Origin of the sequence: Nonomuraea sp. MTCD27 (genome assembly GCF_041950495.1) — a bacterium.
Classification (GTDB): Bacteria; Actinomycetota; Actinomycetes; order Streptosporangiales; family Streptosporangiaceae; genus Nonomuraea.
This window is the reverse complement of sequence record NZ_JBGNUW010000014.1, coordinates 219,343-268,887: the sequence shown is the minus strand read 5'-3', so window position 1 is coordinate 268,887 and position 49,545 is coordinate 219,343. Positions and strand designations below refer to the sequence as shown.

Below are 49,545 nucleotides of genomic sequence, written 5' to 3'. Positions count from 1 at the left end.
GTCGACTACGTGGAGGCCGCGCTCGAACGGCACGGCTACCCACCATGAGGCCCGGCGAGGGCCCGCAAACCCCACACAGAACGGAGACGCCCATGGACCAGCCCAAGACCGCCAAGGAAGCGCTCGACAAGCTCGGCGCGAAGTGGTCACCCGACCTCGACGCTTTCGCCTGCGGCCAGATCGACGCCAGCAAGGTCCGATGCGCCCTGTGCGCCAACGCCCCCTGCCAGTGCCCCGAGTTTGGGACGCCTGAGTACTTCGCGCTCATCGAGAAGCGCCACGGCCACAAGTAGGAGAGGAGCAGGCACATGAGCGACAAGCCCACGGCAGCAGAGTTGGGAGAGGCGTACGAGGCCATCCAGGGCCGCTCCGACACACCCGCGATCGAGTTGTACGCGGAGCTCTGGGACAACTCGTCCAACACGACCAGGCTCCGCGCGATGTTCGGCCTGTACCGCACGAAGTGACACAGGTCGGCGCCGTCACCTCCACCCCTTGAGGGTGTCTACATAGCGCCCCGGCTGCAGTCGCAGCCGGGGCGCTCTCACGTTTGGCGCTCCAGGAGGGCCCTGGAGCTTCGCCAGATTAACGGCCCAATGTCCGGTTTGCATAGATTTGGCGTGTGGCGATTTGGCGCGGACCCGACGGACTCATAGTCGAGATCATCGTGCTCAACCGATCCCCGCTCTACAAGATCAGCCAAATGATCAAAGGGCACAGATACTTCGTCGCCTACGCCCACGACGTGGACACCCTGACCAAGCACGTAGAGCTGGCCGACCTCGTCGAGGTCATCGACCTCCGCGGCCGCCGTCAGACAGCGTCCTGAGGACCCGTAGCACGCCTGAGCGCCACCACGCCCGCGTGCTCACTGTCCACCGTCTCCCACCACTGCAGGGCTCGCAACGCCGCCAGCGCCTCATGCTGCGCCGCCTGAGCTGCCGCGAGCTCGGCGTACGGCTCCTCCGCGATCGACGCCTTCCCGGCTGCGACGTCGAACCCTCTCGGCAGGAGCTCTACCTGCCGGCTCACCTCAGCGGTGGCAGCGACGTACACCCGCCATGCTGTGATGACGCCTTCTGGGATGTCGAGGTCGGCCACGGCGCCTCCCCGGGTGGTACGGGTGCGAACCCTGATCCTAGACCTCGGCGATGGCGTCCAGGACCTTCCTCGCCGCCTTCCGGTCGGGCGCCTCCGCCCAGTACGGATGCCGGTCGATCTCCAGGGCCAGGCGCCGGCACTCCTCCTGCAGGGCCCGCCACTCCTGCTGCTGCTCCTCGCTGGCCGGCTCGGCTTCGAGCGCCATCACGGCAGCGTGCGCGGGTATCGCTCGGCCGGCGGCAGCAAGCCGGGCTTGAGCGGTGAGGAAGTCTTTCCGTAGTTGGATCAGGTCGTCAGGCAGTGTGATGTCGTCGGCCATGGCTCTTCCCCGTGTGTATGAGTCGAGGGGATCCTAGACCGCACATGTGTACGAACCGAGCACCGCCCCGCCATGCTCAACAGGGATCTTTCCGACACGCCTGCCAGCGATCACGTACCAGGTCCACCATGTGCGGATGAACAGCGAGCAGGCACCCGACGAAGACCTCCGCCAGGTGTGGACGGACATGGATCCAGCAGAGCGGCTACAGCTACTCCTCGCGGCTGGGGAGCAGCCCCCGGAGTGGATGCGGCAGGAAGTGCGGCAGATGTATCCGGAGCGCATGGAGAATCTTCAGCCACCCTCTTGTGCTTCGTAAATTACGAAGCTAGAGTTCAGGCAAGAGGTTACGGGAACAGCCCGCGACCCCACCGGAAGGAACCGGCCATGAACAAGCAGGACATCGCCTACGCCGTCTCCCTCACCCTCGACGGTCACGCCGACGACTTCGACATCAACGCCGTCGTCGAAGAGATCGGCGACACCTACGGCTGGGACATCAAGAGCATCGACGACATCCCCAGCGACGAGTACTGGGCCATCGTCGAGAAGCACGACACCACCACGATCTGACCTTCGCAGCCTCAAGCCCTCGGCACCCCGAAGCCGGGGGCTTACCCATAGGAGCGCCCGTGACCGCCTACACCGACCCGCCCGGCATGCCCGAAGACGAGCGGATGACCGACGCCGAACTTAAGGTCGTCCGCGAATACCTGGGTCTGTCCCTGCAGTGGCTCGCCGACCACCTCGCCGTCTCGCTGCGCACCGTCCAGCACTGGGAGCAGGGCAAGTACGCCATCCCCGACGGGGTACGGATCGCCATCGAAGCATTGGAGGTCACGGCCGGGCAGCAGGTCACCGCCATCGTCGGCATGCTGAACGACGCGCCCGACACTGTCATGGCCATCCCGCGCACCGACGCAGACTGTCCACCCGAATGCCCGTGGCCGCCTTCCTGGCACCGCGCCATCGCCGCACGCGCCGCCCAGGAGGTACCGGGCCTGTCCATCGTCTACGCGGACACCGTGAAGTAGTTGCCTGTCCTCATCCGGACAGCATTCCGTGACAACCTGATCACGCATCCTGCCGTCTCATCTCCTGTCACGTTCCATCCCCCGAACCACAGGAGCCTGTAGTGCTCAACCGACTCATCGTGCCCGCCGCCGTCGCCGGCCTGCTGGTGCCGTTCGCCGCCACCGCCGCCCAGGCGGCCACGCCGGTCGTCCAGATCGTGAAGGTGTACTACGACTCCCCTGGCTCTCCGGACAGTGGCGCGAACAGCAGCCTCAACGGCGAATGGGTACAAATCAAGAACGCGACCAGGAAGGCCGTCAGCCTCAAAGGCTGGACGGTCCGCGACACCACCAAGCGTTCGGATCACGTCTACACGTTCGGCGTCTTCACGCTCGGCGCCGGCAAGACCGTCACCGTGCGGACCGGCAAGGGGAAGAACACCTCCACCATCCGCTATTGGGGCCGGGGCGGGCAGGGGACTTTCTCCTACATCTGGAACCAGAGCCGGGACACGGCGTACCTGCGGAACGCGTCAGGCAAGCTGGTGGACTCCTGCTCGTACAACTCGTCCAGAGCCGACTACAAGAACTGCTGACACAGGCCGAACATAGCGAAGAAGCCCTCGCCGCATCAGGCGAGGGCTTCCCCATGAGGCGGTGTCACAAGCGAGGACTCCAGCTTGTCTGGGGTGTTGCCCGGTTTTTGGCAACCTGTCAGCGTAGCGTTTCGTCTCATCGCCGCGATCTCGTAAGAGCAGGGAAAACAACCAGCAGTGATCAAGGTATGGCAGCTTCAGCCAGTGTTTTCTGTCGTAGATCGAGGTTATCTTGACAGCGAGAGACCAATTCGAACGCCTTGTCGGGGGTCTAAGAGGAGGTCGTGATGGCGTTACTGCATTACTTGAAGCGCGAGGAACCCGAGAACGTCGAGGTCGTCGAGCTGACCGCGGACGAGTACGAGGCCGCCAAGCAGCGCGCTCTCGACGAGCTCGGAGTCACCTATGACGAACTGGCTCGACAGGCTCAAGAACGTCGGTTCGACTCGCTCAGACACCGCAAGCTCTGGCTCCTCATCCGCGAATACTGATGCTGCCCGTATCCACCAGGAGGCACGCAAGTTCGCCGAGTACGTCCAGAAGACGCTCAACTCCACCATCTGCGACAACGTCCGCATGTCTGCCGTGGTGCATCCCAAACAGCGCGGGGTCGTCATCGTGGCACGCGGCGTCAGCAAAGCGAACTTTCTGGTCGAGCCGTTCCCCCTCCGTCCCATCCCGGACTCTCCAAAGTTACGCGCATGGATGGACCTGTCCTTCCGGTTCTGTCTCGACCCGGAGGGCGAGTACTTCACCGTCCTGTCTGCGTTCGTCGGCATCTACGCCGACGTCGACGGCGCCGACCGGCTCTGTCACTTCGACTACGAACGCGACAAGGCCGACGGCTACCCCGAAGCGCACATCCAGGTCTACGGCGACTCGACCGTCCTGAAGAAGTGGGGCGGCCGGCTCCTCGACAGGGGCCTGGACAGGCTGCACTTCCCCGCCGGGCATCGCCGCTTCCGCTGGTGCCTTGAAGACGTCATCGAGTTCGTCGTGGCGGAGCGCATCGTCGAGGCCAAGGCGGGCTGGAAGCAGGTGATCGCGCCAGGGCGGCAGAAGTTCCACGAGAGGCAACTGAAGGCCGCGATCCGGCGCGACATTGACACAGCTATCGCCTACCTGGAGGGCGAGGGCTACACGGTGACGCCGCCCTCTTAGCAGGAGCCGTACAACACAAAGAAGCCGCCCTCCCCAAACGGGAGGGCGGCTTTCTGGTTGGCCTAGACGTCCATGCACCACATCCAGCCGTGGCCGGAGATGTAGCACCGGTACCACTCGGGCGGCATGGCCTGAGCGGGCGCGCTCGCCGCCCCAATCGTGATCACAGTGGTGACGGACAGCAGAGCCAGAGCCAGCGTGCGGCGCATACGAGTTCTCATGCCCCGTATGCAACAGGTTGCGCCTTGCATCTCTCTTGGACCTGGCTGCAACGAGAAGAGCGCCCGCCTGCCCCGAAGGACAGGCGGGCTTCTCGTTGCAGGGCGACGGTCCAGTGGAGACCTGCCGCTGACGATACGCGCGGACCTGGCGAGATCACCAGTACTCCCACTTGGCGCGACCTCGATGCCTGGTCGACTCCGGCTCGACACCCTTCAGCAGCGCCAGCCGTACGCGTTGGCGTGCTCGCCGCTCGTACAGGTTGCAGTCTCTGCCGATGCCGGCGTAGGAACCGCCTCGGGTGTGGAAGGTCTTGCCGTCCTCGTACTGCAGGCGGGTCGGCATGGTGTTGTCGGTGCGGGACATCGCGAACCCTTTCGGGGCCCGCCAGTCGATCTGGCGTGGCCCTAACAGTCCGCGCCGGAGAACCTGCCGCTCATCATGCCTCCAAGATAGTTGGGGGAAACGGCGACGGCTGCACATAGAAGAGGCTGAGGGCTTGTACAACCACGAAAGGGCCGGGCCATCCCGAAGGATGACCCGGCCCCGTACGTGTTCGGCCTGGGGTCCTGATCGGAACCTATCCACGCTCCCGAGTGATCAGCCCGGGTACACGCGGCCGGTTCTCCTCGCAGGCGCTGGGTCCTGGTGCACCATCCCCAACCAGCTTGCGCCCCCCAGGGTGAATCCAGACTACCGCTGGCGAGGCTCCGACTGCTCGGAGTTCGGGACGGCCCACACGCCCAGGGCGGTCAGCACCGCCAGCACCGTGTTGATGACCTCGGTCGAGGTGTAGACGTCGTCCGACACCGCCGAGTAGGCGACGGTCACCGCGGCGAACAGCCCGGCGACCACAGTCTTCGCTACCTTGCCGATCCTCATCGCAGCCTCCTACGGCTTGACGGTGTAGCCGTTGTCGAAGTCGAACGCGAACGAGCCGGAGGCGTCGCCCTTGACGACCCACGCGGTGTCGCCGCCGTTGCCCCAGATGTGGCCGTGGTAGCCGCACCGGGAGTCCATGAACACGGCGTGCACGGTTCCGCTGTGCGCGGCGGTGCCGCGGCCGGAGTAGACGCGCAGGGTGTGGCCGGCGGGCAGCGTAACCTTGCCGTCCACCTCGGGGATGCCGGGCAGCGCGCCAGAAACCTTGTACGTGTTGCAGCCGCGGTCGTTGTCGTCGAGGTTGCTCTTGCCCCACTGGTCGGTGACGACAAGGCCCTTGACGTCGGTGGCGACGCTGGCGCGGACGTCCACGAACTCCTGGTTGCGGTTCCAGACGGTGTCCGCTCCATAGGCGTTGTAGCCGACCTTCACGATCGACAGACCGGGAACGTCAGCCGTGGCGGACGCGGCGCCCGCGACGGTGAGCGTGGCAGCCAGGGCGACGGCGGACAGTATGGCAGCGCTCGTGTTGAGACGCATTTGAGGATGCTCCTACAGGGAGGTGACATGAAGAGAGCGCCACCCGTCCGGGGTAGCGCTCGAGGGGAACCCAGCGGGTTCAGTGAACTTCAGTTGGCCTCGTCGAGGAGGCCGGGCACGCGCTCAGGCGTGCTGTCGTCCGCGGGCTCGGGATGCCGCGGAAGCATGGGGACGTCGATCAGGCTGCGCCACCAGTGGGCGAACAGGCCGTCGCTCACTTCAGCCGGGCCAGGGCACGCCAGGTATCCTCGCCGATGAGGGCATCCACATCGAGCTTCTTCAGCTTCTGGAAGCCCTTGATCAGCTTGACGAGCTCGTCGTCGTACTTCGTGCGGTCCAGCCACTCCTTCAGCCCTGCCGCGGCGTACACAGCCTCAGGCAGGTAGCCGCGGGCGTTCAGCAGGCTACGCGCGGTCTTGACGTCGTAGTTGTCCGCGCCGGGCTTCAACAGCGGCAGATCCTTCACGAGCTCCTCCGTCCATGAGGTGGGGTCGGCCGGCTTCGCGGGCTTGCCCTTGAGAAGGGCTGCCACGTCTTCCCGGAAACGGTTCATGTTGATCGAGTGCGGGTCCGGCTTGGAGGAGTTGACCTCCTTGTGGCCCTTCACCGTCGACACCGGCAGCCCGAACTCGCGGCACAGCTCGGCGCACAGCCGCTTGTACGCGTCCAGCTGCTTGGCCGGCCACGGCGTTCGGCCGTCGTTCTCCGCCTCGATGCCGATCGACCGGCTGTTCGTGTGGCCCAGCGACAGGCTCGGCGCGTTGTGCCAGCACCGGCCCGCGGCGACAACGAAGATGCGTCCATCCCGGCCCAGCCAGATCTGCGAGAGCGGACCGTCCAGGCCGGGCCTGCCGTCGCGGACCACGTGCATGTCGTTCCAGCCCGCCGTGTGGTGGCAGACCACCCCATCGACGTCCTGGAGCGGGCCATGGCCGCGCGTCTTCCAGCCGCTGACCTCGGTCACTGGATGGCCGGTGCGCCGGGCGACCTTGGCGAGCTGCGTCAAGTACGGCATATCAGCCTCCCGTCTTGCAGGTGTAGGTGGTGCCGCCTGGCTCGTCAGGCGTGCACGTGTAGGTGATGCCGAGGTGGGTGAAGGTCCAGCTGCTCGGCGGTGGCCCGGGTTCGCCGCGGGGGCCGGGTTCGCCTGCCGGGCCGGGGCTGCCCTGCGGACCTGGGCTGCCGTCTGCCCCGTCTTTGCCGTCCGCTCCGGGCTCTCCACGCGGTCCTGGAGGGCCGGTCACGGTCGCGCCGGGCTCGCCCCTGGCGCCCGCTTCACCGGGCGGCCCTGTAGGGCCTGGGCCTCCGTCGCTGCCTGGTTCGCCGGCGGCGCCGTCCTTGCCGTCCACAGCATCCCGCCCATCGCGTCCGGGCGGCCCGGACGGTCCTGGAGGTCCTGACGGGCCGGGCTCTCCGCGCTGCCCGGGCGGACCGGCGGATGGGGACACCAGAGGCACCCCGCCCATTCGTTCGACCTGATCGGTGAGGATCTGCTGGTTCTCCTCGGACTCGCGGAGTTGATTGCCGAGGGCGTTGATCTGGATTGACGCCCACACTCCGAGGACGGCGACCATTCCCGCGATCGCAATGATGATCCAGTTGCGGCGGACCCGGCGCACATGCTCGCCCATCATGAGCCGCCCCGAGCGGCGATCCAGATCTGCACCACGATCGACACCATCATGAACAGCGCCGGCAGCAGACCTGCGTACACGGCCTGGCGGACGTTCGTGCCACGCTTCTCCGTCGCCTGGTCGATCGACGCTTTGAGAGCCTTCAGGTCCTCGGTGAGTTGCCGCCGCATCTCCACGACGTCGGCTTCCAGCTCGGTGAACCGCCGGTCGTCGAAACGCCGGTCGGCTGTGTACTCGGTCCGCTGGACCAGCTGCGTCATCGACATGGTGACGTGATCGATCCGGCGGGAGAGTTCACCCGGGGAAGGGGCATCGGTCACGTCACTCCTCGCCGTAGAAGGGGGTGCCGCCCGGGAGCACCCTCACGAACCGGGCGGCACCGATCAAGGGGTGGGTGGCCGCCCGCGAGTCCCCTTTACTGACGCCCAGCAGCACCCTGGGCGGTCAGTGCGGGCGGCCACGATCAGGGCGGGCTCAGATGGTGTCCATCAGACCGGCGATCTTCATGTTGGTGATGATCAGGTTGACGCGCTGCTTCAACTGGTTCAGCAGGTCCTGCTCGGATGTGGTGTAGGAGGTGCCCGCGTCTGCAGCGCCGACTACCTGCACGGCAGCCGCGCTCGGGACGTCGTCCAGCGCGATCGTGCCGAAGCTCGAGCGTGCGAACAGTTGGCCGCCCTGGGCGTAGATGTGGATGTCTCCCGTAGGCGGCACAGACGGGGTGGCCATCTGCCGCAGCACCCAGCCTTGGCTTGCTTCGGTGAGCGCCTCGCGGCTTGCCCCAGCACGCAACTCTTCGACGGCCTTCTCCAGGTCCCGGATCCGGGTGGCCAGGTCGTTGGGGAACACGTCAGGCATTAGGTGGGCGCCTCCTGTCCTTCGAGTACGAGCCGCGCTTCCTCTTTGCCGCTGTCGCGGGAGGTGGGGGTGACGCCGATGCCGATGATCCGCCGGGTACGCCAGTGAGGCAGGTGCCATTCGTTGTCGAAGTACAGCTTCGCGGCGTCGCCCAAGTTGTTCGGGGTGAAGCTGGGGTTCTTGCCGAACGTGACCGTCACCTGGTCCACGCGCAGCGCGCCGGCGGCCCGCTGCACCCAGAACCCGGCATAGGCGTCGAGCGTGTCCACGTCGGTGACGGTGGAGTAGGACAGCGTCTTGTCCAGCCTGGGCCAGCCCGCCTCGAGGTGAGCGGTCGCCTCGTGCACGGCCGACACCAGCGGTGTCGCGGCGACGGAGGCGTCACCGCTGGACGCCGACCCGCGAGCCCGCCACCTGGTGGCCCCCCGGAGAGCGTCGATCTCCTCAGACCATTCGAGGATGTCGCCGCCGCTCCTGCCGTCCGCGAACAGGTGCGGGGGCGGGTCCTGCACGCCGAGACGCGGGTAGCCCCACACCCAGTTGCGGACCAGGCTGCCGTCCACGAGCGCGAAGTTGAGCATCCATTCGAAGCCGTCTTCGACCTGCGCCAGTTCGATCAGCCGCTGCCCGTAGGTGCCGCTTTCGGTGTCCAGGTAGACGCGGTCCCGCAGCACTCCGGAGTCGCCGGTTTGCAGGGTGAGGCCGATCGCCGCATAGTCGTCGGACATGAGGTCGGACAGCAGGTTGCGGGCGATCTCGATCTGGTCGGTGCCCGTGTAGAACAGGTCCGACTGGATCTCAACCCGGGACAGGTACGCCTCCAACGTGGATCCGCGCAACTGGATCTGCGGCGTGCCCCGCCTGCTGCGGGACGGCTGAGCAGAGGTGATCCAGTACTCGCCCCACGGCTCGCCCTCGCGGAAGATCTGCACGGTGATGACGCCCGGCCCGCGGTCCAGGAACGTCTCATCGCGCGGGATGATTTCGGCGATCTGGTCGCCGACCCGCCGGGATGGGATCGGGATGGTCGCCGACAACTGGCCCGGCTGCAAGATCCGCTTGTCGAAGGAGACGTTCTCCAGCTCCAGGTCGCCGAGATACTGCCGGGACAGCAGGTCGGTCACCACGTACCGGTACTGGCTGGAGCCTTTGCCCGGCGCGTACGGCTGGACCACCGGCGGGTCCGGGACCGGCGCCTCGGTGGACGCGATCAGCACGGTGATGCCGTGCACCGCCGCCAAGGACGGCGAGGGGGAGAACGTCACGAACGGCACGGCCTGCGTGGACACGATCGGCGCCGACGCCAGCATCACCGTGGTGAAGGAGTCGCCCTGCTCATCCACCAACTCGGTGAACCCTGCCGTGGTGGACCACGACACTGACGCGCCGGGCGGGGACGGCACACCCGCCATGTAGCGGAGCTGCAGCCCGGACGCAGCCACGGGGGTCGCGCCGGGGGCGAAGGATGACCCGTTCGCGCCGAGCTGGATGACGATGGTGTCGGTCTGCGCGGCGGCGACCGCGACGATGGTGACCATGGTGTCGGCGACGTCGCCGCCGAACGCCTGGTAGGTGGCGGGCTCGTTCTGCGCGCACACCTTCGTCCACACCTTCGTGCCCGCCCACGTGCCCGAGTTGGAGCCGGGCCAGACCCCGCCCGGCATGCTGCCGCCGAAGCTCCACAGGCCGCCCAGGGACATCGCGGCGTTGCCGCCCGAGTCGGCGCTCTGAAACGCGATCAGCACGTCTCCGGGTGAGGCCGCCCCACGGGCGACCGCGGCGTCCCCACCGTTGATGTGGGTGACCTTCACCGAGCGGACACCAGCCGTCATCCCGCCTCCCTTCAAGGTCGGCAGGAACGGCAGGGGTTAAAGGGTGGCGTGCCTCCACAGCACGTCAGCGCCTTCGTCGCCGCCGGACGAGACGGCGTACGTGAGCGTGTTGGAGCCCGCCTTGAGCACGAAGTCGCTGACCGGCACCGAAGAGCCGGTGAGGGTGGACATGACGTTCTCGCCGGCCACGGTCGCGGTCCCGAAGTCGGTGTCGATCTCCATCAGTTCGCCCGCGCCGAGGGTGATGGCGAACTGCAAGGTGCGGTCCAGCGTCTGGTTGGTCAGGACCGGGTTTTCCGCCGGGCCTTCAATCCGGATGACCGGATGGGTGGAGGCGTTGCCGGTGTTGGCCAGCGCGGTGGGCGTGTCGGCCGGCACGGTGACGCCTGCCCGCTCCAGCGAATACAGGCGCGGGTCGGCGCAGGCGATGACGACGCCGATGGTGGGCAGGCCCACGTTGTAGTCGCCGTCCAACGTGAGCGGCCGGTCCACGACCTGCCCGTACGCGAGCCGGGGCGAACCGTAGGCTTTGATCACCAGCGGGAGGGGAGCCTCGTCTTCGGGGATGCCGGTCACCGCCAGCACCTCATCGATCAAGTCCTGGACTTGAGTCGGATCGGCCGCCGAGTTCGGTTGCAGCCGGATGCTGACGATGCGCTGCTGGGCGAGCTTGCGGGCATCCCACGCGCCGTGCCGGCCCGGCCGTTCGACGTTGAGGTTGTCGATGCTGGGCGAGCCCAGCCACCCTTCCACGGGCAGCAGCACCTGGATGTCCGTCGCCGGACCCCACAGGGTGCCGTTCCATTCGACCTCGCCGTTGACGCCCGTCAGCGAGTCGCCCGGCTTGACCGGGATCGTGACCGTCAGCGGCGCCCACTCGCTCAGCGACTCAAAGACCGGCAGCGTGAACCGCTGCTCGAACCGCAGATCGACAGCAGGCCACTCGCTGAGCGACTCGAACGGAGGCAGCAGCAGGTTGACGTTCGGGGTGATGACCTCAATGTCGGGCCACTCGCTGAGCGACTCGAACGGGGGCAGGGTGAACTGCTGCGGCACGCCCCGATAGTTGGGGATGGTCCGGCGCTGCGGGGCGGGGTAGGCGCGACCGTACCGGGACACGCAGTCTCCCCTCTACCAGCGTGACGCCCGCTGGACCGCGGTGGCGGCGATCAGCGGGGGGCGGGGGGCAGGATCGACGGCCGGGCCGAGCGGGCCGTCCGTGGAAACTGCGAAGTCGTCGAAATACTGGACCTGCGTTACTCCGCTGGGCCGGACGATCTCCTGCGTCAGGCAGGAGCCGCCCAGGTTCGTCGCCGTACTCGCCGTGGCTGACGGCGTCCCAGAGTCGGCGCTGTTATACAGCTCGACCTGGGCTCCGGTGGTCGTGCTGAACTTGCCCTCCAGGCGGATCCACTGGTTGAGGGCGATCGCCGCTCCGGTCACGTCCACGGTCACGCCGCCACACCGCAGATCAAGCTGCCCGTTGGCCTTGGTGTCGAGGCCGCCCAGATACGAGCCGCCGCCGTTCGAGCTGTCCCACAACCGCAGCAGCGCGCCGGCCACGTTCTGGGTGAGATAGGCGTAGAAGCGGACCCAGAACGTGGACGCGGACAGCTCGTAGCCGACCCCGGAGAAGTTGCTGGCCACCGTCGCGCACGCCAGCGGCGCCGAATGCGTCTGCGTGATGCTGTAGGTGGGCGTGCCGGCGATGTGCTGCAGCGCATCGCCTGACAGGCCGCCCGAGTTGCCTTCGCTGATGGCGACGCCGTTGGTGCCGCCGTTGAACGAATTGCGCACCGTCGCCATTACTGGCCTTCGCGCCAGTACAGTTGCGCGGTGACATTCACCGTGGCGGCGGCGGTCACGGTCAGGCCGAGCCTGCCAGAAGCAGGGATGACGATCTCGTCGCCCAACGGGATGTACTCCGCCATCCCCGTCTGCGGGTGCACCTCCTGCGTGAACAGCAGATCCCCCGACGTCGGCTCGGTGCTGGAGAAGGTGATGTTCGCGGTCGCTGTCGCGGTCACGCCGGAGGAGTCCACCGAACCGATCGACGCCGTGCCGCCCGTCGTGCCCGCCGTGGTCTGGCGGACCAGCCGGAACCGGATCGGCTCCGCGATGCTGGAGGTGCCCTTGCAGGAGACGCGGATGCCGTACACGCCGCACCTCTGCGCGCCCGCGACGATCTGCAGCAACGTCTTGGCAGCCGTGCCGGAGGCGACACCTTCAACGGCGGCGGTGTAACGAGCCATGTCCTGGCTCCTTTCAGCAGAAAACCCCGCACACAGGCGGGGCCAAGATCGGAAACCAGGTCAGGCGGTGTTGCGGAGCACGACCCGCCACGCCCCGCCCTCGGTGTCGAAAGCGATCTCAAAATCGCCGTCCGACGTTGTCTTCACACCGTCGAAAGACCGCAGCACGGCCGCCCGGTTCGACAGCGACGGCACGTAGATCAGCAGCCCTTCCGAGCTCAACGTCGTAGCCGTCCACGTCACGGTGTTGAACCGCCAGCCCACCTTGTTGGTGGCCGTCAACGTCCCGAACGACGCCACCGTCAGGTTCATCCCGCCCGCCGTATAGCCCGGCCCCGACGACTCGCCCGCGTTCAACGGGCTCACCCCGTAGGCGGGGTTGCTCTGGTTGAAGTCCGGCACCACCGTCCCGGTGAACAGGGCCCCCTTGAACAGGCCAGGCGTCGTCCCCCCCGGATCCAACGTGATCGTCTGCCGCATCAGTTTCGTGAACGTGTCCACGAACCAGGCGTCCTGCGTGATCGCCATACCGTCCGCTCCTATCTGAGGTTGACGCGGACGTGCTGCTTCTCGTGGCCGCCCGGGGTGGTCTCCTGCGTGATCTCATGACCCGCCTGATCGGTCACCTTCTTGAAGCGGCCTCCGTCATCGCCGGTCCACTCCGTCACCTGGTCGCGGGTAGCCCACGTCCAGCCCGCCGTACGGACCTGTACGCCCTTCCGGCGAAGCTTCTCGGCGTAGGAGAGGCGCTCCTCCGACCAGTCGAGAATGTCGCCACCGTCCTGGCCATCAACAAAGGGTTCCTCAGGCATGGCTAAGCCCGCCCTCCTATCTGCTTGATGTTGAGAGCGGACTCAGCCGCGACTGTCGAGAACCATGCCGATCTTCGCCGTGACCACGTCAGCGTCCACGGTCTCCCGGAAGGTCGCGCCGTAGAAGTTCACCGAACTCCCGCCCGACCCCGACCCGCCACCAGAACCACCCGTGGCGGCCATGCCGCCCGAGTAGGCCGCGCTCGCAGCCGGCGACACCTGCTGCGGGGCCGACACCCGGGAGGAGTTGACCGGCGACGTCTGCGAGAACGCCGACGACCGATCCCACATGACCCCGCCGGCGGTGTGGCCCTCCACCGTGTTGGCGGGCGGCTTCTTCGCCCCACCGGGCTTGATTCCCATCGCTGCGAGCATGTCCTCCGCAGCGTTCAAAGCCCAGTTGGCCTTCGACCCGGACTTGCCCGACGTCTTCCCGTCAGCGCCCGACGCGATCGCGGCCACGAGCTCCTTCACCGTCACCGTCAAGCCGTCCACGCTGGTGGACATCACCGTGACCGAGTCAGCGGTGACGGTGCCCACATAGTCGACCGAATCGGCCAGCACGCTGGACCCTTCGACCCACGCCTGGTTGAGTTCGTCGGCGGAGGACCCGACCTTGTTGATGCTCGACGTCAGCGTGCCGGCCTGACCCATCGTCGCCTCAAGGCTGCCCATCACCGACGTCAGCCCGTCAGCAACCCTCAGGCCGGAGTCGTCGATGGTGACGGACAGATCCGACATGCTCGATGCTGCCGCCCGGTTGTTGAGCTGCAGACCGAAGTCATTCGCGACCTGGCTCAACAAGGCGATCGCCCTGTCCCGGTACTTCAGCTCGTACGGGATGAACGCCTCAGCCGCCGCCCCCTCGCCGTACAGAATCGTCGGGCTCGTGGCGACGTTCGGCGGCATCGACCTGATGCCGCCAGCCGCGTACTGTTCGATCCCGCCGGCCCGCTTCTTCTTCGGCGTGGCAGGGGCTCTGATGCTGACCGGGATTTCGATGGGTTTGATGTAGATGTTCAGCAGGTCGCGGAGCGCCTTCTTGGCGGCCTCCGTATCCGCCGTGATCTTGATCTCTTTGGACTTGAGCTGCGCCAGCATGTCCCTGAGCCCCTTAGCGGAGCCCATGGCTTTGATCGCATCGTTGCGGGAGATCCCGTACGCCTCGGCCAGCTTCAGGATCTGCTCCCGCGCCTCCTGATTCTTGCCCGCCAACGCGGCCAGTTGAGGCAGCTGCTCCGCGATGGCCCTGGTGCCATCCGTGGTCTTCCCGCTCAGCGTCTGGGCGCCGTCCGCAGCAGCACGCACCTTCTCGATGTAGGTGGCGAACTGCTCGCGGGCGAGGACCACTGCGGCCCGCTGCTTGTCCGTCATCCCGGCAGAGATCTGGAGCTTGCCGTTCGCCGCGTCGATCGCCGTCTTGGCCTCATCGAAGGCGGTCTTCAGAGCTTGCATCGCCTGGAGAGCGTCCGTACGGCTGGCGAACGAGCCGAGCGAGGTGTTGAAGCCGTCCATCTTCAGCTTCGCCTGGTCCACGCCAGTCGCCGCCTCTGCGGCGGCGTTCGCCGACACCCGCAACGTCTGGTTGTACGTGGGAAGGAGCTGGTTCAGCTTCTCAATCGGGATGCCCTGCGCTTGAGCCTGCTTCGCCAACTCCTGGAAGGCTTGCGCCGCGGTCTCGGCGTTCCCCGACGTGACCATGCCGGCCAGCGCTTTGTCCATGTCGGCGAACTTCTGCTCAAGCTGGTCGACGGTGGAGTCGATCCCGGGCAGGATGGCGGTCAGCTCGGACAGCGGGTGCAGCCAGTACATTTCACCGAACGACGGGTCCTGCAGCTCACGCAGCCCATCGGCGAAGAGCCCGGCGGACTTGCTGGCCTCGTCGAACGTGCCGCCCCACTGCTCGCCCAAGTCTCCGGCCCACTTGCCGGTCTGGCCCAGCTCCGTCAAGGCGAGGGTGAGTTCCCCGATGCCCTCGGATTGGCCGGCCAGGTCGTTAAGGAGCCCGCCACCAACCTCGAGCCCGATGAAGGCCACGGACGCGCCGATGGCGGCTTTGCCCAGCGCAGCCATCTTGCCCTGCGCCTTGCCCGCCGCGGCGCCTGTGGCGGTGATGCCGCCTGCGAGGCCCTGCCATGCCGAGATGGCGGACATGCCCATCGTGGCAACCTTGATCGCCGCGATGGCGAGGGCGATGTCGCGGATCCTCTCCGGTTCCATCCCGGCGACGATCTCGGCCAGCAGATTCAGTCCGGCGAACGCGCCGACACCGAGCGGCCCGACCGCTTCCCCGACGTTGACCAGCGCCTTCGCGATGTTCTGGATCAGCTCCCAAACTTCGGGGGCCTGTTCCCGGACGAGCGCGAGGAACTGGTGGAACTCCGGGTTGCTCTCCAGGTTCTGGCCCCACTCGGCGAATGCCTTGGAGGCATTCTCGATGGGGTTGACCACGTTCGGCGTGAACGGCAGGAAAGCGTCGATGACGCCCGCGATGCCGGTCACCACGTTGCCGAAGCTGCGGCCTAGCCCTTCAATCGCGGTCGGCATGGCGGTGTTGACGTCGTACAGGAACTCGGTCCAGAACGGCCCCCGGAGCGCCTTCTCCGCTTCCTTGCCTAGCGTGAGGAAGCTCGCGCCGGCGGTCTTGGCCAGCGGCCCGGTCTTCTCCAAGCCGAGCCGCATCAGGTCGAGACCTTGGTGGATCGCGGGGAACACATCCGGCTGCAGAGACCGCTGCCAATCGATGTATTCGTCCTTGAACGCCTTGATGTCCTTGGCGAGGATCTTCTCCTGCTTGGACAGTCCCGCGAACGCGTCGGCCAGTTTGCTCGCGCCTCCGCCGCCGCCGGCCATGGATTCGTTCGCCTGCAGTTGGGCAATCTTCAACTGCTTGGCGGCCTCGGTCACCTTCGCTTCGGCCTGCGCCAGCCGCTCTTGGGCGCGCTGGTACTGCTCGGTGCCCTTGACGCCCTCACGGTTGGCTGCGGCTGTGTCCTTCTTCGCCCGCGCCGTTTTGGTCTCCTGCTCGCGGGCGCGCTGGTGGGCCATGTCGACGTTGAGCATCGCCCGCTCAATGTCGAGTTCACTGGCGTTGCCGCTGGCCCGGAGCTCGGCCAGCCGCTGCTCGGCCTCGCGGACGGCGAGTGCGGCGTCCTTCTGGCTGAGGACGCTCCTCTCCAGCGAGAAGTTCATGTCCTCCAGGGCCCTGCGCCCGTCCTCGACGGCCCTGGTCAGGTCTTCTTGCGCCTGGCGGCGTTCGTTCTGGGCGTCCTTCAGACGACGCTCGGCCTGCTCCAACTGGAGCGCCTGCTGTGCCGCCTGAGCCGCGGACTGACCCGCCCCGCCCGTCGCCCCGCCAGCGGCCTTCGCGGCGGACTCCTGCGCCTTCAAGGCATCGTTGATCCTGCCGAGTGAGGGAACCGCGACCGCGCCGAAAGCCGCCGCCCCCGCGCCGGCCGCAGCGAACGCGCCGCCGAGCGCGGTCACGCCCACAGCGAGCGTGGTCACGGCCGGCAGGCTCGCGAGAGCCGCTCCGACCATGGCGATACTGGCCAGCGCTCCCGACACGTCAGCATCGACCTGGACGCGGGCGTCTCGGCCGTTGACGCGGGAGATCTCCGAGTCGACCGCGCGGAGTTCAGCGAGAGCAGAGCCGATGTCGGCCTTGACGTCGATCGTCGCGGACTGGCCCTGCAACTGCTCAAGCTCGCGCTGAATCTCCTGGAGCTGCGCCTGTGCCGATGCGGCGTCGATGTCGATGCCGATCTTCTTGTCGGCGAGCTGCTCCATCTGGGCGCGCAGCTGCGCGAACTTGATCTCAGCTGGGCTGGAGTCCGCGTCAATTTCGATCTTCGGCAGCGCCTTCGTTGCCGCCTCAAGCCGCCTGCGGAACTGGTCCGCATGGGCGCCGGTCTGCACCATCTTGCGAGACAGATCGTCGGTGGACCGCGCCGCCTGCCCCATCCCCGAGACCCACTGCGTGACCTTCGCCCGCAGGTTGACGGACACGGTGCGGTCAGCCACAGCCCACCGCCTCTCAAGTCACGAATTGAGCCGTTTGAGGCGAATGGGGCGATGGAACGTGTCATCATCGCTGCGGATCGGGGGATCTGCGAGAAGGGGGCAGTCATGCCGAAGCGAGACCCCGACGACCCTGTGATCTACGGCCGGATCACCTTCTGGGACTGGTTCAAAGGCTGGCCGCTGCGGGTGGTGCTCGCGCTGCTGGCGTTCTTCCTGTTCGCCCTCGTCATAACCCTGCTCGACCAGCACGTGTACTGGTTCAGGATGCTCTTCTAAGACGTCTGTTCGATGTGCCGCAGCAACGCCTGAGGCCGGATCACCTTCTTCTTGGCGTCCTCATCCTCGGCCGCTATGCGGGCATCGCAGGCGTGACAGCGGCGGGCCGGCGGCACCTTGTAGGTGTGGACCGGGTCCCCGTCGCGCATCGCGGTCGTGTCGGCCAGGTCCAGCCTGCAACCCGGGCATTTGCCTGCCAGCCACCGGAGGTAGGCGGCCGACCAGGCGTAATCTTCGTCCGTCCATTCCGAGTCCCAGACGGTTTCGATCTCTGCGATCTGCCCGTCCGGGGCCCGGCGGATGGTGGTGACGGCTCGTTGCTGCCGCCCCAGCAGTTTGCTTCTGGGAACTCCCCAGGCGTGCGCTACTTCGAGTTCCTCTTGGAGGCTCGGAGCACTGCGGAGGCGGTGAACGAGTTTGGGACATCGAGCTCGATCACGTTGACGGCCTGGGCGGCGGTGAAGATGCTGCCGTACTGGGCGGCGGTGAGCTCGTCGACGAGTTCACCGACCTCATCCTCGTTCAGGTCGTGGGAGATGCAGCAGGCGGTGATCAGCGAGACGCCGAAGGTGTCCCAGTTGACGTCCACCTCGGGGTTCTTCTCCACCTGCTCATCCGTGGGCGGGTGAGCGGCGATCAGATCCCGGTAGGCGCGGCGGGCGAGCCCACGGAACCGGAAAGTCTCCGTGTGCTCGCGCATCTCCTCCTGCAGCGCCTGAATCTCGCGGGCGATCCGGGTGGCGTCCGCGTTCGCTCCGCTGGCGAGTGTGCCTTCGGACGCCTTGTCCCGCGCTCGGGCGAGATCCCGTTCGAGCTGCTCATACTGCGCCTGAAGGTCTCCCACCAGGCACAGTGTGACGGTGCGTTCGGGACGGCGGAGCTTCGCCTTGATGTCAGCGGCGGAACTCACGCGGCCACCGTCGCCTCTCGCAGGTACCGGCCGGACGGGTACAGGTTGACCATGGCCCGGTCGTAGGTTTCCGCCTCGGGGGCGAGCTCTCTGGGCTCCCCGCACGTCACGGTGTAGATGGCGATCTTCTGACCGGCGGCGTACGCCGTGTCATAGGCGACGCCGCGGCGGACGATGAAGAACCCTTCCGTGCCGTTCGTCATCACCGACCACATCCGGTCACCCGACGTGATGGTGTCTCGGAAGTAGGTCAGCTCGATGCTCGCCTGGGTCCGGCCGGGACCCTGATACGTCTGGGTCGAGGCGAGGGTGTCGCCCTCGACGGCGCCCTGCTCGATCGCGATGTTCAGCCCATCTGCGGTGATGTGCTCCTCGCACGCCACGATGCCGGCCGCCGTCAGCTCGGCCACGGTCGGCGCGGACAGGACGTTGACGACGGGGACGAACGTTGCCTTCGTGTTTCCGTCCGAGAGCCTCTTAGCCATCGGGCTGCTCCTTCACTTCCTGGGCAGCCCGAGCCGCCCTCTTGCTGGTCTTGGGGGTGTCGTCCTGCTCCGGCCGCGGCTCGTCCGGCTCTTCTACGGGGAGGATCGTGTAGCCCTCGCGGTGCTCCCAGAACGGGAGCGCGGTGGCGTCGATCTCGAACGTGCTGCCGTACGGGTCGCGGATGATTCGGGTGCTCACGCGCGCATCACCGCGATCGAGATGGTGGTGGTCGGCGCGCACGCGATCGCCACCCGGCCGTCCGACGGGTCGACGTACGAGGGCAGCAGCGGGATCGGAACGTCCGCGCCAGCAGCCACCGTCCTGGTCTTGACCGGGTTGGCCACCCCGTACGGGGTGTTGCCGGGCACGGTGATGGTCACGGTCGTCGAGACGCCGGAGCCGTTGCGGACGACGGCGAACACGCCCTCCGTGTAGAGGACCCGGTCACCGGACCCGCCCACGGCGGCGTAGCTGATCGCTGCCTCGCTGGAGATTGCCTGCGAGGTATCGAGGTTGGCCATGCGGACTCTCCTCAGGGCATGCCAAAGAGCCCGCACACGCACCGTGCCGGGCTAGGAATGAAACGGGATCAGGTCGCTTCTGACCTGGTCAGATACTGCGAAGTGGCGAGAAAGAAGCCTGTGGCCTCGTCATCCGGGCGGACCGGCTGCGACCCTTCCTCTATTGCGGGCCACACCTGGCGGCCCGACACCGAAGGGACGCTGGTCAGCAGCGGCACGAACACCTTGTCGGCCACCCACCGCGCCTGCTCGGGCGTGCTCCCAACCGCGGTCACCTGATAGCGCAGATCACGCGGCGCCTCGTTGAGCACGTTCCGCTCGAACGCCGACTTGCCGCCGCTGTCGAAGTAGAAGACGGCGTACGGCGGGACCGCACCCGGTACCGACCGGCCCTCGTAGACCTTGCACGTGGCCGGGACTCCGGCCCGCACCATGGCGAGGATCGCGTCCACCAGCGGGGCCGCCGGGAGGTACGGCTGGCTCACAGCAGGCTCCCGATGATTTCATCCAGGGCCTTCATGAACTTGGGCTCCTGGGCGATCGCGGCTCGGGTGCCGTCCCAGTGGGGCGGCTGGTTTGAGCTGCCGTACTCGAAGCCGCGGCCCATTGAGCCCTGCTTACGCCGGGACTCGGGGCCGACCTGCCACAGAACCTCGTCGGTGACGGGCATCTGCTCGGCGGTGATGGAGCTGGGATAATGCTTGCCATGCCGGCGCGCGGTGATCTTGGCGTTCTCTTTCCAGGCGTCCCGCAGCGCTTCCGCATGCTCCTTCACCACCGGGTACGTCTTCCGTGCCGCCTCGTGCTTGGCATTGTCGAGGTACCGCACCAGATCGAGGAGTTCAGAGCCGTCGATGTCCACGTCAGCCCTCCTTGTCCTCCACGAGCAGCCTGCGCGCGGTCGAGGTGCCTGCCAGCGCGATGGCGATGACTTCGAGGTGTCGCCCGATCAGCCACGCATCGTCTGAGGCGGTGACGATCAGCCTGTCCTGCCGTTGGATCTCCGGGGAGGAGTCCCACGGCAGTACGGCCACGTACGCGCCTAGGGCCACCTCGCGTTCGCCCCACTCGGCCTCACGCTGCGTCCGCGGCTTGACCCGGCACACGCCCGTGTAGACCGCGGTCCACGTCTCCTCGTACTCGCCGGTCTCCTCGTTGAGCACCCGGCCGGCGAAGCGTTCCACCGTGCAGGTGTCCCGCATCAGGACCAGGGCTTCGCGCCGGCCTTCCGCCAGCGCCTGCTCGAGCACGAGGTCGATCATGACAGCCTCGTGGTGGAGACGGGCCTACGGTAGTTGGCCAGGGTGAGCTTGTTCGCCTCGGACAAGCTGGCACCACCGAAGGTCTCGGACGCATACGTGCGGGAGTAGTCGTCGATGGTGACCGACCGCAGCCCGGATGGGTTCGTCAGGGACCGGCCCGCGATGTCCAGCACCGCCGCCAAGACGTCGCCGGGCACCGTGGCGTACCCGTGGCTGTACGTCACCTGTACCCGCGGGGACCAGGTGCCGCAGTAGCGCTGCAGCTGATCCTGGAAGCGGGTGTAGGTGACCCCGTCCGTCCCATCAAGGTTGCCGCCACCGTATTCGGCGAGCTCGACCACCTCAATGGGGTTGTCGACGTCAACAACGACCGGCCGTTGCGGGAGGACGACAACCGAGCCGCCGCCTTCCAGCACCATGGTGTCGCCGGCAACGAAAGTGATCTGTTGTCCGGTGAAGCCCCGCACTACGGCGGAGGCGATCCGCAGCGACACCTCGGCCTGCTCGGTCGGGATGTCGCGCTGCAGGTACGCCTCCAGGTCAGCCGACGTGGCGAGCGGCGGACCGTCCATGAATCCCACGCCGGCCTCCCTTCAGCGTGTCAGCGGCGGGTGACAGTGACGCGGACGAGGCCGCCCGGGTCCGCGATGCCGGTGCCGGCGAAGATGGACCGCCACTGCAGGACGTCACCTGCGGCGAGGTCCAGGTTGGCGGCAGTGCCGGACAGCGTGACAGTCGTCTCGTCGTAGGCGACAGCGTTGGTGCCAGAGCCGAACGTGAGCGACGCGACCGTAGTCGAGCCCGCACCAGCCTGACCCTTGTTGACCACCGAGACGGTGCGGTTGTTGGTCGCAGCCCCAGTAACAGCCGCTTCGGTGATGTAGGCGACCGCGGTGACGGTGCAGTCGAAAGGTGCGACCGCCGCAGTGATGTCGTCGCTGGCGTTGGCCGTGGAAACGGCGGGTGCCGGGAAGCTGAGAACCTGCACGTAGGGAGCAGTGTCCACCATGACTCGGGATTCCTATCTCTCTTGTCGTTGCAGGTCAGGCCACGTTGATACGCGCGACCGGGTACCGGTTGGCCTCGACGGGCTGGTCGTTGTTGATGGTGTTCGCGACCTGCCAGCCCACGCGGAAGGTGAGCCGGATGGCGGTCATGTCCTGCTGAGCGAGGTTGTACATGATCGCGCCGGTGTTGTCCTGGATGACGGCCTCGGTGAGGATCTTCATCGTGATGTCCTGGCGGACGCCAACGACGTACTGGGACCAGTCGCCGACGAACATGCGCGGGTCTCCGGAGGCGGTTCCGAACAGGCCGCGCATCGGGTACTCGACCGGCAGTCCGTCGATCATCGTGAGGGCCCCGTTGATGCGGGACTCGTCCAGCTTGCGGCCCTGCGAGTCGCGGGCTTTGCGCAGCTTCGTCTTGACCGCCGTGCTGGCGACGAAGCCGGACGCCTCGTAGCCGTCCGCCTCGATCTTCTCGTAGGCGTCATCGATGGAGCCGAAGAACGCACCAGCCGTGGCCACCGTGGACTCGGTCACGGCGTTGCTCGCCGCGGTGGCGGCGGCGGCGATGTTGGTCGGCCACGAGGACGGGGCGTTGGTGCCGAAGAACACCGCTGCGTCCAGCACCCGGCCGAACGCCTCGATGAGCAGAGGCATGGCTTCGTCCCAGATGTTGGCGTCCACGTCGGCCAGGACGTTGTCCGGGACCGGCATGATCGTCGCGATCTCTTCGATGTTCAGGTACTTGTTCGTCCACGCCATCTCGGTGGTCTGCTTGAGCCCGGTGTCGCCCTGCACGAAGTAGGCGGTCGGCAGCGCCGACAGGATCGGCAGACGAAGCTGCGCCCGGGAGATGGGGATCCTCCGGAAAAGCTGCAGGGTGGCCGAGGACTCGACGGCCTTCCCGAGCATTTCCTTAGACACCTCTTCCGGGATGAGAGCCCCGGAGTCGGTGCGGTTGGTCAGACTGTTGTACGGCACGGGTTACCTCCTACGAATGGATCCGCAGCCCCGCGCCGTGCCGGGTGCGGCCGTGATTCAGCTCAGTCCCGCGCGTTGGCGGATGAGCGAGTTCATGTCTGTGGTTTCGGCCGTCTTCCTCGGGCCGCCGTTGAACGGCGGCGTCGTCTCCGCCGGCGCAGCCTTGGCGAAGCGAGCAACCGCCGCCTTGATCGCTTTGCTGTCTGGTTCGCCGTCGTCGGTGACGAACTTGGCGAGGTTCAGGTCCTCCAGCAGCCCGTCAAGGTCCTTGACCTTGCCTGCCGCCTCTGCTTTGAATTCGGCCTTCACCAGCCGCTGCCCGACCGTGGAGAGGACTTCCCCGCGCGCCTGCGCGGCGGCTTCCTCGCGGGCCTTGGCGATCGCTTTCTCGGCCTCGGTCTGGTTTGCCTCGCGAACCTTCGCCAGCTCGGCTTCCAGCGCCTTGGCACGCTTGGCGTCCTTCTCGAACGCTTTGCGGTCGGCTCGTTCCTTCTCCAGAGCGGACCGCAGACCTGCTGTCTCATCGATGGGCTCCTCGGGCGTCACGCCTTCGGGCTCGACGATCTCGGTTCCTTCTTCAGCCATCAGGCTGTCCTTCCGGGAGTCCGCTCGGCATCACGCCGTAGCGGGCTTCCCCGCGGGCCTCTCGCCTGCGGGACGTCTAGGTGATGTAGCCGTACCGTCGCAACTGCGCGATGGCGGCGTCGCGGTCGTCGGCGTGCTCTCGCATGATCTGCTCGGAGGTGGGCCGCTCCTCGCGCGTCCGCCGCCTGGTGGCCCGGGTCTTGGTGAGTTCCCGGCCGCCTGCGGTGTAGATGCCGCGGCGGGCGTTCACCACCCGCCCCATGTCGGCGCCAGCGCGGATCGCCTCCGCCGCGTCCTTTCCGAACGCTGCGTCTTGCTGCTCGCGCGTCATGCCCTCGAACACCTGCTTGGGCGTCTCACCCGGCAGAGAGTCTCCGCGGTTGCGAACAACAGGCAGGTGGTAGCAGTCGCACTGCGGGTGGCGCTGGAACCCTTCCGACCACTTGTACGGCGTGCCAGCCAGCAGAATGCACCGGCCGCACGACGGCAGACGTAGCATCCGCACGTACGTGGTGAACTGCTTGTTCGCGACGATCCCCGCTCCTGCCGCAGTTCGGCCCGCGTCGGGGATCTCAGTGGCGACGATCCGCATCAGCGACGCCAGGCCGGACCTGAGCGCATCCTGGTCGTCGGCGCCGCGCACCAGCAGCCCCGCCGTACGCAAGGCAGGCTGCATGAGCAGGTCGGCCAACGCCCGACCGTCCGCGGCCACGCCGGCGAACGCCCCAGCGACCACCGCCGCCTCCAAGGGGCTCGGTGCGCCCTGCTCGGCCGCGACCTGCTGAAGGTAGGGAGTCGCGAGACGTGCCGCGGCGAGCTGGCCCCGCGTCAGCAGCGCGACGATCTGCGCGAGAAGGTCCATCCACTGCTGAATGACGGACCGCGCGCCGACCTCCCCCCACAGCGCCTGCGCCTGCTCAGCCGTGATACGAACGATCTGCTGCTGCGCCTGATAGTGCTCAGCGGTAACCTGTTCCAGCGTCACGGCAGCGCCGCAGGCTCAGGCGGCACCAGGTCCGGCTTGGGCCCGGTTAGCGCCGCGAGGTCGCCACCCAGGATGCGGGAGGCGGCTTCCTGCTCGCGTTCGTCGCGGAGCTTCTTCCAGCGAGCGATCTCCTGAGGCGAAGCACCCCACCGCTCCCACAGCGCCTCATCCGGCACGCCGAGCGTCTTCATCTTCGTCAGCGCATCGACCAGTTCGCCTTCGGTGCGGAACTCGGGGTTCTTCCACACCACTTCGCTGCTGTAGTCGACGGCGCTGGAGTCGCCGGCGGCCTTGAACGCCAGCCGGATCGTGTCCTCCACCGATTCGCCGAGATACAGCATGTGGTCCCTGACCTTGGAGATGAGACCGGCCTCCGCAGCCTTCAGCGCCTCAGCCGACAGGTTGATCATGTCTCCGAGCAGGTAGTGAGGAGGCGTCGAAGTGATCGCCGCGATGTCCTTGATGTCGTCGCGGACGGCGGACAGCAGCGGTGCCAGGTCGGTCGCGTTGAAGTCGCCGAACTTGGTGTCCGGGTTCTCCGACACGAGCAGCCGGTCCACCGCGGCCTTGAACGGCTCCACCGGGGCGCCGTTCTCATCGACGGGGATCTCCAGGCCGGTCGCCCACTTCTGCCTGAACGCGCCGTACTCCTGCGTCATCAACCGATCAGCGAGCGTCTTGTTGATCCGGTCCTGAACGTCGGTCACGCCAGCGATCTCGGACGTGCCCGCAGCCAGCATTTGTGGCCGGTTGGCGTACTCGACCAGCGGCACTTCCTTGAGCGGGTTCGGGCCGTCCTCGTCACGCTGTTCCCAGCGGATCTCCTGCTGGCCCTCTCGGTACTTCGCCGCGAATGGGTAGATCCGGTCCGGCAGGTACAGCATCGCGATGATGTCGCCGGTCCAGTCGTCCATGTACGACTTTAGCCCGGCGGCCTTCTGACGTCTTGATCCAGGCTGATATTCGATGATCGCCTGCGATGGGTGCTCGGGCGTGATGATGGGTGACGCCTGATCCGTTTTGTTCGGCTCAACCAGCATGTAGGCCGTGCCGAGCTTGATGGACTCGGAGAACACCAGCCGCGAGTCCGCGTCCAGCCGGTTCGCCTGCCACATCCGCCAGGCCCTGTCATCAGGCGCATCCTCATCAGAGGACATGCGGATGCCCATCACCTGCAGCCGCCCGGTGACCGCGTCCACGACAAGCTGCATGTAGTTGGCTCGCGCCATCAGCAGTAGCCGCTGGAATTCCCGCCGCGCCTTCTCCTGCAAGTGCGGCAACGGGTGCTCGCCGGAGTAGTAGTTCTGCAGGCACTTCAGGTCGTCCTGGCGGGCGGTCAACTGCTTGTGCAGGCGCCGCACCCACCAGTCAGGACTGAGCGGGGGATATTGGGTAGCCACATGCTCCCCTCACGTCAGAATCCAGCAGCTCGATAGGTGCGCTTCTTGCCCCAGCCGTCCGCGATCGCGTCGGCTCTGGCCTCGTAGGCGAGCGCGGCACCCACCACGGAGTCGATCTTCCGGGAGGACGCCTCGTGTTCCTTGCGGACCAGCCGGTGCGCACCCTTGCGGCGGACGTAGGTATTGCCGACGTGGTCGGCCACGACCGGGTCGCCGTCGTGGAAGACCGTCCCACCGATCAGGTCAGAGCGGAGCCGGTCCAACGCCGCAGCCATCTGCACGTCCCGCCTCGTCTCCCACGACAGGACCCGCTCCGTGCCGAGCTCTTCGGCCATCTTGTCGACGTCGGACCGCCACTCGTGCGGGTCGGCGTACATGCGGGTCACGTCGTAGCGGGCGAACGCCTCCCGGACCGCTTCGAGCACGTCCGAGCGGGGAACCTCCCACCACGCAGCCTCGGGGCCGCTGGGCTTGGCCCAGATGCCGATCGGGAACAGAAACCCGTCCGTCATCCGCGACCCGATCAGCACGGTCGCGTCGTCGCGGAGCGAGCCGTCGAAGCCGAGCGCGATCGCCGTACCCGGCGTCACCACCTCGGTCCGTGCCTGCCGCTCCCACACATCGGTGGCCAACCACGCATCCTGGCCGGCCATCGCCCGGTTGAAGTAGTAGCGGGCCGCGGTCGCATCATCTGGGCAGGATCGCGGGTCGCGCATCTCCCGGTAGATCCGCTCCAGGTCCATCCACTCCGACGCGGAGCCGTACACGTACTTGAGCTGCGCCAGCGTGTGCGGTTCGTCGTCGAGGTCCACGCGGCCCTTCGCCTCTCGGTGGTCCACCAGCACCGACGACGACAGCTCGCCCTTGCGCCACGCGGTCAGCGTCTCCTCTGCGATCGACTGCTCACCTGGCCGGTAAGCGGTCGTGGTCTGCAGCATCCACGGTTCGGCGAGCTTCCGCTTGCCGAGGTTGCGTCGCACCGTCCCGTACATCGCCTTGAGTTCGCGCAGGACGTACAGGTGCGACTCGTCCGCGCACACCCACGTTTCCTTGCCGCCGTCCTTCGACGCCGACCCCGCGGTGCACGCCCGGATCTCGCCGCCATGCGGCAGGTACAGCGCGGTCGCCGACTGGTATTGACGGATACCAGATACGCCGCCGTACACGTCCGGGTGAACGTCGGGCCCCCACTGGCCAGCGATGAACGCGATGTTCTCGAACGTGTTCCCGGCCTGACTCTCTTCCGTGGCGAGACACTTCAGCAGAGGCGACCGAACCGGCCTGCCAACCGGCTGCCCGCCGGCGTCCCAGCCATCGAACCGGACCGGCGCGAACGCCTCACCGATCCCGACGAACCCGGCGAGCTCCGACTTGGCGCGACCCTTCGGCCTCGACAACACGCCCTCGTCGTACACGCGCCGGCCCGTCATCGGGTCCAGCCGGTACGCCTCCACCAGGAACGCCAGCCACTCGTCATCAAGTTCGATCGGCTCACCCTGCACGTCGCCAGGGCCGTGACAGCAGTACGCCTCAATCCAGTCAGCTATCTCGTACCCGAGGCTGCAGACGTGGCCCGGGAACAGCGGCCCAGACCAGCCCATCGCCTACGCTCCCGTCGCGCGCTGCCTCATGCGCTCCAGCGACGACACCGTGCCCGCACCCTTCGGTGCCTGCACGCCGCGGGCCGGCCGCGTTTGCGGGCGCTTCCCCGACTGCGGGTCAGGGAGACGGAGCGACGCTACGAGCTGCTTGAGGAGGTTCTGCTGCTGGCGGGACTCCGCGTACGCCGGATGCGTGATCAGGCCGCCCTTGTCGGTCTCGATCACCGGGTCGGACACGCGGCAGATCGCGTCCAAGCGCTCCAGCCTGTCGGCCACCCGGCACGCCTCCAGGACGACCTCACGCTCCGGATCAGACAACCCGGGATGCTGGTCGTGGATGGACCGCCACAAGCGCTCACCGCGCTCCTCAAGGCCGCCCGGAGGCTCAGGAAGATCAGTCATGGGGCACCGCCTCTCGCGCGCATACGGGAAGGTCTCAGGGGTCTGGACTGCGAGCGACCTCCCCCGCGGTCTCCTGGAAATCGGACATAGGGGGCATACCCCCGGGTCTCTGACCTGCGGAAACGTGCATGCCTGTGAGCTGCGGAAATGCAGGCTCTTGTGTGTGAGGCTTGATCGTGTGGGGCTTAGTGTGCTGCCCATCCGCCAGGTTGATCGCGTGCGGTCCTGCGTGCATGGTGCTCGTGACTCATGGCCCTGAGGTTCGATGGGTCGTGACCACGTGGGCCCTTAGGTCCTAGCCCGTCTATGTGGTCTACGTCTGTGGCCTTGGGCCTGGTGTGCAGGGGTAGGGGCAGGCAGGTGTCGCACTCGCAGCGTGGGTGTGCACGGAGGAACGCCTTGCGCGTGCGTTGCCATGCCCTGTCGTATCCACGCTGTGCTGCTGTGCCCCGTGCCTGTTCGGCCTTGGCCTTGCACCCATCGCACCTACCTGTAGCGCACAGAGTGGGGCAGCCTGGGGTGCTGCACACCTTCAGGGCTGGCATGGCTAGGTGGGGATGACGCCGGCGTCGGCGAGGACGGCGAGGAACAGGCCGAGGCATAGCAGGGTGATGGGCCACACCTTCTGGGTGGCGGCGATGACTGCGCCTGCGAGGAGGGCTACGAGGGCCAGGATGGTGAGGATGTCCATGGTCTCTCCGTTCCTGGGGTTATGACGGACTGTAGCCGATTCGCGGTCTCCCGCCGGTGGCCAGTTGTACCGAGAGTGACGAAGCGGGGTGGTCAGGCTTGGGTGCGTGGTACTCGGCTGTAGTCCTCGCCCTTGATCGGCTGTACGTCGTACGCCTGCATCCACGACTGCCCGGGTTCGAGTCCGCCCCTGTAGCCGGGTACGTGCAGGGTGTACTCCACGAGTGCTTCCCACTGGCCTGTCGGGGTTTTCCTCCACTGCAGGAGTAGGCCGGCTCTTGCCGGGTGGTGTGGGAGGCGTACCGAGGGCGGGTCTTGCATGGGGGTGAGGATACCCCGCAGGTCGAACAGCTATTCGAGCCGGTCTAGGAGCTGGCCGCCACGAGAGCGGCAGACTCGGCGGTGAGGTGCTCTCGCAGGCGCGGCAGGTCGCACGTGAGGATGCGGTCCAGCACGATCGAGTCGGCGTGCTCCCAGCCGCCCTCATCCTGCACCTGCTGTAGGCGGCCCACGATCGTGGCCAGGTCAAGCTGTAGCGCATCCACGAGGCAGCTCCGAGGGTGAGGGGATGATCCCGGGCGGCAGCCCAGCGACACGGCGTGAGTGAGAGACGGGAGCCGCCCGGAGGTCTAAGGATTCTTTAGGGCTTCTGACCTGCTCAGTTGCCCAACCAGCCAGGGTTGCCATGGCCGCCCAGCCCCGCGACCCTCATGGCACGGGACCGGGCGGACCAGGGGCTCGACGCAGCACGGGGGCACTGCGTGAGCAGGCACGCTCCCTAGACAGGAGCGTGCGTCTTGGGGAATCTAGGCGCGTATAGCGCCCTGGCATGCGAGAAGCCCTCCGGCTCGGGGATGACGGAGGGCTTCTCGACGGCTCTTGCGAAGCTATCAACAGGGATCATGTCACCTTGTAGTTGTTCATGCAACTACTGGCATGCGCTCCGCCTTCCGTGCTTCGCCGGCCGCCATCAGGTCGATCACGTCTCCTACCCGGAACACCATCCGATTCAGGTCGTCCAAGCCCGCGGGCTGGAGTTTGCGGCGCGAGATCCACGTGTGCAGCAGCGCGGGCTTGATCGGGCGGATGAGCGACGTGAGCGCTCGAGCGATGGCCGGCGCGGTCAGCTGGCGGTCTTCCAGTGCGTTCAGCATCCACTGGCGGCGGGCGTGCACCTCGTAGACGAGCCTGTCCCCTTCGTCGTCGCGGCACCAGCGGCAGGCCACCCGTGAGGCGTCGGGTCGGGCGTACAGGTCGGCGTCGCAGGCGTCGCACGGGCCGGCGTAGATGAGGTCCCTGGGCGGGGAGTCGGTGGCGTAGCGGGCGTTGCGTACGGCGAGCAGGATCTCCTCTACCGCGTCCGGGCCTGCGGGGTGTGCGATGAGAGCGCCGGCGTGGCGGTGGAGCCAGGATGCGACGTGGGCGGGGTCGCGGTGGGGTTCGCGGCCGAGGTCGGCGTACGAGCAGGACGGGTGTGTACAGGATGCACACGTCGGGCCCTGCAACTGCTGCACCGTGCCCACCAGGACCCGGGCCCAGCCGAGCAGCATCACGGCCAGATGCTCGGCGGCTTCCGAGGCGCGCTCGTTCCACGGGAGTGGCTTCTCAGGTGACCTGCCGCCAACTCCGCCGCCGGTGACGCGGGCCTGTCGGCTGATGGCCAAGTCAAGGTCTTCAACCAGGTCGGGCACCGCCTGGAGTTCGCGGTTTAGTTCGGCAGTGCAGGCTCCGCAGATCCGCGCGGAGCCGGGCATCGTACGGTCACACATGCTGACCGGGCAGTCCAGAGCCAACGTGTCCCCCTGACGTGCTAGTACGCTTTCGGGAGACTCGCGTGGGTTGAGGGCCTAGAGGGTCGGCGAGGGACTAGTGGGACGAGGCGGCTTCCTGTTCGTGGCAGGGAGCCGTTTTCGCGTTCAAGATCGGTTCTGTCGGTATCGTCGCAGGTGGCATTCTAGCGACCTGCGAATACTCGGACCCCGCGAGCTATCCGGCGAGACGCTTGGTTCCCTTATCCGTCAACGTCGCCAGATGTACGGCTACGCCGAAGGTTGTGAAGCCCTCCCTGGCCGCTCGGGTGAACTCTGCGATCACGTCATCGGACGGATACCGATCGATCAGGACTTCGTACGCTAGGGCTCCGTGGTCCCGGATGGCGGCGAGGATCACGTCCACGTTCAGGTCGGAGTTGGCCACGATGTCCTCCAGCAGGTCGCCCTGGCCTTCAATCTCCCACCCTGCGGGAACTCCTGCGATCCGTACAGGCTTCCGCGGGGTGATACCGAGCTTGCGCCGGCAGTCCGGTCCGATCCCGTAGGAGAGGGAGACGGGGTCGAGGAGCTTGTGGCGGCAGCAGCGGCAGCGGCCGGTCGTGGCCTGCCGCTCGGGCGCGGTGTCGAGGTCGAGAAGGTTCACTGCTGCCTGTTCTCGGGTTCGACGGCGGACTTGCTAACTACATGCGAACTAGCAAGGTCGTTGGCATGGTCAGTCACTGCTGCTCCTCTCGTAGCGGCGGACAGGGATACCTGCCTTCTCGGCGCGGCGGATGCAGTCGGCGGTCCCTCGCGAGGCTCCGTCATGGAAGGCGAGCACCAGATCGTGACCAAGGTCCACCATCCACTGGTTGCGGAGCGGCCCCGCCTTCCTGCCGTGCGTCTCCCAGTCGGCGGGGACGGGGATCTCAACCACGTTGCCGGGAGACCGGCGTACGGCCTGGGCCACCCACTGGGCTGCGTAGCTGTCCGCACCGGTCCGGCAGGCGCCATGCATCACCGCGAGCGCGCCATGCTCGCGAAGCAGTTGGGTTAACGCGTTGTGGACCGGGAGTGGGTCAAGCCACGTCCTGGAGCCAGTGATCAGAACGCGAAACGTCTTGCGGGCTTCCTCGGGAAGGTCAGACATCGGAGGCTCCGTTCGCGAGTGGGATCAGCGTGTGAGCTGCGTGGCACCAGTCGATCTCTCCTGGCTCCGGCAACGGGCACGGGCAAGCCAGATCCTTGCCCTTCAGATCCCGGACGATCTGCTCCACGTCGTCGAACTCGTACGCGCCCATCGGTCCCGTATGCAGGGCGTACAGCTCGCAGGCGGACTGGCGGGCGTCCCTCTCGGAGGAGAAAGAGTTCGGCCGGTCTGAGCGCTCCGCAATCCCCGCAGGGTCCTCGATTCGCCAGCAACACCGACTGTCGCAGGGGCGGACGGCGAACATGTTCCCGTAGCGGGAGGTGCGGTCCACGATCACGCAGTTGTCGGGACGTCTCCAGCCTTTCGTGCGTCTCCTCTGGATGCGCTTCGGCTCTCGGTCAGCCACGGTCACGACGCCCACTCCTCTCCCGTGCTCACGTCCGGGTGGCCGCCCTCGTGACCCAGAGGTAGACGGCAGGTCAACGTAGGCTCACCCCAGCGCGACCAGTACTCGGGGCAGCGGCGCTCTTCGGGCCCAGCAGAGGTCACTTCTCCACCTCCTTCTGGTCGTCGCCGTGCAGGAGAGCGGTCACGGTCACCCGGACCAACTCCACCGTGGCGGACACGGTCACCCGAGCCTGGCCGTGGCCGAGAGGCGTCTCCCGGACCTCAGCCCCGAGACGGTCCGCCCACGCGTTGACGGCCTGCCGGCGGAGGTCGTCGGTGCCGGCGAAGGACTCGCCGTAGGCGGTGCAGCCGGCGTCCTGGACGTGCCATCTCAGCACCGGCAGGAAGGTTTTGGACTTGAGCTGGGCGCGCAGCAGGTCGTCCACGACGTGTAAGGCGCGCACCTGCCAGGCGATCTGCTCTCGGATGTCGGCCATCGGTCAGCCCTCCTCGGAGGAGTCCGGGGAGGCGGGTAAAAGCGAATGCCCGTTGGCGGCGGACTTCACAAGGGCCTCGGCGACGACGAACGCGGCCCAACGTGCTTGGTCGCCGCCTTCCTTCTCGGCGCGCTGAGCTTCACGCATCAGGTGAGCGATGTAGCGGGTGGTCTTGCGACGCTCGTCAGCGCGGATCTCTTCCTCAGTGAGTTCGGTACTCACGTCACTCTCCTTCGTCGTCGATGGTCTTGGTCTCAGCGCCCTCTCCCCCGTCTCGAACCGCTTGCCCGGCCGTACCGGGAGAAGAGGGCTGTGGGTCAGTGCAGGGGTGCTTCCGCGAGCGCGGCCTGGAGAGCGGCAACCAACTCGGCGGCTGCCGCCACACTCACCGTGGCTGCGGTGGCCTGGTGCCGGTTAAGGCGCACCTTGAACTCGATCGTGGGCTGGTCAGGCTCGCCCGCCGTAGGAGCGCTCACCTGCGCTGCGGCAAGCTGGCCGGGCTTCAGGTCGAGGTCACGGATCATCTCGGTTCTCCGTTCAGGGGTTCTCGTGGAGGGCGTTCAACGCTTCCCACGCCTTCTTTGACCACTTGTCGTCGTCGCGGCGCCACAGCAGTTCCGCTTCGAGCTCACGGGCCTCGCGGAGGCTCATGGTGAGGACGACCGTCAGACCGGTGTTCTCGGCTCTCATGTCGATCTATCTCCAGGGGGTAGGCGTGGTGTCCGGCAGGTACCAGTAGGCGTTCTTCCAGCCGCAGATCCGCAGGGACGGGTTGTCAGCCTTGGCGGTCCACGGGTCTTCGCTGCTTTCCCAGAGCGTCCACAGCAGACCTTCGCTGCAGATCATGTGCTTGCCGTCGGCTGTCATCTTGGGCTGATTGCTCATCACGTCTCCTACGTTGGGGCGGGGATCAGGGAGAGGGCCCCGGGATCTCTCCCGGGGACGGAGGAAGGTCAAGGGCGCCAGTCCTCGCGGTAGTCCTTGTGATCGGCGTATGGGAGGGCGAGCAGGGTCGGCGTGGGGACGGGCCAGCCCTCGTCCTCTCCGGGGCCGTAGTAGCCAAGGTGGGCCTGAAGCAGGCGCCGCTTGGCTTCGACCTCGCGCAGCACGCGGGCCGGATCATGGCGGGCGATGTGAGCGGCGACCACCTGCGGCAGATCCATGACGATGCGGTGGTCGCGAGCGATGACATCGCCGCCTGGAACGTCCGGGTCGCCGTCGGGCTGGTATTCCCATTGCAGGTCCGCTGGGTGGATGCGCCGTCCGGACGGTTCGTGGGCGGCGGCCTGCTCGTCCTCGTCGAGGCGGGCACGGATGAAGTCAACAAGGTCCATCAGTCGGGGTCTCCTACGTCAGGGGCGGGACAGGGCGGGTCTTGGGAGTCCCCGGAAAAAGTTCCTCCCGGGGAGGGAAGGGCGCTACCGCCCAACGGTCCGCTTCACACCTTGCGGAAAACGAGTCGATTGAGAGCGGCCCGGCGGGCGGCGTACTGGCGAGTGTTCAGGGTGGGGTTGTCTCCGTAGCGGCCCGCGAACAGCAAGTCCTCCACGACGACGTAGTAGGCGGCCAGGACTTGGCCGTTCGTCGGAGTCCTCCCGTCCGCTACGGCTCGCTCGAAGAGGCGCACGCGCTCGCTGATCGCTGCGTCATCGCGTTCGAGCAGGCGAGTGAGTCTCCGTCGTTTGAGTTCGTCAACTGCCTGCTTCAGCGTCCATCCACCCGTGAAGTTGGGGACGTGCATGTCCAGGGACAACCCGGAGATGTCGGGCTTCTCGGTGGCCATGAGCGTCATCACGTCTCCTACTCGGGGCGGGGGCGGGCCGTTCAAGATCGTTCAGGGAGAGGGGGTCGGGCCCCTTCCGGGGCCCTGTCCGGCTACCAGTCGGCGCAGAGGGAGGGGTTGATCTCCCGGACCTTCGCCCAGAACAGGTCCTCGTCGCGGGGGTTCATCCCCAGGCGGTCGGCCTCGGCCTGCAACTCCTTGAGGGTGAGGTTCGGCTTGTTGGTGAGGAGGGCGGCTGCGGTGGCGGCGGGGTTCATCTCGTTCTCCCTGAGCTCTTAAGGTGGCCATCCACCTTTCGATGGACTTAACTTAGCACGCCCACTAGAAAGGTGGCAATCCACCGTGAGAAGATTTCTCCATGCCGAACCTGCACAGGCTCAAGCCCCGCACCTGGCGAGCCGAAGACGACGAGGTCAAAGCCGCCCAAGAACACATCCCAGACGGCAAGAACATGGGAGCGTTCATCCGAGCCTGCGTACGCGCCCTCGGCCAGAACCCCGCTGCCGTCCTGGCCGCCATCGCCGAACACTGGCCAGAGGATCCAAAGCCCACCGGCCGCCCCCGCAAGCAGCCCGCCGGCGAGTCGGAGTAGCCGTTCACCGGACCTCCCCCCGAGCTCACACATGGAGCCGGACCGCGATACAGCCACGCTCGACAGGCGGCAACGGGGAGGACGTGACGCCCGGTCGCGGCTCCCACACCTCGTACAGGCCGCATCCGCCGCAACGGCGCTGGATGTGGGTGGGCGTCATCTGCTCCGCCCACTCGTGCCAGCTGAGATACGAGGACGGCGCAGGCGTGTGCTGGGAGAGGTTGGGACAGACGCTCACGGCAACTCCCCGGGCTGGTCGGTGGGCTCGGGAAGGTCGATGCCGAGTTCGTCGCGCAGGCGCCGCAGCCGCTCCGGCGACCAGTGGGCGAGACGGCGTTCACCGGCCAATGCCCGCATCTGTTCGGTATCTGCCTGGTGCGCGGCGGCGAGGAGTCGCAGCCACACCACGTCCACCCACTCCGTCAGCGAGTGGGTGAAGCAGCGGTGCCGGCCGGAGCGCTGGGGGCCGGTGTTGGGCGGGCAGCCCACCTCGATCAGGGGGTAGGAGTATCGGCCGATCAGCAGGTCACACTGCCGGTGGCTGCTGTCGCCTTCCCTGATCGCGGTCTCGGCTTCCTCGGGCGTGTTGTACTCGCCGTAGTCGAGTGCCGGGTCGTGGGAGACGCACAGGATGCGGTAGATGCTGCTCACCGGGACGCCTCCCCCAATTGCAACCGGGGCAGGGCCTGCGGCAGTGCGTCCTCTACGACGAGGACCTCGCGAGGCAGCGCCCCCTGCTGCGGGCTTAAGACGCCGAGCCGCTCCAGACGTTCCAGAATGCGGCAGGCGGTGGCGTACCCGACGTAGCACCGGCGTTGCAGTTGGGTCACCGATGCCGACTGAGAGCGGACGACCACCCTGATCGCCTCGGTCAGCAGTTCCTCAGTGAGGTCGTGTCGTGTGATCACGACGCCTTCCCAGACTGGTCCGTGGGGAGCACCGCGACGCGGACGACCAGCGTGGTTCGCTCGTGCGGCCGTTGCAACTCGCGGCACACCTCGTGCAGGTGAAGGCAGCAGCTCCAGGACACGACGGCGTCGCCGCGACGCTCAAGGCTCCAGACGGGCAGGTCGCCGCAATCGCCGCATCGATACGCTTTCACCGGGACACCTCGCCGTCCTGCTCGGCAGCGGCGAGACGGCGGCGGATCGCCAGCCGCCACTGACGGGCGACCGCTTCGACCTGAAGCAGTTCGACGAGGAGCGCGTCCGGGTCGGTCTCCGCGAACGCCTCACGTACCTCCTCGTCGAGGATGTCGCGCCAGTTGTCCTGCTCGGGGCCGTTCGCCTTGCAGCGGGCGCGGGCCTCATCGGCTTCCATCACGGAGCCGGGCAGGCCAGTCCCGTCGGGGTGATTCTGCGGCCCGAACTTGGCGTGCTGGCGCCGCATCTCCTCGCGGACTTCGTCCTCTTCGGTGGTCAGGTTCGCGGTGAAGTAGCTCATGGTTCGTTCGATTCCTCTCTCGAAACCGCTACTGCCTGATGCAGTAGTGATCGATTAGCCGTACTAGAGTTCGATCTTGAAGCGCTGAGAGCCCCCTCAGAAGCCCTCAGCGCCACCCGGAGCTACGCGGGGGCCGAAGACGCCCCAGAAGCGCTCTCAGCCGCATCAGAGACGCGGGAAGCGGTGTTCACGCCCGGCCCGTCCCCCGCCGAAAGCGTGCCGAGGTCGAATTCGTCGTCCTGGATGCCCTTCCAGAACGAGGACATCTCCCCCTCAGTGAAGTCGAGAGCCGTCTCAACGTCGCTGGCCAGCCACACGCTCCAGGCGTTCTCACCCACACGGCGGCACATGACCAGCCCGCCGAGAGCGCCGAGCAGCCCGTACTTGACCGCCTCCACAAACGCGGTCCAGTCAGCGGCAGGCACCCGCAGCACTGGGCTGTCGTCGCCGAGTTTGGAGTCCCGCACCGCCACTCCTCCGTCTGGGAGTGGGGACACCTCCACACACGCAGCAGCACCGTTGCAGAACGAGGACTTGCGCCAGGCGGTCTTCTCGGTGGTGTCAGCCACGGTCGCCTCGCTCCTGCGGAGTGGTCCCGTTGATGACCCGAGCGATCCGCAGAGCATGTTCCGGGACGCAGGCACCCTGCCGGTCGGGGTCGATCTGCTCGAAGATGGCGGCTTCGAAGGTGAGCCAGGCCGCGAGCGGTTCGGCCAGGAGCGGGTTCGTCAGGCAGATCCACGACACGTCGCCCTCGCGGATGTTGTCCTCTTCGCAGCCTTCGGCGCCCGTGCTCAGAACCTTCTGGCCACAGTCGGGCTCGCAGGTGCCTTCCGTCTCGCTGCACCAGGTGCGGCTGATGGTCCACGCCTCGTCGTGCTGGTCTGCGGTGGTGGTCGGGTACGGCACCCACGGACCGCGTGTCGCCTTCGCTGCCGTCTCCCGCAGGGTCGCGGCGGCGGTCTTCAGTTCCTCGCTGATCGTCGTTGTGGTCTTGGTGTCAGCCATGTCTTGGGCTCTCCTTCGGGTCGGGTGGGGCGCTCTCGGTTGCGTTATTGAGAGCGGCAAGGATGCGGCGGGAGACCTCGTTCATGCGGACTCCCCAAACAGCGCGGCCTGGCCATCGACGAGAGACGGAGGCCTCGGAACGTCGAGCGCGCGGGCACGTTCTCCCGGGTCCGTTGTGCGCCACTGGGCCAGGCGGCAGTAACCCGCGGACAGGTCGGTGGTTACGCCGCGGCGCCCGAAGGCGGCAGCAACGAGAGCTGTTGTGCCGCTACCGCCGAACGGGTCCAGCACCACGCCGTCGTCTGGGCTCCAGCCCAGCACGATCGGACGGACCAGCGCCGGCGGGAATGCCGCATAGTGGTCGTCGTTTAAATGGTCGGGCACCTTGAGCGGCTGGCTCGCAATCTCCCACACGCTGGACGGTGGCGCTCCGAGCGGGTTGACCGTGTCGGCCATTGCGCGGCGCCGCTGGCCGGGCGGAGTTGCCCGTCTTGCGCCAGGCTTGCGGGCGTATCCGCTGGCAGGGGTGCGGATCTCGTCGATCGCCGCGTAGTAGCGGGGCAGTTTCGTCAGGTGGACGATGTCCTCGTGCACGTTCCGGACCCGGTCCGTCACACGTTCCGGCATCGCTGACGGCTTCGACCAGATGATGACCGCCCGGACCAGCAGGCCGAGATCGAGGCATCCGATCCGGTACCTCTCGGGGAGCATCAGCCTGGACTTGCGCGGCGCCATCGCTGTGGATGACCGACCGGGCGGCATGCATCCGGCCCGGTCCTCACGCCACGACTGCGCCGACGCTGGCCCGCCGTCAGCCCGGTCGGAGTACTTGTCTCCGAGCACCACGAAGATCGACCCTTCGGGCTTCAGGACGCGCATCCATTCGCGGGTGCACTCCCACAGCGACTCCAGATACTCCTGCGGTGAGGCCTCCGCGCCGATCTGCCCCTTGAGGCTTTCGCCGCCGTCGCGGTAGTCCCGAAGCGCCCAGTACGGCGGGCTGGTGCAGATCAGGTCCACGCTGGCGTCCGGTAGCGGTAACGCTCGGGCGTCTCCGCGGATGACGATCGCTCGTCCGTTCACACGGGCTCCTTCGGGTCGGTATCGGGGGTATCGGGGTCAGGCGGGCCGGGATCGGAGAGCAGGCGATCCAGAAGGGCGATCAGCTCCCCCATGGGCCCGCGCACCCGGCCCGGCAGCAGTGCCCTCTCTGGTCGGAGCCGCTCCGCTTCGAGACGTCGCGTGCGCTCCCACAGTTCGTCAGTCGGCTGGCCGTTCACAGCACCTCCTCGCCGGCAAGGGCGCGGCGTGCGAGCTCAGCACCGCGGACCTCGGTTCCTGGCTCCGGCGGACGGCCGGCCTTGAGCGGGTCCCGGGACGCCTCCCTCAGGTCCTTCGGGGAGCCGTCCGGGTCGACCAGGAGACGGACCACCTCGACGAGGACGCGGGACCACTCCCAGCCCGCGGTGGCCGCGGCCACGATCGCGGATTGGAGGTCGGTTTCGTTCCAATCGGGACGCACGCCGGTGGCCAAAGCGATCAGTGCGGGCACAGCTCGGCGGATCTCGGGCGGGTTCTCCGTTGCGGTCATCGGTCATGCCACCCCTTCCGATCCGCTGAACAGGCTGGCGAACCCGGCGCCCAGGTCGGGGCGGGACAGGACCGGCTCAGTGCCGATGTCGAGGAAGCGGCTGTAGTGGCCCTGGAAGCCGACCGTGATCACAGCCTCCGGGCCGAACCGGTGCTTGGCCACGATCAGGTCCGCCTCGCCCGCCCGCGGCGTTGCCGGGTCGTAGGCGTCCTCGCGGTGCAGCAGGATGAGCAGGTCCGCGGCGAAGGTGATCGCTCCCGACTCGCGGAGGTCGTCCAGGCAAGGGCGCTTGTCGATGCGCTTTTCAGGGCTGCGGTTGAGGTGCGCGGTCGCGGCGACGGGCACTTGCAGCTCGCGAGCAAGGGTCTTCAGGTCGCGGACGACGTCGCCGACTTCGCGTTCGCGAAGGTCGTTGCGCCGCTCCGGCCGGATGTCCTGGATGCCGTCGATGGCGATCAGGCGGACGCCGTGGTGCGCGACCAGCTCGGCGGCCTTGGCGGCGATGTCGGCCGCGGTCGCGGACGGCGGGGCGTCGATGACGATCGGCGCGTCCTCGACGGCTTTGATCCGCTGGGACACCCGCTCCCATCCCGCCTCGTCGATGGTGCCGGCCAGCACCTGGTGGCGCAGAACGCGAGCCTCGGCGCTCAGCAGGCGGGCGACGACGTCCTCGGGACCCTCCTCCAAGGTCCACAGCGCCGTGCCGCGGTTGTGGCGGATGGCGTTGTGGCGGCAGATGTCCTGCAGCAGCGTGGTCCGGCCGATGCCGGGCCGGGACGCGATCACCGTGAGCGTGCCGGGGCGCAAGCCGCCGGCGGTCAGGTGGTCGAGGTCCGCGAAGCCGGTGGAGAGCGGCTCGCTGGCGGGACGCGTGGGGATCTGCCCCACGCGGGACTTCGCGGGGGCGGGGCTTTCGGCGGCGGCGGTCATGCGGTCCTCCGATCGATGGGTAAGAGTTCGGGGTGGTCCACGAGTGCCCATTTGGCGACGGCGATGACGAGGGCTTCGCCGTGGGGCGGATCGAGTCCGTGTTCGACGGCGTCGGCTTGGACGGCTGCGATGTAGGTGTCGAAGGATCCGCCGAGCGACTGGTTGATCTTGAAGGCTTCGCCGTAACTCAATCCAAGATCGCTTTTCGGTTTGGCGGGCTCGCCGTTCCCTTCCACGGAACCGAAGTGACCAGAGTTATTTGTGATCATGGTTTGGTCTATGGGTGGTACATGGTTGGTGGGGGGCCATCTGGTGGCCCCTGCCCCTGTCTCTCCTGGCCCCTGGTCGGTGCCACCCTGGCCCCTGGTGATCGTCTCGTCGGGCGGTCCCGGCTCCTCCATGGCGACCATTCCGGGCACCACAATCGGAGAATCCGACATGTTCGGCGCAAGCATCGGCACCCGCTCCGCCAGGTCCTCCGGATACGTCAGCCGGTACTCGTCCGCCCGGCCGAGCCCGTGCCGCGACCCGGAGACAACCAGCGTGAGCAACTCCAACTCACGCAGACGGGCCAGCGCACGCTTCACCGTCCGCTCGCCACGCTTCGTGCACTTGGCCAGCAGCTTCACGCCCGGGAACACCTTCGTCCCGTCCGCGTTGCCGAAGCCGGCCAAGGTGACCGCCACATGGTCGGCCGCCGACGCTGACAGGCCCGTCGTAGACAGGTCACAGCGGCGGACAAGCCGGATCCACTCGTAACGGTCGAAAGGAATCAGGTGGGTCATTCGCGCGTCCCCGGTGGTGCTTGTAGTGGTAAGGGCGGGGAAGGTGCGGAGCGGGTCCACAGGAACCCGCTCCGCCTTGAACGTCACTCCTCCGCGCGCCACCAGGACGGAAGCTTCTTGCCACCCCGCCCGGCGTTGATGATCTCCACGGCTGCCGCGGCGATGCAGTGCGCCTTCGGGTTTCCGGTCTGCCGGCGCAGGTTCTCCGCCTTGCCGAGCAACCCGTTCACTCCGCCGTGAGCGCTACCGAGCTTCTCGATCGCCCGCACGTCCTCAAGCTCTGCGCTGTAGCGGTGGCACAGCAGGCCCAGCCCGTCCACCACCGCAGCCTCCAGGCCGGGGTCTCCGTACGCCTCACGGATGATGCCGAGCGATCGCGCGAGCGTGGCCGGGCCGGAGCGGCGGTACACCCGGCGCAGCGTGCCCACGCACGAGATGGAGCCGCCGCCCTTGTCCTGCGAGATGCGCAGCTGCTGGCCGCGAACGACCCGGTCGATGTCCATCTCCTCCTCGCGGCCGGCGTGGACCCCGACACGGAACTTGGCGAACCCATGGACGGCGAGCACGTCGTTGAGCTTGAGGAACTTCTCCGCCTCCTCCGTCTCCGTCAGGCCGGCATATGACCAGCACTGAACGGACTGATCGCCCCACCCCATGAGGCGGAGCGCCTCGACGCGGTGCTGGCCGTCGATGACGTAGAACAGGCCGTCTCGCTCGTTGACCGTGGGCGTGCCGAGCTGCTCAAGGTCGAAGTCGGCCGCCAGGCCGTTGACGCGGGAGGTGTTGAGGTCGCGCTGCGCCATCGGGGACACCCGCATCAGCGGGATCGGCACCCAGCGCAACTGGGCCTCGCGTTCGACGCGCTTCTCGGTACCGTTAGAGGTCACTGGACCATCTCCTTCATCTTCTTGTTCAGCCGGTTGAGAGCCCGGATGGAATTGGCGAGCGAGATGGTCCAGTCCTCAATCTCGTCAGGGTCGAGGTCGTCGAAGACGATCAGGTCGATGCCCATGGCGAGCCCTTCGAGGGCATGGACGGTCTCTCGCACGATGCGGTTGGAGTCGTGGCGTCGCGTTCGCGAGACGACAGCGTCGGCGGGGATGTCAATGCTGTGATCGCGGGAGATTTGCCGAACTGTGGACTCATGCGTACCGATGCGTTCCGAGATCTGTCGCGATGAGTAACCCTTGGCTGCAAGGTCACGAATCAACTCGCGGCGGCGCATGACCGCTTCGAACGAACGGTCTGCCGCGACAGGGGTCCAGTCCCCGTAGGCTTCGCCAGTCGTGGGACGCGGGCGTCCTTGGACCTTTCGAACCACGTTGGCGCGCGACAGATTCTCTTCGGCCTTGGCTTCCTTTAACGCAGCCTCGAACTCTTCATCGGACACGTCGTCGGTCATGGCGTAGGCGTCAGTTGCTTCGTTCTTGGAGCCGAAGAACGAAGTGGGGCTCTTCTTCCCCTCATCAAGGGCAGGGAGATCGCGGGCCTTCCACCCGCCGTCGCTTACGGTCTTGATCTCCCCCGCCTCTTGCCCCTTTCGTATCGCAACACCGATCCCGCGCTCAGCTCGACGGACGATCTCCGCCGCAGAGAGTTGCGCATCCTTGCCAAGTTGCTTCTGCATGCTGTAGATGCGGATCGCCTCGGCCTGCGACTTGAGTTCGACGATCTGCTCGATGTCGCCGTTCTCAAGCGCTTCGACGAGCCACTGCTTGGCCCGCTCGCAGGCTTGGACCACGAACTCTCCAGGGTCAGCCGCCCGCTCGATGTCCGCCGTGCCGCTCCAGGCGGCCAACTCTGCCGTCACTTCAGCGTCACTCCCTTCGGTAAGCATCTTGTCTCTATTCTACGCCAAGTAGCTTTGCGTTATATATGGCAAACTGATTTGTATGACTGTGACGTGCGACGATATGCGTATGGCGACGGGAACTCTGGTGGCGAAGATCCGAGCCCACAAGACGGCTCAAGAACGCCTTGACCAGGCCAGACAGGAACTCGACCAGGAGATAGCCCGCGCGGTCACCTCCGGCGAGTGGCAGATAATCGACGTGGCCGAGGTCACCGGCTGGTCCCGAGAGACCATCCGAGCCATCGTCAAGCGCGTCAACGAAGACGCCCGCGGCTGAGGTCTTCACGACGCCTCCCCCGCCCCTGCTTGGACAGCTTTAGCCGCCACCCGAGCCTTGGCCTGCCGGTCCCACCTGCGCACCCGATCGCGCTCCATCTTCGACATGCCGGCCTGGTATCCGAGGTCGTTGCGACGAAGCGCGTCGAACGTGCACACGACCAGCACGGTGCAGCCCTGGCAGATGCGGGTCAGCGACTGCGCCGGCCGTCCGGTGTCCTGGAAGAACAGGTCCGGGTTGACGTCCTTGCACGCGGCTAGGGAGCGCCAGCCGGTCATGACGCCTCCAGCCCGAGCATCTGCAGGATCTCCTCAACGCCGGTGGGCCCGTGGCCGGCGGCGGCGCGAGTCACGAACCTGGCTGCGGCCTGCTGCAACACCGGGTCCGGCTTGGACACAGCGAACGTGGCCGTCACCGGAGACGCCGACATGTGGCCTCGGCCCCGCCGCACTGCCTGCAACTCGCGGTCGTTCGCGGCCTTCTGCATCTGCAGCAGGAACTCGGCGTCGTGCCCGGGATTGCCGTACTCGCGCATCACGCCACCCCCGCCGCGGCCGAAGCGACACGGCGCATCCGCCGGCGCCGCTCACTCGCCCGCTCCTCCTCGTTGAGGCCGCCCCACGTGCCGTACTTCTCCGGCCGGGACAGCGCGTACGTCAGGCACTCCCGGCGTACCGGGCAGCCAGCACACACCGTCTTGGCGCGGCGCTCCCGCATGTCCTTCTGGGGCTGCCGCTCCCCCTCGGGGCCGAAGAACAGGACCAAGTCCTCGCCCCGGCACGCGGCATCCTCCTGCCAGCCCCAGCTGGGGCGCGGGCGGGCGATCGGCCCACGACTAACGGCCACGGGTCTCCTCCTCTTCGTTGCATGCGGGGACGCCGGCACGAGCTGTTCCGGATCCGTCCGTGGTGTTCTCCTGTACGGGAGGAGCCGGTGGGCGGTGCAGGCAGTGAGGGGCGTGCTCTTCACGGGTGAAACCGTCGAACTCAGCAGCGACACAGCAGTACGGGAGAGTCATGCCGCTGCCTCCTGACGGAGGTGGGCCATCAGCTGCTCACCGATGAAGCGGGTGTAGGCCGGCGGGAGGGCCTCGCGGAGCGCGAAATGGTCGCTGGACCAGTCGATGCCCTTCGCGGATTGCATCTCCTCGACGGTGGCCTTGCCGCCGCCCTTGCCGTACGCGGCGACGTACGGGCCGTCGAAGTACTCGCCGTGCCGCCAGCCGCGCACCCGACCGCGATGCTTGGGGTGGTGCGGCTGCGGGACCCACAAGCCGCCGCCGAACTCGAAGTAGCGGTGCATCAGGACGCCCAGGCCGAACATCTCGCCGCACAGCCGCATGTCCTTGCGGACGGTGGACCCGGCCACGTTTTCGATCACGTACGGGCGGCCCGTGGACTGGAATGCTTCGCGTGTCGGGCCGATCAGGCGCGGGTGAACCCGTCCGACCTCGACGTTGCGGGCCTTGTTGGTGCCCTTCGTCGGGGCGCCCTCGCCCTGGCAGGGCGGCGAGCCGTGACCGACGTCGAACCAGGCGCCGTGCTCGCGGATGAACTCGATCGCGTCGCCCTGGATGAACTCGTCACCGCAATAGTCCGGTTGAGGGTTGATGTCCACGCCGACGACGTAGAAGCCGGCCTCCTGGTAGCCGCGGGTCCCTCCTCCGATGCAGCAGAAGGCGTCAAGGAGGCGCGGACGGCGGTCGAGGCGCCTCACCGGTCACCTCGCCGCCGCTGCTCGGCGTTGTAGCCGTCCACCATCCCGTCGAGAACGTCCTGAGTCGGGTAGCGAGGCTCCGGCCCGAGCTCGTCACGCAGGATCTGGTCCACCCGCCACGGCGGGGACAGCTCGCGGCGGTCAGGGCAAGGCAGGGAGATCCCGCCCACACCGTTGTCGACGTCGCGGAGCCATTCGAGCTCGGCGATCCGTGCGTTGAGGCGGTCCACCTCGGCCAGCAGGTCCGTGCGGTCCTGGTAGGCGGATTTGCTCCGCATCAGGCCGTGGGCGATGTAGTCGGCGACCTCGGCCTCGTTGCGGCGGATCTCCGCAAGGCGCTGAGCGGACAGCGGCGGGGTGTTCTGGTCGAGGGAGGTCACTGGGCACGCTCCTGCTCTGCCTGAGCGGCCTCAGCGATGGCGATCAGATGCGGGAGGGCGTTGACCGCTTCGACAATGAGTTCGGCCATACGGCGGCGCTCGTCGTCGTCCTCGTCCTCACCCTCGTCCCACGTGTCCAGATCCCACGAGGCGACCAGGTCGTTGCGCTTGTACGAGCCAGGGGTGCGGTAGCCCTCGATGTCGCCGTCCTCGCCCCGGGTGACGTGGGTGAGAGCGGACTCCCGCCAGATCTGCATGTCGCCCTCGCAGTCCGACAGGAACCACGGGAGGGGTCCCACGGAGCCCAGGAGGTCCTTCAGGTGGGCGACCTTCTCCGGGGTGATGTCGCTCATGCCGGACCCCCGAACAGGTGGCTGGCCACGGCCAGCTTGAACTCCATCTCAGTGGCCGGGCGGATCGTCGGCTGCCTCTCGGCGTACTCGTCGGCGGCGCTGAGCGTCAGGAACAGGTCGGCGGCATCCTCAGCGTCCAGGAGCCCGACCGGCCGGTCAGAGCCGGGAGCAATCGGGGCGCGCTGCCCGTCCACCTCCACCACCCACTTGCCGTGACCCGTGGAGCGGGGCATCAGGATCAGGCCCTCGTCCAGGAGGCAGTCCTCCAAGTCAGCCGCCTGACCCAGCGGGCCGTCCTCGCGGGCATCGTCGGGGCCGTCCACGTCCTGCTCCTGCCACGCCTTGATAGCGCGGGCCACAGCCTCGCGGCGGAGGGTGTACGGGCTCTTCTGCGTCGTCTCGGGGGTTTCGGTGCTCATGCTGCGTCCTTGTCGTAGGGGCGCGTGTAGCGCGGAGTAGAGGGGGCGAACGGGGCCACGTCTTCGGCCACCGGGCAGAGCGCCAACGGGGTGGGACGAGGGCGGGAGATGCCGGCCGTGCGCTGGGCAGGCACCATCTGAGCCAGCCCAGACCAGCCCGTCGAGGTGCCCCGCGGGCAGTGCCGGCCCGTGTGGCGGGAGAACAGGCGGCTCACGACAGACCGCCAGCGTTGAGCTCCGCGTGGGCCGCGCCCAGCCGTTCGATGTTGCCGTCCGGGTCGTACGACAGCTCCCCGTTCGGAGGAGGGACGTGAACGCCGGCAGCGGCCAGAACGTCCGCGTATCCCTTGGCCACGTCCCGCGCTGCTCGCGCTTCGGCCTCCGCGGTCCGCTTCTCGCCGTCCCGCTGGATGGCCCACACCTGCTTCTCGCTGATCTCCCGCTCCAGTTGGGCGATCTCCTCGCCGAGTTGCACAGCCAGACCGCCCTGAGCGGTGGCGTAGCGGGCGGCGTCCTCGTACTTGGCTCTCAGGTCGGCCACGATCCGGTCGGCCGCCTCCTTGGTGACGAACACGACGGGCGGCTGCGGAGTCTGAAGCTGATCGTTCTTGCGGTTCACGTGCGATCTCCTGTTGCTGAAGTGGTCCGGTAGGGCCGCCACTCGCCTCGACCCCCGATAGGCGAGGCCAGCAGCGGAAGATCAGGCGGTGAAGTGGTTGACGAGCGTGATCACGGCCCACACGCCGACGCCGGCCATGCCGAGCGCCAGGACGAGGCAGAAGACGAACCAGACGAGGAAGCACCCGCCGTCAGGACCTTCGGTGTGGGGAAACATCACGCGCGCTCCTCAGAGATAGACAGGTCAGAGGGAGAGCCGTACAGGGTCGTGTCGTCCCGTTCGGTCTGGGCGGCCATGTACGCCTTCTGCAGGAGGCGGCACGGCTGACAGATGCCACAGCGGCCGACCAGGCGCGTTTGGGACTCGCAGGCGGGCGCGTCGGGCACGCACACGTGCCCGACCGCGAGCGTCTCCCGGCAGGTGGTGCAGAACGCCATGCCCTCCACGACGGCGACCTGGGTTTCCTCAACGTCGCGGATCGTGCCGCAGGAGGTGCAGGCGGCCTCGCTGCTGCTGATCGGCTCGTGCGGAAGGTCGGCGTCGCACCCGTGGCAGTACAGGGTCGGCAGCATCACGCCACCACCTGGACGACGAACGGGGACGAGCCGCACCCGCAGGTGAACAAGCCCTCAAGAGGTGCGGGCCAGCCGGGGCACTGGGTGTGCTTGTAGCGCTCCATCGCCTCGGAGAAGGCGCCGTTCTGCTGGATCAGCTCCCACGGCGTACAGCCGACGACGGGAATCAAGCCGGCCACGTACGAGGCGGCAGGCGCGGCCCGGAAGTCTCCAGCGTCGTCGAGGAGCACCCATTCGAATCGGGTGTGCAGGACAGGGATCTCCGAAGGGAGCGCGACCCCGTCCCGAACCTTCAGCCCGAGCCTCTCCGCCCTGCGGACCTCCCGCTTGTCCATCCAGTCGTGGCAGACCGTGCACGCACGGAGCAGGTTCGAGGCGACGTTCTTGGTGGTGTTCTTCTTGCCGACCCCGCCGGACTGTCGGCCGAGCCTATGCGCGGTCTCCTCGGCGGCAGCGAAGCCGCCGCACTTCTGGCCGACCTCGCACAGGCCCGTCTCGTCGCGGCTTTTCACCAGGTCCAGGACCGGCTTTGGGAGCGATTTCAGTCGGGTCATCACTGCTCACCCGCCTCAAGGGCCGGGAGAATCAGGTCCCTGATATCCACCTCGCCGGACTGCCAAGCCTCAGCGATCCGGTCGCGGCCAGCTGGCTTGCCGTTCTTCGCCTTCTCGAAGGTCAGCACGAACGCGCCAGAGGGGCCGGACTTGACCGTATCGGCCAGCTTCACGACCTCGCCTGTCGCCTCATCGACCAGTTCGCCGTCATCGTTGAGCTGGCCCAGCAGCTTGGAGCGGTAGGCGGGACGCACCCTCTTGCTCGCCAACTCCGGGTAGAAGCGGCGGATGTAGGCGACCACGTCGGGCTGGTCGAGCGCGGAAGAGGAGATCACGGGTTCGACCTCGCCGGGGGCGTTGTCGAGCACCCAAGCCAGCACGTCTGCCTCGTTCACGTTGACCGTGTCGTCGCTGGCCTTGATGGACACGGTGCCGACCTGCGTGCCAGACGGGAGCGCAACCTCGATCTGCTTGTTGCCCTCGACGCGGGCGGCGGCGAACACCGGTTCTGCTTCCTTGCGGGCTTCCGTCAGGGCGGCGGACACCCGTTTGGCGAGCACATCCAGCACTGCGACACGGAAAGCGGCATCACGCGGCGTTGTCATGGTTCTCCTCGCTGACGATCTGACCTTCGATGACGTCGGCGCTGTCGGCCTCCGTGGCGGCCATGGCCTGGCGGAGCGCCTGGTCGAGCGCGTTGACCGGGTCTTCGGCCTGCGTAAGGGGATCCAGCACGTCGATGAGTTGCTGCGCCTGTGAGGTGGTGAGCTCTTTGCTGGAAGTCACCTTGTGGCCGGTCAGCAGGGCGATCGTCATGAGCCCTTCGGCCCGGTCGGTGACGCCGAGCGCGGTGAACTGGCCGGCGAGCACAGCCAGCAGGTCCTTGCCGACCGGGGCGTCCGGCGCAGGAGGAGGAGGGGCGGGCTGGGGGCGGGCGTCGGTGATGATGACCGTGCCGTCCTCGGCCACCTCCGCGCCGAGTTCTTCCGGCGTGTAGTGCAGCCCGAACAGCACCTCTTCGCAGGCGTCGCGGGCACACTCGGTGGTGGCGCGGGCCTTGAGCATCGCCTCGGGATACTTCTCCCACGGCAGTGCCCGGCCGTTCTTGTCCCGGGCGAACGGCTTGCCGCTCCGAATCTCCACCAGGCCGGCAGTGACGGCGCGCTGCAGCGTCCACTCCGAGCGGTACGTGTACTCCGGGTCGTCCGCACGGGTGATCTCGCAGACGCCGACGGGGTTGCCCTGCTGGTCGCGCTCGATGCGCTGACGCAGCCGGTGGCCAGCGCGGCGGACAAGTGCCGAGATGAGACCCGCAGAGGCGGTCGGCTTGCCGTCGATGACGTGCACGCCGGTAATGGCCGCCATGGTGCCGATGCCAATGGTCGCGCCGTACTCCAGCGCGTACAGGACGTTGGCGGGCTGTTTGCGGTACTGGGCGGGCAGAAGCCCCGACTCGGCGAGCGCTTTCGCGTAGGTCATCTTGTCGGGCAGGCTCGGAGCGACCTGCGCCATCTCTGTCGAGGTCACGCGTCGATCTCTCCCTCGTCGTCGGGGGTGTCGTCGTGCGCTCGGTCGGCGAACGCGTCCGGGTCTTGAGCGGCGCTCCACGGCGTCCAGGCCGGCTTGTCCACGTGCTCGGCTGCGACACCGGCCATCTGGCCGGCGCACTCCGAGGCGAACTCGTCGACATCCAGGGCCCGCAGTTCGCGGCCGGCGTTCCTGATGCGGGAGTGCAGGCGTCCGGCTACGGCCAGTTCCAGCACCTGAAACTCGGGGATGTCCAGCACGCTGGAGGCTTCGGCGAGCGACAGCCAGTCGCGCGGCTGCGCCATCACGAGCCCTCACCGGCCAGAGCGGCGACCAGTTTGCTGGCGTCGTACTGCTGGATCCCCCACACGATCGCGTGGCAGCACCAGAGGAACGACCAGTCGTAGTCGTGCAGGTCCCACTCCCACACGTCGTGGAAGCGGACGCCCTGATAGTCGAAGCGCTCGAGAGCCTCGCGGGCCTCGTCCTCGAAGTGGACGTGGTCGAAGATGTCCCGCTGGATGGCCAGGAACAGGCCAGGCGGACGCTCCTCCAAGTCACCAATGTCCCGTAGGACCTGGGCTTTCGTGGACTCCTCGGAGTAGGTCTTGCATCTCTGCCGTCCACCCTCGGTCTTCTCCGACCAGTAGTGCGGGTTGACGCGGCCCTTGTCGCTGCGGAAGAACTCAAACATGTCTGTGATCCGCGAGAACAGGTAGCCGTCCACGTCGCCCCGAATGGCGAGGGTGCCGGGCCAGGTGACGATGTCGAACCAGTAGAAACTGGTGCCCGGCTTCTGGAAGCGCAGGTGCCGGTACAGGCCGTCGTCGTGCAAGACGGTCATCTGGTGCTCGGCCGTCTCGCGGGCGAACCGCTCCGCCATCTCCTTTGCGCGGTCACTGGGCATGTGCCGCTCCCGCCTGCTCAGCGAGACGGGCAGCCGCGTCAGAGAACGCAGCGAACACCACCGAGTTAGCGGGCGGAATCGCCTCCTCCGAGTCCGGCACA

The 49,545-nt window shown here is 67.3% G+C and carries 88 protein-coding genes (2 of these 88 cut by a window edge); 12 read left to right on the top strand and 76 right to left on the bottom strand.

Annotated elements, in window-relative coordinates:
* From ACBJ59_RS36695 to ACBJ59_RS36680, 4 genes are all read left to right on the top strand, one after another.
* Nucleotides 1–48 carry the end of a hypothetical protein gene (locus ACBJ59_RS36695; protein WP_375114777.1) on the top strand. Its footprint begins 180 nt before the window's first position, so only the last 48 of its 228 coding nucleotides appear in the window; its start codon lies off the left edge, out of view; it ends in the stop codon at nucleotides 46–48.
* Nucleotides 49–92: 44 nt separating this feature from the next.
* A complete protein-coding gene (locus tag ACBJ59_RS36690) occupies nucleotides 93–293 on the top strand; it encodes a hypothetical protein (protein WP_375114776.1) in 201 nt (66 codons plus the stop codon).
* Between the two features lie 15 nt (nucleotides 294–308).
* Nucleotides 309–467 carry a hypothetical protein gene (locus ACBJ59_RS36685; protein ID WP_375114775.1) on the top strand — a complete coding sequence of 53 codons (159 nt, stop codon included), beginning with the start codon at nucleotides 309–311 and terminating at the stop codon, nucleotides 465–467.
* Between the two features lie 155 nt (nucleotides 468–622).
* On the top strand, nucleotides 623–829 hold the full coding sequence (locus tag ACBJ59_RS36680) for a hypothetical protein (protein ID WP_375114774.1): 207 nt from the start codon (nucleotides 623–625) through the stop codon (nucleotides 827–829).
* Here ACBJ59_RS36680 and ACBJ59_RS36675 read toward each other — a convergent pair.
* The gene (locus tag ACBJ59_RS36675) at nucleotides 814–1,101 is read right to left on the bottom strand and encodes a hypothetical protein (protein ID WP_375114773.1); all 288 of its coding nucleotides are present in this window, start codon (nucleotides 1,099–1,101) and stop codon (nucleotides 814–816) included. The genes ACBJ59_RS36680 and ACBJ59_RS36675 overlap by 16 nt on opposite strands.
* Before the next feature lie 37 nt (nucleotides 1,102–1,138).
* Entirely contained in the window at nucleotides 1,139–1,306 is a 168-nt protein-coding gene (locus tag ACBJ59_RS36670; protein ID WP_375114772.1) for a hypothetical protein, read from the bottom strand.
* A gap of 501 nt (nucleotides 1,307–1,807) precedes the next feature.
* On the opposite strand from ACBJ59_RS36670, the gene ACBJ59_RS36665 reads away from it, so the two are divergent.
* The 5 genes from ACBJ59_RS36665 to ACBJ59_RS36645 all read left to right on the top strand — a co-directional run bounded on the left by ACBJ59_RS36665 (nucleotide 1,808) and on the right by ACBJ59_RS36645 (nucleotide 4,190).
* A complete protein-coding gene (locus ACBJ59_RS36665; protein ID WP_375114771.1) occupies nucleotides 1,808–1,993 on the top strand; it encodes a hypothetical protein in 186 nt (61 codons plus the stop codon).
* A 59-nt stretch (nucleotides 1,994–2,052) separates the two neighbouring features.
* Complete coding sequence (locus ACBJ59_RS36660) at nucleotides 2,053–2,454, top strand: helix-turn-helix domain-containing protein (protein WP_375114770.1); 402 nt, start codon at nucleotides 2,053–2,055, stop codon at nucleotides 2,452–2,454.
* 101 nt (nucleotides 2,455–2,555) lie between these two features.
* Nucleotides 2,556–3,029, top strand: a complete 474-nt coding sequence (locus ACBJ59_RS36655) for a lamin tail domain-containing protein (RefSeq protein WP_375114769.1) — start codon at nucleotides 2,556–2,558, stop codon at nucleotides 3,027–3,029.
* A gap of 287 nt (nucleotides 3,030–3,316) precedes the next feature.
* Nucleotides 3,317–3,520 carry a hypothetical protein gene (locus ACBJ59_RS36650; protein WP_375114768.1) on the top strand — a complete coding sequence of 68 codons (204 nt, stop codon included), beginning with the start codon at nucleotides 3,317–3,319 and terminating at the stop codon, nucleotides 3,518–3,520.
* A complete protein-coding gene (locus tag ACBJ59_RS36645) occupies nucleotides 3,435–4,190 on the top strand; it encodes a hypothetical protein (RefSeq protein ID WP_375114767.1) in 756 nt (251 codons plus the stop codon). The genes ACBJ59_RS36650 and ACBJ59_RS36645 overlap by 86 nt, the downstream gene beginning before the upstream one ends.
* A 62-nt stretch (nucleotides 4,191–4,252) precedes the next feature.
* Here the strand turns inward: ACBJ59_RS36645 and ACBJ59_RS36640 are convergent, their stop codons facing one another.
* The 15 genes from ACBJ59_RS36640 to ACBJ59_RS36570 all read right to left on the bottom strand — a co-directional run bounded on the left by ACBJ59_RS36640 (nucleotide 4,253) and on the right by ACBJ59_RS36570 (nucleotide 17,242).
* Nucleotides 4,253–4,411: a hypothetical protein gene (locus ACBJ59_RS36640; RefSeq protein WP_375114766.1), complete on the bottom strand. Its 159-nt coding sequence runs from the start codon at nucleotides 4,409–4,411 to the stop codon at nucleotides 4,253–4,255.
* Nucleotides 4,412–4,565: 154 nt separating this feature from the next.
* On the bottom strand, nucleotides 4,566–4,775 hold the full coding sequence (locus tag ACBJ59_RS36635) for a hypothetical protein (RefSeq protein WP_375114765.1): 210 nt from the start codon (nucleotides 4,773–4,775) through the stop codon (nucleotides 4,566–4,568).
* 327 nt (nucleotides 4,776–5,102) lie between these two features.
* Nucleotides 5,103–5,291: a hypothetical protein gene (locus ACBJ59_RS36630; RefSeq protein ID WP_375114764.1), complete on the bottom strand. Its 189-nt coding sequence runs from the start codon at nucleotides 5,289–5,291 to the stop codon at nucleotides 5,103–5,105.
* Between the two features lie 9 nt (nucleotides 5,292–5,300).
* Entirely contained in the window at nucleotides 5,301–5,831 is a 531-nt protein-coding gene (locus tag ACBJ59_RS36625; protein ID WP_375114763.1) for a hypothetical protein, read from the bottom strand.
* 89 nt (nucleotides 5,832–5,920) lie between these two features.
* Nucleotides 5,921–6,049, bottom strand: a complete 129-nt coding sequence (locus ACBJ59_RS36620) for a hypothetical protein (RefSeq protein WP_375114762.1) — start codon at nucleotides 6,047–6,049, stop codon at nucleotides 5,921–5,923.
* Entirely contained in the window at nucleotides 6,046–6,837 is a 792-nt protein-coding gene (locus tag ACBJ59_RS36615) for an N-acetylmuramoyl-L-alanine amidase (RefSeq protein ID WP_375114761.1), read from the bottom strand. The genes ACBJ59_RS36620 and ACBJ59_RS36615 overlap by 4 nt, the downstream gene beginning before the upstream one ends.
* Before the next feature lie 624 nt (nucleotides 6,838–7,461).
* Nucleotides 7,462–7,785 carry a hypothetical protein gene (locus ACBJ59_RS36610; RefSeq protein WP_375114760.1) on the bottom strand — a complete coding sequence of 108 codons (324 nt, stop codon included), beginning with the start codon at nucleotides 7,783–7,785 and terminating at the stop codon, nucleotides 7,462–7,464.
* A 154-nt stretch (nucleotides 7,786–7,939) separates the two neighbouring features.
* Nucleotides 7,940–8,323, bottom strand: coding sequence for a hypothetical protein (locus ACBJ59_RS36605; RefSeq protein ID WP_375114759.1), 384 nt, complete (start codon nucleotides 8,321–8,323; stop codon nucleotides 7,940–7,942).
* Nucleotides 8,323–10,155, bottom strand: a complete 1,833-nt coding sequence (locus ACBJ59_RS36600; RefSeq protein ID WP_375114758.1) for a hypothetical protein — start codon at nucleotides 10,153–10,155, stop codon at nucleotides 8,323–8,325. The genes ACBJ59_RS36605 and ACBJ59_RS36600 overlap by 1 nt, the downstream gene beginning before the upstream one ends.
* A gap of 36 nt (nucleotides 10,156–10,191) precedes the next feature.
* Entirely contained in the window at nucleotides 10,192–11,274 is a 1,083-nt protein-coding gene (locus tag ACBJ59_RS36595; RefSeq protein ID WP_375114757.1) for a hypothetical protein, read from the bottom strand.
* Nucleotides 11,275–11,286: 12 nt separating this feature from the next.
* Entirely contained in the window at nucleotides 11,287–11,952 is a 666-nt protein-coding gene (locus ACBJ59_RS36590) for a hypothetical protein (protein ID WP_375114756.1), read from the bottom strand.
* 8 nt (nucleotides 11,953–11,960) lie between these two features.
* Complete coding sequence (locus ACBJ59_RS36585; protein WP_375114755.1) at nucleotides 11,961–12,407, bottom strand: hypothetical protein; 447 nt, start codon at nucleotides 12,405–12,407, stop codon at nucleotides 11,961–11,963.
* Nucleotides 12,408–12,467: 60 nt separating this feature from the next.
* Nucleotides 12,468–12,935 carry a hypothetical protein gene (locus ACBJ59_RS36580; protein WP_375114754.1) on the bottom strand — a complete coding sequence of 156 codons (468 nt, stop codon included), beginning with the start codon at nucleotides 12,933–12,935 and terminating at the stop codon, nucleotides 12,468–12,470.
* Nucleotides 12,936–12,946: 11 nt separating this feature from the next.
* A complete protein-coding gene (locus tag ACBJ59_RS36575; RefSeq protein WP_375114753.1) occupies nucleotides 12,947–13,219 on the bottom strand; it encodes a hypothetical protein in 273 nt (90 codons plus the stop codon).
* Nucleotides 13,220–13,261: 42 nt separating this feature from the next.
* Complete coding sequence (locus ACBJ59_RS36570; protein WP_375114752.1) at nucleotides 13,262–17,242, bottom strand: hypothetical protein; 3,981 nt, start codon at nucleotides 17,240–17,242, stop codon at nucleotides 13,262–13,264.
* 105 nt (nucleotides 17,243–17,347) lie between these two features.
* Here ACBJ59_RS36570 and ACBJ59_RS36565 point away from each other — a divergent pair, with 105 nt between their 5' ends.
* On the top strand, nucleotides 17,348–17,518 hold the full coding sequence (locus ACBJ59_RS36565; RefSeq protein WP_375114751.1) for a hypothetical protein: 171 nt from the start codon (nucleotides 17,348–17,350) through the stop codon (nucleotides 17,516–17,518).
* On the opposite strand, the gene ACBJ59_RS36560 is transcribed toward ACBJ59_RS36565, so the two are convergent.
* The 31 genes from ACBJ59_RS36560 to ACBJ59_RS36410 form a co-directional block, all read right to left on the bottom strand.
* The gene (locus ACBJ59_RS36560) at nucleotides 17,515–17,667 is read right to left on the bottom strand and encodes a hypothetical protein (RefSeq protein ID WP_375114750.1); all 153 of its coding nucleotides are present in this window, start codon (nucleotides 17,665–17,667) and stop codon (nucleotides 17,515–17,517) included. The two genes, ACBJ59_RS36565 and ACBJ59_RS36560, sit on opposite strands and share 4 nt — an antisense overlap.
* A 215-nt stretch (nucleotides 17,668–17,882) precedes the next feature.
* A complete protein-coding gene (locus tag ACBJ59_RS36555) occupies nucleotides 17,883–18,428 on the bottom strand; it encodes a hypothetical protein (protein WP_375114749.1) in 546 nt (181 codons plus the stop codon).
* Nucleotides 18,425–18,913: a hypothetical protein gene (locus ACBJ59_RS36550; protein ID WP_375114748.1), complete on the bottom strand. Its 489-nt coding sequence runs from the start codon at nucleotides 18,911–18,913 to the stop codon at nucleotides 18,425–18,427. The genes ACBJ59_RS36555 and ACBJ59_RS36550 overlap by 4 nt, the downstream gene beginning before the upstream one ends.
* The gene (locus tag ACBJ59_RS36545; RefSeq protein ID WP_375114747.1) at nucleotides 18,906–19,112 is read right to left on the bottom strand and encodes a hypothetical protein; all 207 of its coding nucleotides are present in this window, start codon (nucleotides 19,110–19,112) and stop codon (nucleotides 18,906–18,908) included. Before ACBJ59_RS36545 ends, ACBJ59_RS36550 begins: the two co-directional genes overlap by 8 nt.
* Nucleotides 19,109–19,435: a hypothetical protein gene (locus ACBJ59_RS36540; RefSeq protein WP_375114746.1), complete on the bottom strand. Its 327-nt coding sequence runs from the start codon at nucleotides 19,433–19,435 to the stop codon at nucleotides 19,109–19,111. Before ACBJ59_RS36540 ends, ACBJ59_RS36545 begins: the two co-directional genes overlap by 4 nt.
* 68 nt (nucleotides 19,436–19,503) lie before the next feature.
* Nucleotides 19,504–19,920 (bottom strand): hypothetical protein, encoded by a 417-nt coding sequence (locus ACBJ59_RS36535; protein WP_375114745.1) that lies wholly within the window; start codon nucleotides 19,918–19,920, stop codon nucleotides 19,504–19,506.
* On the bottom strand, nucleotides 19,917–20,297 hold the full coding sequence (locus ACBJ59_RS36530; RefSeq protein ID WP_375114744.1) for a hypothetical protein: 381 nt from the start codon (nucleotides 20,295–20,297) through the stop codon (nucleotides 19,917–19,919). The genes ACBJ59_RS36535 and ACBJ59_RS36530 overlap by 4 nt, the downstream gene beginning before the upstream one ends.
* Before the next feature lies 1 nt (nucleotide 20,298).
* Nucleotides 20,299–20,697, bottom strand: coding sequence for a DUF6093 family protein (locus ACBJ59_RS36525; protein ID WP_375114743.1), 399 nt, complete (start codon nucleotides 20,695–20,697; stop codon nucleotides 20,299–20,301).
* Complete coding sequence (locus tag ACBJ59_RS36520) at nucleotides 20,694–21,278, bottom strand: hypothetical protein (RefSeq protein WP_375114742.1); 585 nt, start codon at nucleotides 21,276–21,278, stop codon at nucleotides 20,694–20,696. The genes ACBJ59_RS36525 and ACBJ59_RS36520 overlap by 4 nt, the downstream gene beginning before the upstream one ends.
* 20 nt (nucleotides 21,279–21,298) lie before the next feature.
* Complete coding sequence (locus ACBJ59_RS36515; protein WP_375114741.1) at nucleotides 21,299–21,706, bottom strand: hypothetical protein; 408 nt, start codon at nucleotides 21,704–21,706, stop codon at nucleotides 21,299–21,301.
* A 34-nt stretch (nucleotides 21,707–21,740) separates the two neighbouring features.
* The gene (locus ACBJ59_RS36510) at nucleotides 21,741–22,685 is read right to left on the bottom strand and encodes a phage major capsid protein (RefSeq protein ID WP_375114740.1); all 945 of its coding nucleotides are present in this window, start codon (nucleotides 22,683–22,685) and stop codon (nucleotides 21,741–21,743) included.
* A gap of 57 nt (nucleotides 22,686–22,742) precedes the next feature.
* Nucleotides 22,743–23,270 (bottom strand): hypothetical protein, encoded by a 528-nt coding sequence (locus ACBJ59_RS36505; RefSeq protein WP_375114739.1) that lies wholly within the window; start codon nucleotides 23,268–23,270, stop codon nucleotides 22,743–22,745.
* A 76-nt stretch (nucleotides 23,271–23,346) separates the two neighbouring features.
* Complete coding sequence (locus tag ACBJ59_RS36500) at nucleotides 23,347–24,255, bottom strand: hypothetical protein (RefSeq protein WP_375114738.1); 909 nt, start codon at nucleotides 24,253–24,255, stop codon at nucleotides 23,347–23,349.
* Nucleotides 24,252–25,655, bottom strand: a complete 1,404-nt coding sequence (locus ACBJ59_RS36495) for a phage portal protein (protein ID WP_375114737.1) — start codon at nucleotides 25,653–25,655, stop codon at nucleotides 24,252–24,254. Before ACBJ59_RS36495 ends, ACBJ59_RS36500 begins: the two co-directional genes overlap by 4 nt.
* Before the next feature lie 14 nt (nucleotides 25,656–25,669).
* Nucleotides 25,670–27,256, bottom strand: coding sequence for a hypothetical protein (locus ACBJ59_RS36490; RefSeq protein ID WP_375114736.1), 1,587 nt, complete (start codon nucleotides 27,254–27,256; stop codon nucleotides 25,670–25,672).
* 3 nt (nucleotides 27,257–27,259) lie between these two features.
* Nucleotides 27,260–27,658: a hypothetical protein gene (locus ACBJ59_RS36485; RefSeq protein WP_375114735.1), complete on the bottom strand. Its 399-nt coding sequence runs from the start codon at nucleotides 27,656–27,658 to the stop codon at nucleotides 27,260–27,262.
* Nucleotides 27,659–28,205: 547 nt separating this feature from the next.
* The gene (locus ACBJ59_RS36480) at nucleotides 28,206–28,349 is read right to left on the bottom strand and encodes a hypothetical protein (RefSeq protein WP_375114734.1); all 144 of its coding nucleotides are present in this window, start codon (nucleotides 28,347–28,349) and stop codon (nucleotides 28,206–28,208) included.
* A gap of 92 nt (nucleotides 28,350–28,441) precedes the next feature.
* On the bottom strand, nucleotides 28,442–28,570 hold the full coding sequence (locus ACBJ59_RS36475; RefSeq protein ID WP_375114733.1) for a hypothetical protein: 129 nt from the start codon (nucleotides 28,568–28,570) through the stop codon (nucleotides 28,442–28,444).
* A 143-nt stretch (nucleotides 28,571–28,713) separates the two neighbouring features.
* Nucleotides 28,714–28,893 (bottom strand): hypothetical protein, encoded by a 180-nt coding sequence (locus ACBJ59_RS36470; RefSeq protein WP_375114732.1) that lies wholly within the window; start codon nucleotides 28,891–28,893, stop codon nucleotides 28,714–28,716.
* Nucleotides 28,894–29,268: 375 nt separating this feature from the next.
* On the bottom strand, nucleotides 29,269–30,012 hold the full coding sequence (locus ACBJ59_RS36465; RefSeq protein ID WP_375114731.1) for a hypothetical protein: 744 nt from the start codon (nucleotides 30,010–30,012) through the stop codon (nucleotides 29,269–29,271).
* 322 nt (nucleotides 30,013–30,334) lie between these two features.
* Nucleotides 30,335–30,763: a DUF6011 domain-containing protein gene (locus tag ACBJ59_RS36460; RefSeq protein ID WP_375114730.1), complete on the bottom strand. Its 429-nt coding sequence runs from the start codon at nucleotides 30,761–30,763 to the stop codon at nucleotides 30,335–30,337.
* 69 nt (nucleotides 30,764–30,832) lie between these two features.
* Nucleotides 30,833–31,249, bottom strand: coding sequence for an SLOG family protein (locus tag ACBJ59_RS36455; RefSeq protein WP_375114729.1), 417 nt, complete (start codon nucleotides 31,247–31,249; stop codon nucleotides 30,833–30,835).
* Nucleotides 31,242–31,661 (bottom strand): DUF4326 domain-containing protein, encoded by a 420-nt coding sequence (locus ACBJ59_RS36450; RefSeq protein WP_375114728.1) that lies wholly within the window; start codon nucleotides 31,659–31,661, stop codon nucleotides 31,242–31,244. The genes ACBJ59_RS36455 and ACBJ59_RS36450 overlap by 8 nt, the downstream gene beginning before the upstream one ends.
* A 133-nt stretch (nucleotides 31,662–31,794) precedes the next feature.
* Nucleotides 31,795–32,133, bottom strand: coding sequence for a hypothetical protein (locus ACBJ59_RS36445; RefSeq protein ID WP_375114727.1), 339 nt, complete (start codon nucleotides 32,131–32,133; stop codon nucleotides 31,795–31,797).
* Nucleotides 32,134–32,136: 3 nt separating this feature from the next.
* Nucleotides 32,137–32,355 (bottom strand): hypothetical protein, encoded by a 219-nt coding sequence (locus ACBJ59_RS36440; protein ID WP_375114726.1) that lies wholly within the window; start codon nucleotides 32,353–32,355, stop codon nucleotides 32,137–32,139.
* Between the two features lie 95 nt (nucleotides 32,356–32,450).
* Nucleotides 32,451–32,657, bottom strand: coding sequence for a hypothetical protein (locus ACBJ59_RS36435; protein WP_375114725.1), 207 nt, complete (start codon nucleotides 32,655–32,657; stop codon nucleotides 32,451–32,453).
* Between the two features lie 13 nt (nucleotides 32,658–32,670).
* Nucleotides 32,671–32,823, bottom strand: a complete 153-nt coding sequence (locus tag ACBJ59_RS36430) for a hypothetical protein (RefSeq protein ID WP_375114724.1) — start codon at nucleotides 32,821–32,823, stop codon at nucleotides 32,671–32,673.
* 6 nt (nucleotides 32,824–32,829) lie between these two features.
* Complete coding sequence (locus ACBJ59_RS36425; protein ID WP_375114723.1) at nucleotides 32,830–33,018, bottom strand: hypothetical protein; 189 nt, start codon at nucleotides 33,016–33,018, stop codon at nucleotides 32,830–32,832.
* Nucleotides 33,019–33,086: 68 nt separating this feature from the next.
* On the bottom strand, nucleotides 33,087–33,467 hold the full coding sequence (locus tag ACBJ59_RS36420; RefSeq protein WP_375114722.1) for a DUF6221 family protein: 381 nt from the start codon (nucleotides 33,465–33,467) through the stop codon (nucleotides 33,087–33,089).
* 104 nt (nucleotides 33,468–33,571) lie between these two features.
* A complete protein-coding gene (locus tag ACBJ59_RS36415) occupies nucleotides 33,572–33,925 on the bottom strand; it encodes a hypothetical protein (RefSeq protein WP_375114721.1) in 354 nt (117 codons plus the stop codon).
* Between the two features lie 83 nt (nucleotides 33,926–34,008).
* Nucleotides 34,009–34,173 (bottom strand): hypothetical protein, encoded by a 165-nt coding sequence (locus ACBJ59_RS36410; protein WP_375114720.1) that lies wholly within the window; start codon nucleotides 34,171–34,173, stop codon nucleotides 34,009–34,011.
* Nucleotides 34,174–34,274: 101 nt separating this feature from the next.
* Here ACBJ59_RS36410 and ACBJ59_RS36405 point away from each other — a divergent pair, with 101 nt between their 5' ends.
* The gene (locus tag ACBJ59_RS36405) at nucleotides 34,275–34,508 is read left to right on the top strand and encodes a hypothetical protein (RefSeq protein WP_375114719.1); all 234 of its coding nucleotides are present in this window, start codon (nucleotides 34,275–34,277) and stop codon (nucleotides 34,506–34,508) included.
* A gap of 234 nt (nucleotides 34,509–34,742) precedes the next feature.
* Here the strand turns inward: ACBJ59_RS36405 and ACBJ59_RS36400 are convergent, their stop codons facing one another.
* The 12 genes from ACBJ59_RS36400 to ACBJ59_RS36345 all read right to left on the bottom strand — a co-directional run bounded on the left by ACBJ59_RS36400 (nucleotide 34,743) and on the right by ACBJ59_RS36345 (nucleotide 42,075).
* Nucleotides 34,743–35,159, bottom strand: coding sequence for a hypothetical protein (locus tag ACBJ59_RS36400; RefSeq protein ID WP_375114718.1), 417 nt, complete (start codon nucleotides 35,157–35,159; stop codon nucleotides 34,743–34,745).
* The gene (locus ACBJ59_RS36395; RefSeq protein WP_375114717.1) at nucleotides 35,156–35,416 is read right to left on the bottom strand and encodes a DNA translocase FtsK; all 261 of its coding nucleotides are present in this window, start codon (nucleotides 35,414–35,416) and stop codon (nucleotides 35,156–35,158) included. Before ACBJ59_RS36395 ends, ACBJ59_RS36400 begins: the two co-directional genes overlap by 4 nt.
* A gap of 190 nt (nucleotides 35,417–35,606) precedes the next feature.
* Nucleotides 35,607–35,951, bottom strand: a complete 345-nt coding sequence (locus ACBJ59_RS36390) for a hypothetical protein (protein WP_375114716.1) — start codon at nucleotides 35,949–35,951, stop codon at nucleotides 35,607–35,609.
* 122 nt (nucleotides 35,952–36,073) lie between these two features.
* Nucleotides 36,074–36,520: a DUF397 domain-containing protein gene (locus tag ACBJ59_RS36385; RefSeq protein WP_375114715.1), complete on the bottom strand. Its 447-nt coding sequence runs from the start codon at nucleotides 36,518–36,520 to the stop codon at nucleotides 36,074–36,076.
* Complete coding sequence (locus ACBJ59_RS36380) at nucleotides 36,513–36,959, bottom strand: hypothetical protein (protein ID WP_375114714.1); 447 nt, start codon at nucleotides 36,957–36,959, stop codon at nucleotides 36,513–36,515. Before ACBJ59_RS36380 ends, ACBJ59_RS36385 begins: the two co-directional genes overlap by 8 nt.
* An 81-nt stretch (nucleotides 36,960–37,040) precedes the next feature.
* A complete protein-coding gene (locus ACBJ59_RS36375) occupies nucleotides 37,041–38,042 on the bottom strand; it encodes a DNA-methyltransferase (RefSeq protein ID WP_375114713.1) in 1,002 nt (333 codons plus the stop codon).
* Nucleotides 38,039–38,239: a hypothetical protein gene (locus ACBJ59_RS36370; protein ID WP_375114712.1), complete on the bottom strand. Its 201-nt coding sequence runs from the start codon at nucleotides 38,237–38,239 to the stop codon at nucleotides 38,039–38,041. The genes ACBJ59_RS36375 and ACBJ59_RS36370 overlap by 4 nt, the downstream gene beginning before the upstream one ends.
* Nucleotides 38,236–38,550, bottom strand: coding sequence for a hypothetical protein (locus ACBJ59_RS36365; RefSeq protein WP_375114711.1), 315 nt, complete (start codon nucleotides 38,548–38,550; stop codon nucleotides 38,236–38,238). The genes ACBJ59_RS36370 and ACBJ59_RS36365 overlap by 4 nt, the downstream gene beginning before the upstream one ends.
* Before the next feature lie 3 nt (nucleotides 38,551–38,553).
* Nucleotides 38,554–39,480, bottom strand: coding sequence for a DnaB-like helicase C-terminal domain-containing protein (locus tag ACBJ59_RS36360; protein WP_375114710.1), 927 nt, complete (start codon nucleotides 39,478–39,480; stop codon nucleotides 38,554–38,556).
* Nucleotides 39,477–40,265 carry a helix-turn-helix domain-containing protein gene (locus ACBJ59_RS36355; RefSeq protein ID WP_375114709.1) on the bottom strand — a complete coding sequence of 263 codons (789 nt, stop codon included), beginning with the start codon at nucleotides 40,263–40,265 and terminating at the stop codon, nucleotides 39,477–39,479. The genes ACBJ59_RS36360 and ACBJ59_RS36355 overlap by 4 nt, the downstream gene beginning before the upstream one ends.
* Nucleotides 40,266–40,348: 83 nt before the next feature.
* A complete protein-coding gene (locus tag ACBJ59_RS36350; RefSeq protein WP_375114708.1) occupies nucleotides 40,349–41,152 on the bottom strand; it encodes a DUF6551 family protein in 804 nt (267 codons plus the stop codon).
* Complete coding sequence (locus ACBJ59_RS36345; protein WP_375114707.1) at nucleotides 41,149–42,075, bottom strand: hypothetical protein; 927 nt, start codon at nucleotides 42,073–42,075, stop codon at nucleotides 41,149–41,151. The genes ACBJ59_RS36350 and ACBJ59_RS36345 overlap by 4 nt, the downstream gene beginning before the upstream one ends.
* 109 nt (nucleotides 42,076–42,184) lie before the next feature.
* Between ACBJ59_RS36345 and ACBJ59_RS36340 the strand changes: the two genes are divergently transcribed.
* A complete protein-coding gene (locus ACBJ59_RS36340) occupies nucleotides 42,185–42,394 on the top strand; it encodes a hypothetical protein (protein WP_375114706.1) in 210 nt (69 codons plus the stop codon).
* Nucleotides 42,395–42,399: 5 nt separating this feature from the next.
* On the opposite strand, the gene ACBJ59_RS36335 is transcribed toward ACBJ59_RS36340, so the two are convergent.
* The 16 genes from ACBJ59_RS36335 to ACBJ59_RS36260 all read right to left on the bottom strand — a co-directional run.
* On the bottom strand, nucleotides 42,400–42,672 hold the full coding sequence (locus tag ACBJ59_RS36335; RefSeq protein WP_375114705.1) for a WhiB family transcriptional regulator: 273 nt from the start codon (nucleotides 42,670–42,672) through the stop codon (nucleotides 42,400–42,402).
* Nucleotides 42,669–42,929, bottom strand: a complete 261-nt coding sequence (locus ACBJ59_RS36330; RefSeq protein WP_375114704.1) for a hypothetical protein — start codon at nucleotides 42,927–42,929, stop codon at nucleotides 42,669–42,671. The genes ACBJ59_RS36335 and ACBJ59_RS36330 overlap by 4 nt, the downstream gene beginning before the upstream one ends.
* Nucleotides 42,929–43,240 carry a WhiB family transcriptional regulator gene (locus ACBJ59_RS36325; RefSeq protein ID WP_375114703.1) on the bottom strand — a complete coding sequence of 104 codons (312 nt, stop codon included), beginning with the start codon at nucleotides 43,238–43,240 and terminating at the stop codon, nucleotides 42,929–42,931. Before ACBJ59_RS36325 ends, ACBJ59_RS36330 begins: the two co-directional genes overlap by 1 nt.
* 168 nt (nucleotides 43,241–43,408) lie before the next feature.
* Nucleotides 43,409–44,110 carry a hypothetical protein gene (locus ACBJ59_RS36320; RefSeq protein ID WP_375114702.1) on the bottom strand — a complete coding sequence of 234 codons (702 nt, stop codon included), beginning with the start codon at nucleotides 44,108–44,110 and terminating at the stop codon, nucleotides 43,409–43,411.
* Nucleotides 44,107–44,490: a hypothetical protein gene (locus ACBJ59_RS36315; protein WP_375114701.1), complete on the bottom strand. Its 384-nt coding sequence runs from the start codon at nucleotides 44,488–44,490 to the stop codon at nucleotides 44,107–44,109. The genes ACBJ59_RS36320 and ACBJ59_RS36315 overlap by 4 nt, the downstream gene beginning before the upstream one ends.
* A complete protein-coding gene (locus ACBJ59_RS36310; RefSeq protein WP_375114700.1) occupies nucleotides 44,487–44,843 on the bottom strand; it encodes a hypothetical protein in 357 nt (118 codons plus the stop codon). The genes ACBJ59_RS36315 and ACBJ59_RS36310 overlap by 4 nt, the downstream gene beginning before the upstream one ends.
* Nucleotides 44,840–45,262 carry a hypothetical protein gene (locus ACBJ59_RS36305; protein ID WP_375114699.1) on the bottom strand — a complete coding sequence of 141 codons (423 nt, stop codon included), beginning with the start codon at nucleotides 45,260–45,262 and terminating at the stop codon, nucleotides 44,840–44,842. Before ACBJ59_RS36305 ends, ACBJ59_RS36310 begins: the two co-directional genes overlap by 4 nt.
* Before the next feature lie 211 nt (nucleotides 45,263–45,473).
* A complete protein-coding gene (locus ACBJ59_RS36300; protein WP_375114698.1) occupies nucleotides 45,474–45,881 on the bottom strand; it encodes a hypothetical protein in 408 nt (135 codons plus the stop codon).
* Nucleotides 45,882–45,962: 81 nt separating this feature from the next.
* Nucleotides 45,963–46,100 carry a hypothetical protein gene (locus ACBJ59_RS36295; RefSeq protein ID WP_375114697.1) on the bottom strand — a complete coding sequence of 46 codons (138 nt, stop codon included), beginning with the start codon at nucleotides 46,098–46,100 and terminating at the stop codon, nucleotides 45,963–45,965.
* On the bottom strand, nucleotides 46,097–46,456 hold the full coding sequence (locus ACBJ59_RS36290) for a hypothetical protein (protein WP_375114696.1): 360 nt from the start codon (nucleotides 46,454–46,456) through the stop codon (nucleotides 46,097–46,099). Before ACBJ59_RS36290 ends, ACBJ59_RS36295 begins: the two co-directional genes overlap by 4 nt.
* Nucleotides 46,453–47,010: a hypothetical protein gene (locus tag ACBJ59_RS36285; protein ID WP_375114695.1), complete on the bottom strand. Its 558-nt coding sequence runs from the start codon at nucleotides 47,008–47,010 to the stop codon at nucleotides 46,453–46,455. The genes ACBJ59_RS36290 and ACBJ59_RS36285 overlap by 4 nt, the downstream gene beginning before the upstream one ends.
* Nucleotides 47,010–47,615: a hypothetical protein gene (locus tag ACBJ59_RS36280; RefSeq protein ID WP_375114694.1), complete on the bottom strand. Its 606-nt coding sequence runs from the start codon at nucleotides 47,613–47,615 to the stop codon at nucleotides 47,010–47,012. The genes ACBJ59_RS36285 and ACBJ59_RS36280 overlap by 1 nt, the downstream gene beginning before the upstream one ends.
* Nucleotides 47,599–48,537: a hypothetical protein gene (locus ACBJ59_RS36275; protein ID WP_375114693.1), complete on the bottom strand. Its 939-nt coding sequence runs from the start codon at nucleotides 48,535–48,537 to the stop codon at nucleotides 47,599–47,601. Before ACBJ59_RS36275 ends, ACBJ59_RS36280 begins: the two co-directional genes overlap by 17 nt.
* Entirely contained in the window at nucleotides 48,534–48,845 is a 312-nt protein-coding gene (locus tag ACBJ59_RS36270; protein WP_375114692.1) for a hypothetical protein, read from the bottom strand. The genes ACBJ59_RS36275 and ACBJ59_RS36270 overlap by 4 nt, the downstream gene beginning before the upstream one ends.
* Entirely contained in the window at nucleotides 48,842–49,444 is a 603-nt protein-coding gene (locus ACBJ59_RS36265) for a hypothetical protein (RefSeq protein ID WP_375114691.1), read from the bottom strand. The genes ACBJ59_RS36270 and ACBJ59_RS36265 overlap by 4 nt, the downstream gene beginning before the upstream one ends.
* Nucleotides 49,434–49,545 carry the 3' end of a hypothetical protein gene (locus tag ACBJ59_RS36260; RefSeq protein ID WP_375114690.1) on the bottom strand. 428 nt of this gene lie beyond the right edge of the window, so only the last 112 of its 540 coding nucleotides appear in the window; its start codon lies beyond the right edge, outside the window; the stop codon is at nucleotides 49,434–49,436. The genes ACBJ59_RS36265 and ACBJ59_RS36260 overlap by 11 nt, the downstream gene beginning before the upstream one ends.

Coding starts and splice junctions, on each gene's coding strand:
- ACBJ59_RS36310 (WP_375114700.1), bottom strand. CDS start 44,843: ATGAGCGACATCACCCCGGAGAAGGTCGCCCACCTGAAGGACCTCCTG.
- ACBJ59_RS36525 (WP_375114743.1), bottom strand. CDS start 20,697: ATGATCGACCTCGTGCTCGAGCAGGCGCTGGCGGAAGGCCGGCGCGAA.
- ACBJ59_RS36435 (WP_375114725.1), bottom strand. CDS start 32,657: ATGATCCGTGACCTCGACCTGAAGCCCGGCCAGCTTGCCGCAGCGCAG.
- ACBJ59_RS36540 (WP_375114746.1), bottom strand. CDS start 19,435: ATGGCCAACCTCGATACCTCGCAGGCAATCTCCAGCGAGGCAGCGATC.
- ACBJ59_RS36425 (WP_375114723.1), bottom strand. CDS start 33,018: ATGAGCAATCAGCCCAAGATGACAGCCGACGGCAAGCACATGATCTGC.
- ACBJ59_RS36550 (WP_375114748.1), bottom strand. CDS start 18,913: ATGGCTAAGAGGCTCTCGGACGGAAACACGAAGGCAACGTTCGTCCCC.
- ACBJ59_RS36305 (WP_375114699.1), bottom strand. CDS start 45,262: ATGAGCACCGAAACCCCCGAGACGACGCAGAAGAGCCCGTACACCCTC.
- ACBJ59_RS36600 (WP_375114758.1), bottom strand. CDS start 10,155: ATGACGGCTGGTGTCCGCTCGGTGAAGGTCACCCACATCAACGGTGGG.
- ACBJ59_RS36355 (WP_375114709.1), bottom strand. CDS start 40,265: ATGACCCACCTGATTCCTTTCGACCGTTACGAGTGGATCCGGCTTGTC.
- ACBJ59_RS36455 (WP_375114729.1), bottom strand. CDS start 31,249: ATGTCTGACCTTCCCGAGGAAGCCCGCAAGACGTTTCGCGTTCTGATC.
- ACBJ59_RS36640 (WP_375114766.1), bottom strand. CDS start 4,411: ATGAGAACTCGTATGCGCCGCACGCTGGCTCTGGCTCTGCTGTCCGTC.
- ACBJ59_RS36515 (WP_375114741.1), bottom strand. CDS start 21,706: ATGGTGGACACTGCTCCCTACGTGCAGGTTCTCAGCTTCCCGGCACCC.
- ACBJ59_RS36480 (WP_375114734.1), bottom strand. CDS start 28,349: ATGGACATCCTCACCATCCTGGCCCTCGTAGCCCTCCTCGCAGGCGCA.
- ACBJ59_RS36685 (WP_375114775.1), top strand. CDS start 309: ATGAGCGACAAGCCCACGGCAGCAGAGTTGGGAGAGGCGTACGAGGCC.
- ACBJ59_RS36340 (WP_375114706.1), top strand. CDS start 42,185: ATGGCGACGGGAACTCTGGTGGCGAAGATCCGAGCCCACAAGACGGCT.
- ACBJ59_RS36330 (WP_375114704.1), bottom strand. CDS start 42,929: ATGCGCGAGTACGGCAATCCCGGGCACGACGCCGAGTTCCTGCTGCAG.
- ACBJ59_RS36360 (WP_375114710.1), bottom strand. CDS start 39,480: ATGACCGCCGCCGCCGAAAGCCCCGCCCCCGCGAAGTCCCGCGTGGGG.
- ACBJ59_RS36490 (WP_375114736.1), bottom strand. CDS start 27,256: ATGGGCTGGTCTGGGCCGCTGTTCCCGGGCCACGTCTGCAGCCTCGGG.
- ACBJ59_RS36645 (WP_375114767.1), top strand. CDS start 3,435: ATGACGAACTGGCTCGACAGGCTCAAGAACGTCGGTTCGACTCGCTCA.
- ACBJ59_RS36560 (WP_375114750.1), bottom strand. CDS start 17,667: ATGCGCGACGGGGACCCGGTCCACACCTACAAGGTGCCGCCGGCCCGC.
- ACBJ59_RS36650 (WP_375114768.1), top strand. CDS start 3,317: ATGGCGTTACTGCATTACTTGAAGCGCGAGGAACCCGAGAACGTCGAG.
- ACBJ59_RS36690 (WP_375114776.1), top strand. CDS start 93: ATGGACCAGCCCAAGACCGCCAAGGAAGCGCTCGACAAGCTCGGCGCG.
- ACBJ59_RS36285 (WP_375114695.1), bottom strand. CDS start 47,010: ATGACCCGACTGAAATCGCTCCCAAAGCCGGTCCTGGACCTGGTGAAA.
- ACBJ59_RS36565 (WP_375114751.1), top strand. CDS start 17,348: ATGCCGAAGCGAGACCCCGACGACCCTGTGATCTACGGCCGGATCACC.
- ACBJ59_RS36580 (WP_375114754.1), bottom strand. CDS start 12,935: ATGGCGATCACGCAGGACGCCTGGTTCGTGGACACGTTCACGAAACTG.
- ACBJ59_RS36670 (WP_375114772.1), bottom strand. CDS start 1,306: ATGGCGCTCGAAGCCGAGCCGGCCAGCGAGGAGCAGCAGCAGGAGTGG.
- ACBJ59_RS36630 (WP_375114764.1), bottom strand. CDS start 5,291: ATGAGGATCGGCAAGGTAGCGAAGACTGTGGTCGCCGGGCTGTTCGCC.
- ACBJ59_RS36625 (WP_375114763.1), bottom strand. CDS start 5,831: ATGCGTCTCAACACGAGCGCTGCCATACTGTCCGCCGTCGCCCTGGCT.
- ACBJ59_RS36445 (WP_375114727.1), bottom strand. CDS start 32,133: ATGGCCGACATCCGAGAGCAGATCGCCTGGCAGGTGCGCGCCTTACAC.
- ACBJ59_RS36335 (WP_375114705.1), bottom strand. CDS start 42,672: ATGACCGGCTGGCGCTCCCTAGCCGCGTGCAAGGACGTCAACCCGGAC.
- ACBJ59_RS36380 (WP_375114714.1), bottom strand. CDS start 36,959: ATGGCTGACACCAAGACCACAACGACGATCAGCGAGGAACTGAAGACC.
- ACBJ59_RS36365 (WP_375114711.1), bottom strand. CDS start 38,550: ATGACCGCAACGGAGAACCCGCCCGAGATCCGCCGAGCTGTGCCCGCA.
- ACBJ59_RS36635 (WP_375114765.1), bottom strand. CDS start 4,775: ATGTCCCGCACCGACAACACCATGCCGACCCGCCTGCAGTACGAGGAC.
- ACBJ59_RS36415 (WP_375114721.1), bottom strand. CDS start 33,925: ATGACGCTCATGGCCACCGAGAAGCCCGACATCTCCGGGTTGTCCCTG.
- ACBJ59_RS36420 (WP_375114722.1), bottom strand. CDS start 33,467: ATGGACCTTGTTGACTTCATCCGTGCCCGCCTCGACGAGGACGAGCAG.
- ACBJ59_RS36430 (WP_375114724.1), bottom strand. CDS start 32,823: ATGAGAGCCGAGAACACCGGTCTGACGGTCGTCCTCACCATGAGCCTC.
- ACBJ59_RS36280 (WP_375114694.1), bottom strand. CDS start 47,615: ATGACAACGCCGCGTGATGCCGCTTTCCGTGTCGCAGTGCTGGATGTG.
- ACBJ59_RS36410 (WP_375114720.1), bottom strand. CDS start 34,173: ATGAACCCCGCCGCCACCGCAGCCGCCCTCCTCACCAACAAGCCGAAC.
- ACBJ59_RS36605 (WP_375114759.1), bottom strand. CDS start 8,323: ATGCCTGACGTGTTCCCCAACGACCTGGCCACCCGGATCCGGGACCTG.
- ACBJ59_RS36505 (WP_375114739.1), bottom strand. CDS start 23,270: ATGGCTGAAGAAGGAACCGAGATCGTCGAGCCCGAAGGCGTGACGCCC.
- ACBJ59_RS36585 (WP_375114755.1), bottom strand. CDS start 12,407: ATGGCTCGTTACACCGCCGCCGTTGAAGGTGTCGCCTCCGGCACGGCT.
- ACBJ59_RS36405 (WP_375114719.1), top strand. CDS start 34,275: ATGCCGAACCTGCACAGGCTCAAGCCCCGCACCTGGCGAGCCGAAGAC.
- ACBJ59_RS36665 (WP_375114771.1), top strand. CDS start 1,808: ATGAACAAGCAGGACATCGCCTACGCCGTCTCCCTCACCCTCGACGGT.
- ACBJ59_RS36390 (WP_375114716.1), bottom strand. CDS start 35,951: ATGAGCTACTTCACCGCGAACCTGACCACCGAAGAGGACGAAGTCCGC.
- ACBJ59_RS36485 (WP_375114735.1), bottom strand. CDS start 27,658: ATGACTGATCTTCCTGAGCCTCCGGGCGGCCTTGAGGAGCGCGGTGAG.
- ACBJ59_RS36265 (WP_375114691.1), bottom strand. CDS start 49,444: ATGCCCAGTGACCGCGCAAAGGAGATGGCGGAGCGGTTCGCCCGCGAG.
- ACBJ59_RS36575 (WP_375114753.1), bottom strand. CDS start 13,219: ATGCCTGAGGAACCCTTTGTTGATGGCCAGGACGGTGGCGACATTCTC.